We start from the raw sequence: 56,398 nt of genomic DNA, 5'->3' as shown, positions 1-56,398 counted from the left end.
CGACGCCCGTGCTATTGGCGCCATGCGTATGGAAGGTGTTGCCGCCGCCGCTGGTGATCTGGCTGCCGTAGGATGATTGCAGCGCGGGGGCGTTGGCCCCGTGGGTCTCTATCGTGGTGTCGGTCAGATGGATCGTGCCCGATGTCTGTTCGGCTGCATCCGCGGCGCTGGCACCGATGGCACCGGCGCCGCTGGTGCTGATCCGCGTACCGTCGATCGTCACGACGCCGTTTCCAAGGGACCCGCCGTACACGCGCACCCCGGCGGCCGCCGCGCCGGAGGTCGTGATGCTGCCGCGCGTCAGCGAGGCGCTGGCGCCGTTGAACACCTCGGCGCCGAAACTGTTCGTGCCGACCGTGGTGATGTCCGTATCCGTCGCCTCGACCCTGGCGCCTTTGTTCGCCGATTGGATGCCGTCGGCGTAGTTCGGGTCGTAGGTATGGATGGTGATATGGTCGAGTGTGACGCGTGTTTCGGACTCTGGCGACGAGACCGTCCGGTAGGCGTTGACGGCATGGCCGAAGGTGCTGTGCGTGCTGATGACGACATGGCTGGCATCGATGGATCCGCCGTCATTGGCTTGTATGCCCACGGTGCGCTTGCTGCCCGACCCCGTGACCGTGCCGCCGTCGATGACGGCATGCCCGCCGTTTTCAGCCCCGACGCCCGCGGTAAAGGCGTGCCCGCCCGCGTAGCCGTCATAGGCGTTCAAGGTGATCGTTGAATCTTTAAGCGTCGCGTTGGCGCCGGCCCCGGTGGCCGTCACGGTGCGGCCATTTTGATTGGGCTGCACGTCGTTCGTCAGTGTGGCGTTCTCCAGCGTCAGGCTGCCCCCCGACTCGATGCGCAGCATCTCGTAGGCTTTGCCGCTGATCTGCGTGCCGTCGCCCGTGACCACGCCGCCGTCCAGCACGGTGACTGTGCTGTTGGTCATGGTGGAGTCGCCCAAGTCCTGTGTGTTGCCTATGGTCAGGTTGACGGCGCCCGTGTCCGGTGCATAGGCGTACGCGGCCACCAGTGCCGCCGTCAAGGCGGTGTTTCGCAGTGCGGTCCTGCGCCGGGCCGCTGCGTGATCGGGCGTCGGCTTGCTGTCGTGTGTCTTGATGCCGCCCATTCGCTCTCTCCTGGAGAACCGTGAATGAAAAACCGCTGTGGGCATGGGAGCCCCGCGGTCACTGGCTGTTACGCATCAATCTTTTTGTTGTCTTCCGTGCTCTTTTTGTCGTCGAAGGATGTATGTCCTTACTGTTGGAATGGTTTTTAAAATTTAACAATATTGTCGACATATCCAATCGCCTGGATACAGTTTTTTTCACTTTTCTTGTGGGCGTGGACCACTACCGCAACGAGGCGCCTACCATCGTCGCGATATCGACGAACTTCTCGACGGTGGGTGAAATGCGCTCGCTGGCGCGGATGACGCCCAGCGTCAATCGCGGCCCCGGGCCGCGCAGCCGGCGATACGTGGCCAGCGGTCGCGCATAGTGCTGCAGCCTGGAGGCCACGAAGCCGATGCCCATGTTGCAGGCCGCCATGGCGACGATGGATTGGGCCGGTGCGGCTTCGATGATCTTGCGGGGGCTGAAACCCTCCTGATGGCATAGTGCGATGATCTCGTCGTACAGCCGCGGCCCGACGGCGCGGGGAAACAGGATGAATGTTTCCTGGGCGAGATCCTTCAAGGTCAGGACCGCTTTTTTGCTCAAGGGATTCTCGTCCGAGAGCACCACATCGAAGGGGATGGCGGAAATCACGCGGCAGACGAGGGCCGTGTCCTCCAGGGGCGGGTGCACCAGGCCGACCTGGATGTCGCCGCGCCGCAGGGCGCGCTCCTGATCCGCGGTCGTCATCGAGCGGATGGTGAGCGCGACTTTGGGTAAGGCCTTGGCAAACCGCCGGGTGATTTCGGGAAGGATCACGAACAACGCGGTTGCGGTGGCGCCGATGGTCAGCTCGCCGATGGCGCCGCGTTCGATCTGGCGGGCGCGGTCGACGATGTCGGTCATTTGCAGCAGCAGCTTGTAGGCCTCTTTGCGAAAGAGCTCGCCTGCGGGCGTCAGGGACACGTTGCGTCTGTCGCGATAGAAAAGCTGGACCTGCAGCTCGTCCTCCAATTGCCGCAGCAGCTGGCTCAGCCCGGGCTGGCTGATGTGGCAGCGATCGGCCGCACGCCGGAAATTCAGTTCCTCCGCCAGGACGATGAAGCATTGCAGACGGCGTTGATCCATGAGGTTCTCCGCGTGGTTTTATGATAAGTAGTGTTTATTATTAGATCATAAAACATAATTGGACTTTCTCAGTGGGCCACTTGTAGGATGTGCCCAAGGAGACAGTCAATGAAGATCATCATGGTCGGCGAGGCGGCGAATCACAAGGACACGCTGGCGGCGGAACTGCCCGCCGGGTGCGAGTTCATTGCCCTGCCTCGCGAGGCCTCGCACAGCGACGAGTACGACGCGGCGATCGGCGCCGAGGACGTGTTGATCACCTTGCGGTTTTCGAGGCCCTCGGGCAGGGTGCCGGCCTTTCGCCTGCTGCACGTGCCGGGGGCCGGCCTGGATGGCATCGCGCTGGATGCCTTGCCGCCCTCAGCCATGGTGTGCAACGTCTTCGAGCACGAGATCCCCATCGCGGAGTACGTCCTGCTGGCCATGCTCGAATCCGAGATCCGGCTGGCCGACATGCGCCGTCGGTTCGCAACGCAAAGCTGGTCCGAGGCATACCGCCATCGGGTCCAGCATGGCGAAATCCATGGCAAGACCCTGGGCCTGGTCGGCATGGGCCGCATCGCGCGGGCAATCGCCCAGCGCGCCAAGGCGTTCGGCATGCGGACGATCGCCACCGATCCGGCCGGCGGCATCGTGCCCGGACTGATCGATGATTTCGCGCCGCCGGGCGAACTGGACCGCTTGCTGGGCCAATCCGATTTCGTGGTGATCGCCTGTCCATTGACTGAGACGACGCGCGGCATGATCGGCGCCCGGCAACTCGCGCGCATGAAATCCTCGGCGGTGCTGATCAATGTATCGCGCGCCCAGATCGTCGATGAGGGCGCCCTGTTCGCGGCGCTGAAGGACCGGACCATCGGCGCTGCGGTGCTGGACGTGTGGTACCGCTATCCGGCGTCGGCCGACGACGAGGTCGCGCCCGCGGATCATCCCTTCCACGAATTGCCGAACGTCGTGTGCACGCCGCATTCGTGCGCCTGGACGGCCAATCTGGCGGTTCGCCGGTACGGGTTCATTGCGGGCAACATCCGCCGCCTGATGGCCGGCGAACCCTTGCTCAACGTTGTCCGGGCGCCGGCGCCTGGACGGTCATGACAGAAAGGAACGGGAATGCTGGACACTAAAGGCGGTGTGCCGATCAAGATCGTCGACGTGACCACCACGGTGGTGAATGCCGAGATGCGCAACTGGATATTCGTCAAGGTCACGACCGATCAGGACGGCTTGTACGGTTGGGGCGAAGCCAGCCTCAACTGGAAGACGCGCGCGGTCGCCTCGACGGTCGAGGATCTGGCACCGCTGCTGCTTGGCCGCGATCCGCGCGACATTGAACAGATCCTGCGCGTCCTGAACAAGCACAGCTACTATCGCCTCGGGATCATCGGCGCGACGGCCATCAGCGGCATCGAGCATGCGCTCTGGGATATCTTCGGAAAAAGCCTGGGCGTCCCGGTATGGCGTCTGCTGGGCGGCAAGGTGCGCGACAGCGTGCGCGTCTATACGCACCTGGGCATGGGCGACATGAAATCCGTCTACGAGACCTTCGACGAAGGCGCCTTGCGCGACCGCGCGCTGGCCGTGATCGACAAGGGCTACGACGCGCTCAAGGTCGTCTTCATTCCCTATTCCCACTATTCGGTCGGCACGGCGGCGCGGCGCGATGTGGGGCGGCGCATGCAGGTGCTGCGCGAGGCGGTGGGCGACGAGGTGGAAATCATGATCGATTTCCACGGACGGCCGGCGTCGCTGTCGGCGGCGCTGCAATTCATCGACGAGCTTGCGCCCTACCGGCCGATGTTCTGCGAGGAGCCCGTGCAGCCCGGCGATGCCGAGGCGCTGCGCGCCATCACGGCGCGCGCGGCCTGCCCCATTGCCGCGGGGGAGCGCCTGGTCGGGTTCAAGGAGTTCGAGCCGCTGTTCCGCGCACAGGCGGTCAACATCATCCAGCCGGACCTGAACCATACCGGCGGCCTGCTCGAGGGCAAGCGCATCGCGCACGCGGCCGAGCATGCCTTCATGGGGGTGGCGCCCCACAATCCGAACGGACCCGTGGCCGGCGCGGCCGCCCTGCATTTCGATGTGTCCACGCCGAACTTCGTCATCCAGGAGGAAATGTCGGGCGCGGTGCCCTGGTACGACGACGTGGTCGCCACGCCGATGCGCCGGGTGGGCAATGCGTGGCAGGTGCCCGACAGCCCGGGCTTGGGCGTGGAAATCAACGAGCGCGAGGCCGCCCGTCATCCGTTCAAGCAGGAAGTCATGCATGCGGCCGGCGCGGTGCTCGACGACGGAACCATCGTCGACTGGTAGCTCGGCACGCGAGGCCGCCCGATCGGGGGCCGCAAGGACAACAGATCAACTTCGAGGGAGCAGCATCGATGGGCAGCAGTGAGTGGGGCATGTTTGGCGGGGCGGACTTTGCCACGCCGGGCGATATCTACAATGCGATGCCGCCGCGCATCGTGTTCGGTGCGGGCGCGGTCGCCGATGTGGCCGACGAGGTCGTGCGCCTGGGCGCACGACGTGCCCTGGTCGTCTGCACGCCCGGGCGCAACGAGATGGCGCATCGGGTCGCCGAACGCCTGGGGAGCCTGTGCGCCGGCGTCTATCCAGAGGCGGTGTCGCAAGTGCCCATCGAGCTGGCGAGGACGGCGCGCGCGCATGCCGGCGCGCATGGCATCGACTGCCTGGTTGCCGTGGGCGGCGGGGCCGCCGTCGGCTTGGCCAAGGCGGTCGCCCTGGAGACTGGCTGCCCTTGCATCGACATCCCCACGACATATTCGGGATCCGAGATGACCGGGTTTTGCGGCATCACCATCGATGGCGTCAAGCGGATGCACACCAGCCTGCGAATGCTGGCGCGCACCGTGGTCTACGATCCTGAACTGACCCTGAGCCTGCCGGCGCAAGTGAGCGCCGAGAGCGCCATGAATGCCATGGCCCACTGCGTCGAGGCGTTGTACGTGCCGACCGCCAGCCCCATCATCGCCATGGCCGCCCTCGAGGGCATCCGGGTCCTGGGCGACAGCGTGCCGCGCGTCATGCGCGATCCAACGGACCTGCAGGCCCGGCGCGGCGCGCTGTACGGCGCGTATTTGGGCGGGGCCGCGCTGACCGGCGGATTCGCCCTGCATCACGGCGTCGCGCACGTCCTGGGCGCGAGCTACGGCATTCCTCACGCGTCCTCTCATTCGATCGCGTTGCCGTACGTGACGGCCTTCAACGAGCCCGCCCGCCCGGCGGTGATGGCCAAAGTCGCCCAGGCGCTCGGCGCCGAGACGGCGGCCGGCGGCATCTATGATTTCGCCCGTTCCGTGGGCGCCCCCGTTTGCCTGGCCGACCACGGCATGGCAGGCGGGGATATCGAGCGTTGCACCGAACTGGTGATCGAGACCGACAACGGCCTGAATCCCCGTCCGGTGCATGCACAGGGCGTGCGCTCCATCCTCGAGGCCGCCCTGGCTGGTGAACGGCCGCGCGCCGAGGCGTTCGCGGCAGGATTTTCTTGACACATCCCGCCCAATAAGAACAATCCACATGACCAAGGAGACTGATGATGACCACTCACCCAACGATCCACCGCGCCTTGTGCGCACCCTCCCTGGCTGCGGCCTTGATCCTGGGCGCGCTTGCGCCCGTGGCCGGCAGCGTGGCGCAGGACATGCCCGAGACCAAGCTGCGCGTCATCGGCGGCTACAGCACGCTGGTCCAGACGCAGCAGGTCGAAAAGCCCTTCTGGCTGAAGGAAATCCCGGCCGATTCCGGGAACAAGATCACGGTCGAGTACGCCAACTATGACGTCATGGGCTTGCAGGAACAGCAATTGCTGCGCCTGACGGCGTCCGGCGTCGCCGACTTCGCCTCCACCGACATCGTCAAGGTCGCGGGTGACGAACCGGCCTTCGAAGGTTGCGACCTGACCGGGATTTCGCCCGACCTCGAGACCGCCCACAAGGCGTGCGAAGCCTGGGCGCCCGAGATCTCCAGGATCATGGAGCAAAAATTCAACACCAAGCTGCTGGGCCTTGCGCCCAATCCGGGGTTGATCTTCTGGTGCCGGCCCGAGATCACCGGCCTGAAGGACATCAAGGGCAAGAAAGTGCGCGTCAACAGCCGCACCATGTCCGACATGGTCGTGGCGCTGGGCGGCTCGCCGGTGACGACGCCCTTCGGCGAGGTCGTGCCCTCCTTGCAGCGCGGCGTGTTCGATTGCGCGATCACCGGCAGTCTGGCCGGCAATACCGCCGGCTGGGGCGAGGTGACCAAGTACCTGCTGCCCGTGCCGATCAACTGGTCCATCTACTACCAATCGGTGAATCTCAAATCCTGGAACAGCTTCGATCCGGCCGTGCGCGAATACCTGACCAAGAAGTTCGAGTCGCTCGACGAGCGGCTGTGGGCCATCGGCGCAAAGGCCAACCAGGAAGGCATCGACTGCAATACCGGCAAGGATCCCTGCACCCTGGGGCGCAAGGAATCCATGACCCTGGTCCCGCCCACCGACGCCGACAAGGCGCTGATCAAGAAGATCGCCCAGGAGGTCGTGCTGCCCCAGTGGGCCCAGCGCTGCGGCAAGGAATGCGCCGGCCGCTGGAACGAGACGGTCGGCAAGGTCGTCGGCATGCAGATCGACCTGACCAAGCTTTAAACGTCCAGAAGCCGGTGGCGTGAAAGCCGCCGGCTCGGCTCCCGAGGTTACGTCCATGTCGGATATTTTCTCTAAGCTCGCGCGCTACAGCGCCCGCGCCGGCGGCCTGGCCGTCTTGCTGATGGCATTCGTCATCGGCATCGATGTGCTCAGCCGCAAGCTCTTCGGCGACTCCATCCTGTCCGGCGGGGCGGGCGAATTGTCGGGCTACGTGCTCGCCGTCTCGACGGCCTGGGCCGCCTCGCTCACCCTGCTGCACCGCGGCCACATCCGCATCGACATCCTGCAATCGGTCGTGCCGCGCGCGGCCTGGGTGTTCTTCGATCTGTTCGCCATGCTCGTCTTCGGGCTGGCCGCCGCCGTGCTGGCCTGGGTGGGGGTGTCGACGTTTCTCGAGTCCCTGTCGCGGGATGCGCACTCGATCACGCCGCTGGCGGTGCCCCTGGCGATTCCCCAGGGACTCTGGGCCGCGGGGCTGGTCTTCCTGTGCCTGACCAGCCTGTACCTGTTCGTCAAGGCGCTCGTCCGCCTGGTCCGGGGCGACCGCATGGGCGTGGTGGCGCTGATCGGCACCCGCACCGCCGAGGACGATCTGCGCGAACAACAGCAGGTGATCGAGGACATCGCCGCGAAGGGGAACGGCCATGCTTAGTATTTCCGTCGGCATGCTGCTGCTGTTGCTGGCCGTCGGCATTCCCGTGGCCGCGGCCATGATCGTGCTGGGTCTGCTGCTGGCGGGATGGTATTCGCCCATGCCGCTGTGGATCGCCTTCGGCGAGCTGACGTGGGGGACCTCCAGCCATTTCACGCTGTTCGCCATCCCCCTGTACATCCTGCTGGGCGAACTGCTGCTGCGCAGCGGCATCAGCGAAAAGATGTACCACGCCATCGCGCAGTGGCTGGCCCGCATGCCGGGCGGGCTGATGCATGCCAACGTGGGCTTTTCCACCGCCTTTGCCGCCATGAGCGGCTCGAGCGTCGCCTGCGCCGCGACGCTGGGCACCATCGCCAATCCCATGATCAAGCGCTACCGCTACAACGAGCCGCTGTTCCTCGGCACGATCGCAGCCGGCGGCTCGCTGGGCATTCTGATCCCGCCGTCCATTCCCCTGATCATCTACGGCGTGCTCACCGAGACCTCGATTCCCCGGCTGTACCTGGCGGCCATGCTGCCCGGCGTGCTGCTGGCGGTGCTGTTTTCGACCATCATCCTGGTGTGCTGCCTCGCCCGCCCCGCGTGGGGCGGCCAGGCCATTTCGACGTCCTGGCGCCGGCGCTGGGAGGTGCTGCCCGATTTGCTGCCGCCTTTGTCGATCTTCATCCTGGTGATCGGCGCCATCTATGTGGGCTGGGCCACGCCGTCCGAGTCGGCGGCGCTGGGGGTGCTGATGGCCTTGCTGTTGGCCATCGTACGGCGGCGCTTCTCGATCAAGATGCTGCTGGGGGCCGCCGAGGCCACCATGACCACCACCGCCATGATTCTCCTGATCGTGATCGGCGCGTTCCTGCTCAATTTCGTGCTGACGGCCATCGGCCTGTCATCACTGGTCACGCATCTGTTCAGCGATGCCAGCCTGTCGCCGACGGCCGTCCTGCTGACCGCGGTCGTGTTCTACCTGGTGCTGGGGATGTTCATGGAGCCGCTGTCCATGCTGATCGCCACCGTGCCGCTGATCATCCCGGCGATCAAGGCGGCGGGCATCGATCCGTTGATGTTCGGGGTCCTGATGATGGTGCTGATGGAGACCGCCATGCTGACCCCGCCGGTCGGGATCAATCTGTTCGTCGTCCAGGGCACGCGCGAGTCCGGCAAGCTCAAGGACGTGATGTACGGCGCGCTGCCCTTCGTCGTCACCATGCTGACCATGGTGGCCCTGCTGGTGTTCTTTCCGTCCTTGACGCTGTGGCTGCCCGGCATCCTGTCGTGACGCCGGGCTGCGATCTTAGGGCCACGGCCGCGTGAGGGTTGCGGCGGCGCCGTTCTTTTCATAGCGTTCGATCGTCACGCCGTCCGCGTGCCGCCCCCGCTGAAGGCGAAGGACAGCGCATTCTAGCCTTCCGACAGTGGATTCTGCTATGGTTCTGGCAATCCGGGCCGTGTGGGATCAGCGGATGGCGGCCAAGCGGCGGCACAATACAGGAAGGGGAAGGCAATGATGGGGAGAGCATTCGAGAGTCTGCGGCATCCTGCCGGCTGGCCGGCTTGGCTGGGCATCGCATTGTGTGCGGCCTTGCTGGGCTGGAGCCACACCGCGGCCGCAGCCTCTGGTGCCGAACTCGAGCAAGACGCGCGCGCGGCCTTGGAGCAGCTCTACGAGAAACAGCCCGAGACCCGGTTCCTGGCGGAACAGTCCTCGGCCGTGCTGGTGTTTCCGCGCATTCTCAAGGCAGGCCTGGTGGTCGGCGCCGAGCGCGGCAAGGGCGTGTTGTTCCGTGACGACAAGCCCGACGGGCATTATGCCTCCACGGGCCTGTCCTATGGCTTGCAGGCCGGGGCGCAAGCCTACGGATACGCCTTGTTCTTCATGCGCGAAAGCGCCACGCGGGCGCTGGATGACCGCAACGGCTGGGAAATCGGCGTCGGGCCCAGCGTCGTCCTGATCGACGAGGGCGCGGCCCGCAAACTGTCTTCCACGACGGCCGATCACGACATCTATGCGTACGTCTTCGGGCAGAAAGGCCTGATGGCGGGCATCGGCGTCCAAGGCAGCAAGATCACGAAACTCGATTGAACGCCCACGCAGGGCCGGAGGAAACCATGAGACAAAGACACATGACACTCGCCATCGCCTTGATCGGCCTGGGGGCCTTGGGGGCCTGCCAATCCCCCTCGGGCGCGCATGGCCAGTCCCGTAATTCCGAGTTCAACTGCATTGCCGGCACCGTCGGCGGCGCGGTTGTCGGCGGCCTGCTGGGCAGCACCATCGGCGGCGGGTCGGGCCGCACGGTGGCCACCGCGGTCGGCATCGGCGCCGGCGGCTACGCCGGCAACCGGCTGGGTTGCGACTGAGGAGCACATGACATGAAGAACTCATCGCTTGCCATCGTCCTGGCCTTGGCCCTGGGCACGCCGCTGGCCGCCGTGGCGCAAGGAGGCACGACCGCGGTGGAATTGACACAAGAGCATTTCGACCAGCTGGATGTCGACAAGGACGGCCAAGTCTCTCGCGCCGAATATCAGCAGTACATGGAAGGCGCGTTCGGCCGGCTCGACGCGGATGGCAATGGGCGCATCACCAAGCAGGAGGCGGCCCGCGTGCTGACACCCGAACAGTTCGCCGCCGTGGACGCCGATGGCAGCAGCGACATCAGCGAGGCTGAATTCATGGACCGTGTCATGCGCGATTTCGATCGGCAGGACCGGGACAAGGACGGCCGGCTGGCTTATCACTGAGGCGCAGGGGCCTCCGCCGACATGTCAGCGTATCCAGACGATTCGCCGGCGATGTGCTGCCGGTGAAGGGGCTCCCCCATGATCAAGCTACCCACCTTCGACGATGTGGCCTCGGCATCGGAGCGCATCAAGGGCCACGTCCATAAAACACCCGTGATGACTTCGCGCACCGTCGACGAGGCATTCGGCGGCCAGGTGTTCTTCAAATGCGAGAACCTCCAGCGCATGGGGGCCTTCAAGTTCCGGGGCGGCTATAACGCGCTCTCGAGGCTGGGCCCGGAGCAGCGCAAGGCGGGTGTCGTGGCGTATTCCTCCGGCAACCACGCGCAGGCCGTCGCGCTGGCGGCGCAGATCCTGGGCATCCCCGCCACCATCGTCATGCCGCAGGATGCGCCGGCCGGCAAGGTGGCCGCCACCCAGGGATACGGCGGCAAGGTGGTCACGTATGATCGCTACACAGAAGACCGCGAGCAGATCGGCCGCGACTTGGCGCAGCGGCATGGCCTGACGCTGATTCCACCGTATGACCACCCGGACGTGCTGTGTGGCCAGGGGACGGCGGCCAAGGAGTTGTTCGAGGAGGTCGGCCCGCTGGATGCCTTGTTCGTGCCGCTGGGCGGCGGGGGCCTGCTGTCCGGCTGCGCGCTGGCCACGCGGGCGATGTCGCCAAACTGCCGGCTATACGGCGCCGAGCCCGAGGCCGGCAATGACGGCCAGCGCTCGTTGCGCAGCGGCCGCATCGTGCACATCGACACGCCCAAGACCATTGCCGATGGCGCGCAGACGCAGCATCTGGGCGAGGTGACCTTCCCCATCATCCGGCGCGACGTCGACGACATCCTGACCGCCTCGGATGCCGAGCTCGTCGAATGCATGATGTTCATGGCCACCCGCATGAAACTGATCGTCGAGCCCACGGGCTGTCTGGGATTCGCCGCGGCCCGGCAGATGACGCACGCCTTGCAAGGCAAACGCGTCGGTGTCCTGCTCAGTGGCGGCAATATCGACATGGCGCGTTTTGCCCAGCTCGTGCATCATCGCGGATCGTAGAGGTTTCTCAAAGGATGCGCAGGTCATAGGTGACGCTGCGTACGCCCTGCACCTGCCGCGCGGCCTGCACGACGCTTTGAGCCGTGGCGCGACTGTCCACCGTGCCGCTCAGCGACACGACACCGTGCAGGGTACCCACCTGGATGTTGGACTGACGCAGCCCTGGAACCATGGAAACGGCGCTGAGGACATTGGCGTTGATCATCTCGTCCTCAGTGTTGACGACCGCAATCCCGCTTTCGGTGCCGCGATAATGGGTCGGCTGCGTCGTGGTCAACTCGTTCTGTCCGTTGTCGGTGACGGGCTGGTTGTAGCGCGGGGCGCCGCACGCCGTCAGGAGCAGCGCTGCCGAAATGAGGGACAGCGCCTGGATGGTTCTGGTTTGGGTCATTGTGGCCTCCGTCAAGAATGGAACAGGGCCCCGGCAGGGGCTGCAGGGCCTGTAGCAAGTTCCATGCCGGGGCTGGCCGCAGCGGCAAGCCGTATCGCAACGCTCGCCGGGAGTATTCTTGAAGAGTCCGGAGAGCCTATATTTCGGTCATGTTGTCGGCCTTGACTCCACCCGTTGCGATGGAGGCCAGGCTGTCTTGGTATGTGCGTATCGTGTTCTTTCTGGCCGCCATTGGCCTGATGGGGCCGAATGCGATCGTATCCATTGGGTTGTTGGGCACCATACTGGTCGCCTGGGGCTGGCGCAAGCGTACGGGCCGGTTGCGGTTCGTCACCGATGACCTGCGTCGATCAACCCCCGCCGAATGACGCACGTGGCACACCCTCTTGAGTTGGGAGGGTGCTTCTGGCTTGGTGAGCCAGCCCCCTGAAACACCGGACACAGTCACGCCCGGACGAAGTGACGGTGTGGCCTCAATCCGAACTGGTCCATTTGGCGACTACTTCGGCAGTCGGCTCATCGATCTGGCTGCCGTCAGCACTGATGCGCGCCGGTCTGTGATGTACGCAGATGACCGTCATGTGGTGCATGTTGTCGTTATAATGTGCGGCTATTCTGTCACCGGGGGAAGGCAGGGACACGAATGCATAGTTGCCCCAATTTTGGGATTTGTCATGTATCGATCCCCGTTCAACGAGTAATCTGGCGATAAACATGGGGCGGCCTCCGGCGATGGCCTCGGTGAAGTCCGAGTGGGTCGATTTTACTATTTCGAGTCGAGGCGGCCAGAAGATAGCTGGCAGGACTGCATTCATGTGTCTGCGCACGCTGCGTCGCCATCTTGTTTCACATTGCGGCAGTTGTTAGTGTGCTGTTTGACTGACATGAGTATCTTCGATGAGAGTGATTGTTTGCGGCGCCGGCCAGGTCGGAACCACCATTGCCAGGCATTTGGCCTCCGAGGGCGTCAGCGTAACGGTCATCGACATCGATCCCCAGCTTGTTCGCCGCGTGGACGAAAGCTATGACGTGCGGGGGGTGGTAGGCCATGCTTCGTACCCCGCCACCCTGAGAAAAGCGGACGCGCGGGATGCCGACATCATCATTGCGGTCACTGGTTCCGACGAAGTGAATATGGTGGCCTGCCAGATGGCGTATTCCTTGTTCGGCATCAAAAGGCGCATCGCCCGACTGCGTCACGCCGGCTATCTTGCACAGGACAGCTCCGGGCTTTACTCGGCCGAGCACCTGCCGGTCGACGTCATCATCTCGCCCGAAATAGAGATTGCCGAGGGGATTGCCTGGCGCTTGCGCACTCCCGGCGCCTTCGACATGGTACCCATGGCGGCCGGGCTGGTAGAACTGCTGGGCATACACGTCGAATCGGCCAATAGCCCAGTCGTTGGCGAACGCATTTGCGATATCGCCGACCAGCCTGACTTTGAAGGCATGTCCGTGGTGGCCTGCATAAGGAAAGGGCGCAGCTTCGTGCCGGACAAGCATGACCGCATCGAAGTGGGGGACGACGTCTACGTTGTTGTGAGGGCCGACAAAGCCAAGGACACCATGGAGGCGTTCGGCCACCGGGATCGGGAAGCCCGGAATCTGGTCGTCGTGGGTGGGGGCAATGTTGGCTTGCACTTGGTCCAGAAAATACGGCGCACGACGCCCAGCGTCAATATCAAGATCATCGAGCACAATCTCGAGCGAGCCAAGTATGTCTCCGACGAGTTGGGCGGTGGGGTCATTGTGCTGCACGGCGATGCGCTCGATCAGGAGATGCTGGAGGAGGCGCAGACGAGCCTTGCGGAAACCATTGTGGCGGTGACCAACGACGATGAAACGAATATCTTTGCATCGGTGCTGGCCAAGCAAGTCGGATGCAAGCGCGCAATCACGCTCGTCAACAAGCGCAATTATGAGGCGCTGACGCCGGCCTTGGGCATCGATGCCGTCGTCAGCCCCAGCGCGGTCACCATTTCAACGGTGTTGCGGCACGTGCGCCGTGGATCCATTGCCGCGCTTCACACGCTGCGCGAAGACTTTGGCGAAGTCGTTGAGGCCCAGCTGACCGAAGAGTCGAGACTGTTGCGCCGGCCTCTCGGGAAGTTGGGGCTGCCGCCCGGAATGAGAATTGGAGCGGTGGTGCGGGACAGGCAGGTCATCATTCCGACGGCAGACACGCAATTGCTTGTCGGAGACCATATCGTGGTGCTGGTCACCTACAGCTATCTTCGTTTGGCCGAAGCCTTGTTGGGTACGCGGAGAGACCGCCTTGGTTGATCCGATCCTGTATCGCAACCTGGCGTTTCGCTCCAAATCGGCGCCCGGCATCAAGGCGATCCTTTTTCTGGTGGGCCTGGTATTGTTGGCGACTGCAGCGATGATGCTGTTCCCCATGGCCGTTGATGTCTACTACGGAAGTGATGATTGGCAGGCATTTGCGGCATCGTCAATATTGACCGCATTGGTCGCTGCGCCCTTGACCTATAACAGTCGGCAGGCTTTGAAGGCCGGGCTTACCCTTCGCCAGGCGTTCACGCTGACGCCTTTGAGTTGGTTCAGTGTGGCAGTGGTCAGCGGATTGCCTTTTTTCTTCTCGGATTACGGCAGCGTCAGTGGCAATGTGTCCAATGCGTTTTTTGAAGCGGTGTCGGGCATCACCACTACGGGTGCGACCGTCATCTCCGGCCTGGATCACGCGCCCCGGGGCTTGTTGATCTGGCGGGCCGTGCTGCAGTGGATGGGCGGTATTGGCATTATTGCGACCGCCATTGCGATTCTTCCCGCCCTGGGTATTGGAGGGATGCAGCTCTTTCGCACCGAATCATCGGACCGGTCCGAAAAGGCCATGCCTCGCGTGCGCCAGATAGCGACCACCATCGGGCTTGTGTATTTGGGGCTGACCGTCCTGGCGGCGCTCGTCTACTGGCTCGCGGGCATGCCCCCTTTCGAGGCCATTGCCCACGCCTTGACCTCGATAGCGACCGGCGGCTACTCCACGTCCGATGGCTCATTCGGAACATGGGAAGCAAACGGCATACAGTGGTGGGCCGCGGCCTTCATGCTGTCAGGCAGTATTCCGTTTGTGCTCTACGTTCGCTTTTTCGCTGGCGAAACCAAAGCCCTTTGGGACAGGCAAGTCAAGACGATGCTGGCTTTCATTGCCGTAGCAGCGTCGATCCTGGGACTGTGGCTGGTGTTTTCAGGACAATACGGCGTGGAGGCCGCTTTCCGGCACGCCACCTTCAACGTGGTGTCCGTGGTCACCACGACTGGCTTTGCGAGCGCTGACTACGCTTCATGGGGCAATGCGGCGGTAGGCGTTTTCTTTGGGCTGCTGTTTGTGGGAGGTTGCACAGGATCGACATCGGGTGGCGTCAAAATATTCCGGCTAGAAGTCATGGCGGTCATGCTCAAAGCCCACTTCATGCGCCTGCTCTATCCCAACGGCGTGTTTCCCCGCACCTACGGAGGGCGGGTGCTGGACGATGACGTGGTCGGTTCCGTTGTCGCCTTTTTGACTGTGTTCGTGCTGTTTTATTCTGCCGTCACCATCGCCCTCATGGCCTTCGGGCTCGACTTTTTGACCAGCGCCTCGGGTGCGGCAACGGCCTTGGCCAATGTGGGGCCGGGGCTGGGCGAGATCATCGGCCCGGCCGGCAACTTCTCCAGTCTTCCCGATGGAGCCAAATGGGTCATGTGTATCGGCATGCTGCTCGGGCGTCTCGAATTGTTCACGGTGCTGATTTTATTCGTGCCGAGGTTCTGGCGTGGTTAATGCGCGCAACAATTTCACCCGCGTGTCCGTCCTATGGCTTGCACGCTAGCGTTCTGTCTGGCTTCTCCCATCCCTATTCCGACCGATCCATGGTCAACAGGAATGAGTACGGGCCGGCGTCTTTCACTTCCACAGTTCATGCAGTGGAGTTTGTGGTGAAAATTTGTGCGCTACTTGGGCCTGCAACAGTTCAGCGGTGGCCAGTGCATCAGTCAGCGAATGGTGGGCGCGGTAGCGCGGCAGTCGGTAGCGTGCTCGGCAGGAGGCCAGCCGGACTGACGCCTGACGTGCAGAGCGGCCTATCAACCTGTCCAGCAGGCTCGGTGGCTTGCGGCGCAGTCGCGCTTCAAGTTCCATGGTGTCGATGACTGGAAATTCGATGCCTTCGCCGATGCGTGCCTTGAGCGCCGCATTCAGAAAGCCGCGTTCTATGCCACGGCAATGTACGACAATGATGCGGCCCGCCAGCATTTGCAGCAACTCGCCAAGGACCGCCTCCAGATCCAGGGCGGCTTCGATCTGTGAGTGAGTGATGGCGTGGATCGTTATTGATTCCGGCGTCAACTCAGCCTTGGGGCGCACCACCCAGTAGCGAGCCGCGCTTGCTTGAATGCGCGCCAACGTCATCGGTACTGCGCCGATGCTGACGATTTCATCTCGTAATATATCCAGGCCGGTGGTTTCTACGTCGAGCGCCACCATGGGAACGGCCTGCAATGGGCTGTCGCCGGCCGGCACTCTCTGCGCGTAAAAAGCTTTGAGGCGGGGATCATGTGCCGTTTCCGCCAGCATTGAAAAGCGTTGCGGCCAGTCACGCACGGTCGTCGCGCGGCGGCCTTTCTCGGCGGTTTGCAAATCACCGAGGTGCAGCATACGTCGCCATATTCAGTTGGCCCGTCCGGGCTGATAACGGTACTTAAGGTATTTTTGTGCGTTGCCCAAGATCAGGAAAGCGTCTCGTAGACTCTTGCGCTCGAAGTCCGACAGCTTTTCAGGGTCAATGCTGTTGTCCGGTTCGTTGCCGGAGGCCAGCTCGTCAGCTTGGTGGCGGGCACGCACCGTTGAGATGAACTCCAGCGCATCGTATAGATCCTGTCCTCGTCCCAGAGGCAGAACGGCGGCATCAATGATCTCTCGCAGGCGATCAAACGAATTGAGTGCTTGCGAGCCGATTGCCAATGCGTGTACGCGGATCAGGTCGACCAGCGGCCCAGTGCCGCGACGCTTGATATTGATGGCGTGGGTGTGGCGCCCATCGGATTCGACTACAAAGTCCTTAAAAAAGCCCAATGGCGGTGTGCGCAGCAACGCGTTGCGTGCCATGCAGGCGAGGAACCGAGGATTCCCCTGGGCCTTGCGTGAAATTATTTTGCGCAGATGCGCTGCCCATTCGGTACGACCCCACACGCCATCGAGGTCGAAGAAAATGCCGGCGTGAAGCAGCGATGCGGGGGTGGGGCGTTCTATCCAGTCTGTAAAGAGACGCTCCCATGCGCCCAACGGCAGGCGCCATTTTTCGTTGCTCGCCATTACGCCGCCGGTGCAGTATGAATAGCCGCAGCGCGCTAGCCCGTCGCAGACGAAGGTGCTGAGCGCCTCGAACCACGCGTCGTGCCGGGCGGCATCAAAACGATCGTCGACGATCAGCGCATTGTCCTGATCGGTGACGATCAGTTGTTCCTGGCGAGCCATTGAGCCCAGCGCTAGAAAGCAATAAGGCACGGGCGCAGGGCCAAGCTCAGCTTCGGCGAGTTCCAGCAAGCGCTGTTTGACGCCGCGTCCGATTGCGGCCATTGCGCTGCCCACCATGTGCGCACTGGCCTCTTCGCCGACCATGCGGATGAAACAGGCGCGTATGTCTGGAACCAGCGCGGCCAGTTCCGCCGTGTTCTGTGCACGGAAGATGCTCCCGACCACGAACAGGCTGTTACGCGATTCGTAGCGGATGATGTCCGACAGCGCGACGATGCCCAGTGGACGCTGGTGCTTCATCACCGGCAGATGGTGCACATTGTGACGCAGCATGGCCAGCATGGCTTCGAATATGAGCTGGTTGTGCGTGACCGTCACCACGTCTGGCGTCATAATATCCGCCACTGGCGTTTCGTGGCCCAAGCCCGATGCCAGCAGCCGGGTACGTAGGTCCCGATCAGTCAGGATACCGGACAGCAACGGAAGGTCGGGAACGTCTGGATTGTCGTCAACGATCAACAGTGAGGACACGCCTTCTTGTGTCATGCATTGCGCGGCTTCATAGGCACTTGCTCGACCGCCCAACGTCACGGCTTCACGCGTTATCAGGGTGTCTACGGTTGCTGACAACAGATCATTGGCATCTTCACGGCGCGACATGACTTGTCGCAGCCGGGTACGGTCTTCGATTTCGACGTAATCAGCGAAGGTCTCATAGTTGTCGAACAGGTCGAGGAACACCGCGTGCGGGATTAGATAGATCAGTGAATCGTCCAGTGCCCGCGCTGGAAAACGAACCCGGCCGTGGCGCAACAAGCCGAATTCGCCGAAGTAACCGCCTGAGGTCAGGCGGTTATATAGCGTGCCGTTGCGCCGAAAAACTTCCACCGCGCCGCTGCGTACCACGTACCAGTATTCAGCCGCTTGTCCGAACTCGACGATCTGATGGCCCGCTTTGTAATAGGATACGTCTATGGTTGTGGCTAGGCGTTCGAGCGCTTCCTGTGGCAGCGCCTCGAACGGGGGATGGGCACGGAGAAAGCCGATGATTTCAAGTTGCTCGATCTGCATGGTTTCGATGCGCCGTTCATTGCGTGACGGAGCCGAGTGCTTGCCAGTTCCGGTTTCTTCAACGGGAACTGGCGGGTGATCAGCGCCTGGGTTCCGATATCAGCCCTTTGATGATCGCCAGCGTTGCCACCAGCAATACGATGGCAAAAGGCAGGCCGGTCGATACCGCCATGGCCTGCAAGGCCACGAGCCCGCCGCTGAGAATCAGCGCGATGGCAACCAGGCCCTCGAACACCGCCCAGAACACACGCTGCGGTACGGGCGCATCGACCTTGCCGCCGGCAGAAATTACGTCGATGACCAATGAGCCGGAATCAGAGGAGGTAACGAAGAACACGATCACGAGCACAATGGCAATAAAGGAGGTGATCTCCCTCAGCGGTAGCGCATCGAGCATCATGAACAGCTGCAGCGGCAATTCGGCATTACGCGCGGCCTCGTAGCCGTTGCGCACGACTTGAGAGATAGCGGTTTGGCCGAATACGGTCATCCAGAGCGTGCATGCCAGTGAAGGCACGATAAGCACCGAAATGATGAATTCACGGACAGTGCGGCCCCGTGAGACGCGCGCGATGAACATGCCTACAAAGGGCGACCAGGAAATCCACCATGCCCAGTAAAAGGCCGTCCAGCCCTGCAGAAAATTGGTGTCTTCCCGTCCCACTGGGTTGGAGAGGGCCGGCAGATATTCCAGGTATGCGCCGAGGTTCGAGAAAAAGCCTTCAACGATGTCCAGTGTTGGTCCGACAGCGATGACAAATAACAGCAGCAGCAGCGCCAGTGCCATATTGATCTCGGATAGGCGTTTGACGCCCGCATCCAGTCCAGCGACAACGGAGAACAGCGCGATGGCCGTGATGCCGGCAACTAGTACGATCTGGGTGATGATGCCTTGTGGCAGCCCAAACAGGAAATGCAGGCCCGAACTGGCCTGCGATGCACCAAAACCCAGCGAGGTGGCCAAACCAAATAGCGTTGCCAGTACGGCAAGAATATCGATGACATGCCCTGGCCAGCCCCACACGCGTTCGCCGAGCAGTGGGTAGAACACCGACCGGATCGTCAAGGGCAATCCCTTGTTGAATGAAAATAGCGCTAACCCGAGCGCCAGCACGGCGTAGATCGCCCACGGGTGCAACGCCCAGTGGTAAATCGTTGCCGCCATGCCCAGACGCGTGGCAGCGTGCGAATCGCCAGCGGCGCCGCCCAGTGGCGCCCAGTCGGTGCGTACGCCGTCCGTCATTTCGATGCCCCCGAACGAGGTGCCGAAATGTGTCAACGGTTCGGAAACGCCGAAGAACATCAGGCCAATACCCATGCCGGCGGCGAACAGCATCGAGAACCAGCCGAGGTAGGTATAGTCGGGTTTGGCTTCAGTGCCCCCCAATCGTACTCTGCCTAATGGAGAGATGGCGACGATCAGGCATACCAGCACAAAGATGTTGCCGGCCACGAGGAAGAAGCCGTCCAAATGAGACGTCAGCCAGTCCTTCATACCACCAAATAGCGACTCGACTTGGTCGTGAAAGCCGAGCGTCAATGCCACAAACAAAATCACCAGTCCGCCCGCGATGCCGAATACGGGATTATGGATGTCGAGGCCGAATGGCCCGACGTTGACGATAATATTATCTTGCCCGACTTGATAGTCGGTATCTATGGGATTGACTTCTCCGTCGGGAACCATAGGGTCTTTCTTTTCTGTGTGTTCTTCTGTCATCCATATTCCTTGTAATCAAGCCGGATGGGGGCTGGTTCAGCTCGTTCAGCTCGTGCGGCGTACAGTGCGCATTGCTTGTGCCACCTGTCTGCCGCCGGTTGCGTGTCAGGGCGGTCAATGGGCCTATCCTTGCGCCCGTTGAGCCAAGAATCAGTCCGAATGCCAGGTTGACCTATCTGGCTGGCCAAGCCCGAAAGCGCAAGCCCATCGCGATGATGCCGCATTTCAAGATGGAGGGCAGGCTGCTTTTGCCGACCGGATCGCCGGCCACCTTCACCATCAGGCGCGCCATGACGACATAGGCTAATCGAGTATCGCCTTGCATCATCATGCCGCTCCCTTCTGAGTGTTCGCCGGAAATGCAGAAGCGCTGCCGTATCCTGTTATGAGTCAAATGATTTCAACACAAATTATATATAATGCAAAGTATTTTGTCGTCGGGATGATAGTTCTTGACATTTGCTTGTCTGATTGTTGGGACTGATCAAGCCAACGCACGTTATCTTGCCAACGGCCAGGTGGAGTCGCTAAGAATCCGTGGTTCGATGGAATCCGATGAGGCGGCTTGGGATGGGTTTTCGACGCAAGCCTTTGTTTTTTGGGGAAAACGGGGCTTGGTGGGACGGGATGGGAATAGGGGATGCCGGGGCACGATCCCAAAAGGGACGTAAACCAGCATGGACATTGAACCTTTTAGAAAGCGATGAGTGGTGAGGGATCAGTTTAGGGAACAAGGTGGCGGCAAGCAAGCGGTGGCGCGCTGGTTCAGGCTGGATGTTCGGCCTGAACGACGAGACGCACGCCCAGCGCCTTGCATACTTTGGCGATCGTCTCGAAGCGTGGACTGGCGTCGGCTCGTAGGGCCTTGTAAAGAGATTCGCGGCCAATACCAGCAGCCTCCGCAATTTGCGTCATGCCTCGCGCGCGGGCGGCCACACCCAGCGCATGGGCGAGTTCGCCGGAGTCGCCTTCCTCGATGATCTGGGTCAAGTAGGCGGCAATGTCTTCATCGTCGCGCAGGTAGCGCGCAGGATCGAAGGTGGGGAGGTCAGAGACCTTGATTGTCTTCTTGCTCATGATCGGTTTTCCTCATCGTATCTCAGGGTCCGGGCCAACTCTTTGGCCCGCTTGATGTCGCGGCTTTGTGTGCCTTGCTGCCACCTCCGAGCATGACGATCAGCACATCACCCTGCTCAATGTAGTACATGCGCCAGCCAGGGCCGAAGAACTCGCGCATCTCACTGACACCCTCCCCGACGGGTTCTACATCGCCCAAGAGGCCCCGTTCAGCTTTCTCAAGTCTGCGAATGAGGCGGGCGCGGGTCGACGGGTCTTTCAGGCTGTCGAACCACGCGTCGAATTCGGGCAACGGCTTTATCGTGTACACGACTAATTGTACTCGATCGAATACGTTGCATCAAGCGTTGGATTCCAGTTCGGCAATCTTGTCCCTGCGCCAAGCATTCTGTTCGGCGGCGCGGAGCGGATGATGAGCCACCACCAGACGCACCCCCCCGCCAGCGCGTTTCGCAGACGGTTTCATTTTCTTCGTCTGTAATGGTCTTGTGGAAGTCCTGCAAGATGACGTGGAATTCCCCGTAGCGGCGGCCCGGCACCGCCAGAATGAATTCCAGTGCGCTGCCATCGGGCAATTGCAAGGCCTGGATGGCCTGCATGTTATCGAGCGAGAGCAGCCCCCGGTCGGCCACGATCACCAAGCGCCGAATATGGGGGAAGCGCCCAACACAACAGGGAACAAAAAGCCCGGGATTCAGTGGAATCCGATGAGGCGGCTTGGGATGGGTTTTCGACGCAAGCCCTTATTTCCGCGGTGAAAATGGGGCTTGGTGAGACTGGGAGGGAAGAAGGGGTGGTGGCCCGGGGCGGAATCGAACCACCGACACAAGGATTTTCAATCCTCTGCTCTACCGACTGAGCTACCGGGCCAAGACGCAGAATAATACACGAAAAAACGACGTTCTGCAGGCGTCCACCCTCGGGAAATCCCCTGGCGGGCTCCCGGGCGTTTATAATGCCGGTTGTCATTCTTGCGTAAATGTTTCCGGGCATGTCGGTCGACGTTCTCACTTTCGGGCTGAACCATGTTTCCGCGCCGGTGTCGGTGCGGGAACGCGTGTCGTTTCCGCTCGACGTGCTCAAGCCCGCGCTGGCGGGGCTGCGCTCGGCCTTCGGCAGCGCCGTGCGCGAGGCGGCCATCCTGTCGACCTGTAATCGCACCGAGGTCTACTGTGCCGCCGACCCCGGCGTCGCCGAGCGCCTGCCCGGCTGGCTGGCCGAGTTCAACCGCCTCGAGGCGGGCATCCTGATTCCCCACGTCTACCGCTACCAGCGCAACGATGCCGTGCGCCATACCTTCCGGGTCGCCAGCGGCCTGGATTCGATGGTGCTGGGCGAGCCCCAGATCCTCGGCCAGATGAAATCCGCCGTGCGCGCCGCCGAGGAGGCCGGCACGCTGGGCACCCTGTTGCACCAGTTGTTCCAGCGCACGTTCTCGGTCGCCAAGGAGGTCCGCTCGCAAACGGCCATCGGCGCCCATTCCGTGTCCATGGCCGCCGCCGCCGTGCGCCTGGCCGAACGCGTCCTGGGCGATTTGTCGCAGGCCAACGTGCTGTTCATCGGCGCGGGCGAAATGATCGAGCTCTGTGCCACGCACTTCGGCGCGGCGCGCCCGCGCCGGATGGCGGTGGCCAATCGCACGGTCGAGCGCGCCGAGGTTCTCGCGGGCCGTTTCGACGCCCGTACGCTGAAGCTATCCGAACTGCCGAACCATCTGGCGGAATACGATGTGGTGGTGTCCTGTACGGCCAGTTCCTTGCCCATCCTCGGTCTGGGGATGGTGGAACGGGCTGCGCGTGCGCGGCGCCATCGCCCCATGGTGATGGTCGACCTGGCGGTGCCGCGCGACATCGAGGCCGAGGCCGGTCGCCTGGCCGACGTCTATCTGTATACCGTCGACGACCTGGGCCGCATGGTCCAAAGCGGCGCGGATGCGCGTCGCGCGGCGGTGGTGCAGGCCGAGGCCATCATCGAGACCCGCGTCCAGAATTTCATGCACTGGCTGAGCCAGCGCGAGATCGTCCCGGCGATCATCGATTTCCAGCGCAACGTCGACGCGCTGCGCCATGCTGAACTGGACCGTGCGCGGCGCCTGCTGGCGCGCGGCGAGGATCCGCAGGCGGTGCTGGACCAGCTCGCCCACGGCCTTACCCAGAAATTCATGCACGGGCCGCTGGCGGCCCTCAATCGCAGCGAAGGCGCCGAGCGCCAGCAATTGCTGGCGCTGCTGCCGCGCCTGACGCCCGAGGCCGGCGCCCGCCGCCGGTAGCGACGCTCCCCATCTTCCGCGTCCCCCCGCCGGGGAGGGCATGCTTTTGCCGCCCGGCTCCCGAACCCGTTGTACTGGATGACCCCACGATGAAACCCTCGATGCGCAGCCGGCTGGAACAATTGGCCCACCGCCTCATTGAGATCGATGCGCTGCTGGCCGAGCCCGACAGCGCTGCCGACATGGACCGCTTCCGCAAGCTCACGCGCGAGCGCGCCGAGCTCGACCCCGTCGTCGCCGCCTTCACGGCATGGCAACGGGCCGAAACCGATCGCGAGGGCGCTCGCGAGCTCATGTCCGATCCCGAGATGAGGGACATGGCCGCCGAGGAACTGGAGGCCGCCGAGGGCCGCCTCGAGGCGCTGGAAGGCGAGTTGCAGGTCCTGCTGCTGCCGCGCGATCCGGATGACGACCGCAGCGTGTTCCTGGAAATCCGCGCCGGCACCGGCGGCGACGAGAGCGCACTGTTCGCGGGCGACCTGCTGCGGATGTACATGCGCTACGCCGAAAGCCAAGGCTGGCGGGTGGAATTCATGTCCGAGAGCGGTGCCGAGCTGGGCGGCTACAAAGAGGTCATCGTCCACGTCGAGGGCGACGGCGTCTATGGCCGACTGAAATTCGAATCGGGCGCCCACCGGGTGCAGCGTGTGCCCGAGACCGAGGCGCAGGGCCGCGTGCACACCTCGGCCTGCACCGTGGCGGTCATGCCCGAGGCCGACACGCTGGCCGACATCCAGATCAATCCCAACGACTTGCGCATCGACACTTTTCGCGCCAGCGGTGCCGGGGGCCAGCACATCAACAAGACGGATTCGGCGGTGCGCATCACCCATTTGCCCACGGGATTGGTGGTGGAGTGCCAGGACGACCGCTCGCAGCACCGGAACAGGGACAAGGCCATGCAGGTGCTGGCTGCACGCCTGAAGGACCGGCAGCAGCAGGAGGCGCACGCGCGCGAGGCGGCGCAGCGCAAGAGCCTCGTGGGCTCGGGCGACCGTTCCGAGCGCATCCGCACCTACAACTTTCCCCAGGGACGGGTGACGGACCATCGCATCAACCTCACCTTGTACAAGCTCGGCCAGATCATGGAAGGCGACCTCGAGGAACTCATCGGCGCCTTGCTGGCCGAACATCAGGCCGAGCAGCTCGCCGCCCTGGCCCTGGACGAGTGATCGCGCGATGGCGGCGACCCATACCCTGCGCGACCGGGTCGCGGCCAGTCCGCTGCCGCGGCTCGAGGCGCATATGCTGTGGCAACAGGTGCTGGGGGTGCCGCGCAGCTGGCTGATCGCCCACGACACGGATCCTCTGGATCCGGCGCACTTGGCGGCCTACGAGGCCCTCGAGGCGCGCCGCGCCGCGGGCGAGCCCATGGCCTATATCCTTGGGCGGCGCGAGTTCCTGGGCCGCGAATTCCGGGTGACCCCCGATGTGCTGATTCCCCGACCCGAGACCGAGCAACTGGTCGAGGCGGCCCTCGAGGCCGTGGCCGGGTGTGCCGCCCCGCGCGTGCTGGACCTGGGGACGGGCAGCGGGGCCGTGGCGGTCTCGGTCGCCCTGGCGCGCCCCGACGCGCGGGTGGACGCCACCGATGTCAGCCCGGCGGCGCTGGCGATCGCGGCGGAGAATGCGCGGGCTTTGGGGGCATCGCTACAGTTTTTCCACGGGAATTGGTACGATAGCCGATTGGGGTCGCCGCAATACGACCTCATCGTGTCCAATCCGCCGTACATCCACGCGCGGGACCCGCACCTGGGGCAGGGCGACCTGCGCTTCGAGCCGCCGACGGCGCTCACGGACGGGGCCGACGGCCTGTCGGCATTGCGTGCGATCATCGACGGGGCGCCGCGGTATCTGGCGCCGTCGGGCACGGTGTGTGTCGAGCACGGATGGGACCAGGCCGGCGCGGTGCGCCGGCTGTTGCGGCGTCGAGGGTTTGCCGATATTGCCAGCCTGCGGGACCTGGCAGGCATCGAGCGGGTGACCCGGGGTCGCCTGTCGTTTTAAACGTTACATTTTCTGGTGGAACACCATGAGCGAAGAAGTCCAATCCGAAGTCCAGTCATTCATCCGCGAGACGGTCACGGACAATCCGGTCGTCCTGTTCATGAAAGGCACGGCGCAGTTCCCGCAATGCGGTTTTTCGGCCCGCGCGATCCAGGTCCTCAAGGCGGTGGGCGTCACCAAGCTCGTGACGGTCAACGTGCTCGAGGACGCCGAGGTGCGCCAGGGCATCAAGGATTACGCCAATTGGCCGACGATTCCCCAGCTCTACGTCAAGGGCGAATTCATCGGCGGCACGGACATCATGTCCGAGATGTATGAAAAGGGCGAACTCGCCGAGCTCCTGAAGGAATCCGGGGCCATCGAGTGACCGACCGGCGTCGCCTGGTCGTCGGCATCAGCGGGGCCACGGGCGCGCAATACGCGATCCGCCTGCTGCAGCTCGCGCGCGAGCTCGGCACGATCGAGACTCACTTGGTGGTGTCGCCGGCCGGGGTGCTCAACATCCGCCACGAGCTGGGCATGTCGCGCCAGGCCGTCCATGCCTTGGCCGATCGCGTCTATAGCCACCGCGACGTGGGCGCGACGCTCGCCAGCGGCGGGTTCGCAACCACGGGCATGGTGATCGTGCCCTGTTCCATGCGCACCCTGGCGGCGGTGGCCCATGGCCTGTCCGACAATCTGCTGACCCGGGCGGCCGACGTGACCCTCAAGGAACGGCGGCGCCTGGTGCTGATGATCCGGGAAACGCCGCTGAATCTGGCGCACCTGCGCAACATGACTGCGGTGACCGAGATGGGCGGCGTGGTGTTTCCACCGCTGCCTGCGTTCTACATGCGGCCGCAGACCCTGGACGAAATGATCGATCATACGGTCTGCCGTGTGCTCGACCTGTTCGACATCCATGTGCCCGGCCCGCGCTGGGAAGGCATGGATGAAACCCCCGGCGCGCCGGACTGATCCCCGGATTCCACCATGCTCAAGCGAGTGCCTGTTTCGCAGCTGCGTATCGGCATGTACATCCATGAGCTGTGCGGCTCGTGGCTGGACCATTCATTCTGGCGCCAACGCTTCCTGATCCAGCAGGACAGCCACCTGTCGCGCCTGCGAGACTCCAAGCTCGAGTGGGTCTGGATCGATACGGATCGGGGCTTGGACGTCGAAGACCAGGCCCAGCCGATGGCGCGGGCCGTGGGCCGGCGCGACGGCGGCCGCGCCCAGGACGCAGACGCGGCCGGGCCGGCGGACGAGGTCCACCAGGCCTACGAGCGGGCTCGCGGGGTGCGCGATGCCTCGGGCGACGTGGTCGCGCAGATGTTCAGCGATGCCCAGCTGGGGCGCCGCCTGGACGTACAGCAGGCCGAGCGCCTGGCGCAGGACGTGGCGGGGTCCATCGACGAACATCCGGACGCGCTGCTCAGCCTGGCGCGCATCAAGCGCGCCGACCAGTACACCTACATGCATTCGGTGGCCGTGGCCGCCCTGATGGCATCCCTGGCGCGCGAGCTCGGGCATTCCGAGGAACAGGTGCGCCTGGCGGGCATGGCGGGCCTGCTGCACGACATCGGCAAGGTCGGCATCCCGGAAAAGATCCTCAACAAGCCGGGCCGCCTCACCGACGAGGAATTCGCGATCGTCAGGCGGCATCCTGTCGAGGGCGCGGCGATGCTGCGCGAGGAACCCGGCATTCCACCCGAGGTCCTGGACGTCTGCCTGCATCACCACGAACGCATCGACGGGCGGGGCTATCCGGACGGCCTGGCCGGCGAGCAGATCAGTCTGCTGGCGCGCATGGGCGCGATTTGCGACGTCTACGACGCGATCACATCGAACCGGCCCTACAAGAAAGGCTGGGATCCGGCGTTCTCGCTGGGCAAGATGGCCGAATGGACGGGCCAGTTCGATGAGGACATCCTGGCCGCCTTCGTCCGGGCGCTGGGGCGCTTTCCGGTCGGTTCCATCCTCAGCCTGACCTCCGGCGAACTGGCCGTCGTGGTCGCGCAAAACCGTGATGCACCGGACGCCCCGGTGGCCAAGGTGTTCTACTCCAATCGCCTGTGCCAATACACGGCCGAGCGCCGTATCGATCTCTCTGCTCCGGGCTGCGACATCCGGATCGTGCCGGCGGTCAAGCCGGTCGATTGGGCGCAGTCGGGCCTCAATTTGCCCAGCGTCGTCGGCTAAGCGCGCTGGCCGTCGCCCTGTGCGGGGCGGCCGATGGCCAGGACCAGAGCGATGCCCGCCAGGGCGTAGGCGCCGGTGGCCAGCCAGGTCCATTGCCAGCCGCCGGCGAGGTTCACCACCCAGGCGACCACAGGCGGTCCCGTGAACTGACCGAGGGACGAGCATTGCTGCATCCAGCCGATGGTGGTGCTGGTCGCCTGCGGCGTGGGCGCCAGGGCGATGGCGAGCACGAACAGCGTTGCCGGGATGAGGCCGCCGACGGCGGAGAACACCAGGATCGCGGCGAACTGTGCGGCGGTCGGCAAGCCGGCGCCAAAGGCGGCGAAGGCGCAGACGATCATGGTGATGAAGCCCGCCATGATCAGCCGCTGCGCGGGCAGGCCCTGGTGCAGCAGGCGTCCGGCCAGCAGGTTGCCGATGATGTTGGCCCCGGCCACCAGCGCGGTCAGCAAGCCGGCCGTCGTGCCGGCGACGCCCCCGGCGGCGTAGATGGTGGGCAGGAATCCAATGACCGTGATCCATTGCGCCGCATAAACCCCGAAGATCAACGCGATCATCCAGACGCCGCGCGAGCCCAGGGTGAGGCGCACGAGGCGCAGGGCAGGTGGCTGGCCCGACGCATTGCCGCCATGGGCGGCCGCCGCGGGCGGGTCCGCCGGCACGAGGGCCCAGGTCAGCAGCAGCATGGCGAAGGTCAATGCCCCCAGCAGGGTCCAGAGCCAGCGCCAGTCGCCCAGCGTCAGCAGCCAGGCGCCGCCGGCCAGGATGAGGACGGTGCCGATGGGCATGTAGCAGCTCCACAGGCTCATGAGGCGGCTGAGGCTTGCCGGCGGCACCAGTCGCCGGATCAGCGCGGGGGCCGGCATGACGACCATCAGGAATCCGCAGCCCTCGATGGCCCGGAACAGCAGGATCATGGCCGCGGTGCCGAAATGAGCGCCCGCCGCCGAGGCGGCCGCAAGGATCGCCAGGCCGGTCATCATGCTGCGGCGCAGGCCGATGCGCTCGGCGATCAGGCCGACCAGCAGGCCCAGCGTCATGCCGCCCAATTGCACAATGGACAGCAGGAAGCCGGATTCGACGAGGTCCAGTTGGAACTGTTCCTGCAGCGCCGGCAGCGCCGGGGGCAGCTTCCAGATGTGCAGGGCCGCGCAGACGCCCGCCAGCACCAGGCACAAGGCGGCGCGCACGGCGTAGGGGTGTTCGGTCGAGGGGGACATCAAAGCCTTTCGGTGTGCGCGCCGGTACGCCTCACGCAGTGACCTTGCGCGGCAGCCAGCGCCAGAACATATAGGCCGCCATGTAACCCAGGCCACCGATGGTCAGGATGCCGGCGGCCAGCGACAGTGCCGCCGTCAGCCCGGAGAGCAGCAGCGGCCCGCCGCCGCCGCCCAGGTCGGTGATGACGCGCCAGATGCCCAGGAATTGCGTGCGCCCTTCGTTGGGGGAGGCGTCGGCGCCGATGGTCATGATGATGCCCGAACCGATGCCGTTGCCCAGGCCCAGCAGCATGCTGACCGCCATGAGGGTCGCAAAGCCGTGGGTGAGCGGCATCAGCGCGAGGGACGTGGCCATGATCAGCATGGAGGGCAGGGCGACCCAGAGCCGGCCTTTCACGTCCATGACTTTGCCGGCGGGATAGAACAGCAGCATGTCGACGCCGCCCATGATGCCGTAGATCAGGGCGGTGGTGGTCGCGTCCAGGCCGATCTGGTCGGCCCATAGGGGGATCACGATCTGCCGGCAGGACCGCAGCGCCGACACCAGCGCCGTGGCGATGCCCAGGGTGAGGAATACGCGTGCATGGCGCCGCATCATCGGGCCCATGGCGATGTGCCGGGCGGAGGCGCGCTGCTTGCGGTCGCCCGGCAGGTCGGGAATCAGCAGCGACAGCAGGCCGGCGCCCAGGATGGCCAGGGCCGCCGCCCAATAGGCGCCGTCCAGGCCCAGCACATGGATGAAGCCGGCGGCAATGAAGGGCCCGAAGAACAAGCCGATGCGCATGGTGCCGCCCAGCGTCGACATGGCGCGCGCGCGCATCGTCAGGGGCACGGCCTCGACCAGGTACGTCTGGCGAGCCAGCAGGAACACGGCGCTGGCCATGCCGATCATGAGGACGCCGATCCCGAACAGCCAGGGCTCGTGGGCCAGCAGGCACAGGGCCAGCCCCACCAGGCTGAAGGCAGAGGCGCCCACCATGGCGCGGCGTTCGCCGAATCGGGCGGCCAGCGTGGCGGCCGGCAGATTGGCGAGCAGCGAACCGATGCCCACCAGGGCGACGATGAAGCCCGCCCATGCCGCGGAGGCGCCCAGGTCCCTGGCGCTGAGCGCCAGCACCGGGAACATCGCGCCTTCGCCCACGCCAAACAACAGCGAGGGGCCGAAGGCGGCCAGCGCGATCTTGCGCAGGCTGAAGGGAGGGTCGGGTTCCTGCACGGACAGTGGTCGGGATTCGAAGGGCTCTATTCTGGCATATCCGGCGCGGCCCCGCGGTTCCCGGCCATGGGTGTGGGCGATTGGGATGTCCGGCGCTGTGCCTGATTGCCAGATACGATTGCATGGGTGGGGCGCGGTGCTAGTATTCCGGCAGCTTGACCGAGCGGATGCGATCCAGGGGCGCATTCAGCAGGCGGTCGATCTGAAGGTAGGTCTGGTCCATCAGGTCGCGCCCGATGGCGTCCTCGATCAGGCGGTATTGCTCGTCGATCAGCGGCGCGATGCGGGCGCAGATTTCCTGGCTGCGTGGCGTGAGGCTGATGATCACCCGCCGCTGGTCGCGCGCCACCTTGCGCCGGCTGATCAGGTCCATGGCCTTCATCCGCGCCAGCACGCCGGTCATGCTGGGGCTGAGGATCTGGCACAGGTCGCAGAGCTGGTTGGGCTCCATGTCGCCATGCTGGTTCAGGTTGCGGATCACGCGCCATTGCTGCTCGGTCAGGTTGAAATGCGTCAAGATCGGGCGGAAGTGGCAGAGCAATGCCTCGCGCCCCCTGAGCAGCAGATGCGGTAGATTGCGATGCGCAAGCGGTGTCTTCATGGACGGGCTCCTGCTTGGACCATGCGGTACTTTACCGGGTTTTGCGCGACTGTTCGTTGCCGGCCGCATCCGGAACCCGGACATCCTAATCGACATCAAGTCCGTGCGGTGTTTATTCCCGCACGTTGTGGATGCCGCGCATCGACGCTTGGTCGGACGCAGTTCCTAGCGTTAATACTGATTGCCTAAATATGTGGGTGTCCTGCACTATGCACGCGCTCTCACCCGTTTACAAAACGGAAACATTTACTCAGGTTTACAAACCAAAACAGGGGCTCTCTCTCATGCAACGTCGTTCCTTCCTCAAGAAGGCCGCACTTGGTGCGGCTGCCGGTGGCGCCACCCTCGCCGCTCCAGTCTTCGCACAGGATGCGCCCACACTCCAGTGGCGCCTCGCCTCCAGCTTCCCCCGCAGCGCAGACGCCATCTATTCGGGTGGCGAACACGTCGCCAAATACGTCTCCGAGGCGACCGGCGGCAAATTCCAGATCCGCGCTTTCCCAGGCGGCGAGATCCTTCCCGCCCTGGCGGTGCTGGACGGCGTGCAGAACGGCACGGTCGAATGCGGCCATACCGCATCCTATTACTACTTCGGCAAGGACCCCTCGCTGTGCTTCGACGGCGCGGTCCCCTTCGGCCTGAACACGCGCCAGTACAACGCCTGGGTGCGCCACGCGGGCGGCCTGGACATCCTGCGCGAAATGTTCGCCAAGTTCAACATCGTGAACTTCCCCTGCGGCTACACCGGCACCCAGATGGGCGGCTGGTTCCGCAAGGAAATCAAGACCGTCGAGGACCTGCAGGGCCTGAAGTTCCGCACCGCCGCGTTCGCGGGCGCCGTGCTGACCAAGCTCGGCGTCGTGCCCCAGCAGATCGCCGGCGGCGACATCTATCCCTCGCTGGAAAAGGGCACGATCGACGCGGCTGAGTGGATCGGCCCCTATGACGACGAAAAGCTCGGCTTCCATCGCGTGGCGCCGTACTACTATTTCCCGGGCTGGTGGGAAGGCACCCTGCAGGTGTCGCTGTACGTCAACAAGGACAAGTACGAGGCCCTGCCAAAACACTACCAGGCCGTGCTCGACCAGGCGTCCGCCCTGGCGACCAACGTGATGATCGCCACCTACGACGCCGAAAACCCCAAGGCCCTCAAGCGCCTGATCGGCGAGGGCGCCAAGCTGCGCGCTTTCCCCAAGCCCGTCATGGACGCCTGCTACAAGGCCGCCCAGGACACCTACGCCGAACTCTCGGCCAAGGATGCCGGCTTCAAGAAGGTCCACGACCACTACATGGGCTTCCGCGACAGCGAAATCCCCTGGTTCCGCGTCGCCGAGGGCAGCTTCGACCAGTACATGGCTTCGGCTGCCAAATAAGCCGGCTACGTCGCCTCGGATCCCGCCATCGGGCTTCCGGTAGTGCGTGACACGCGCTTGCCCCCGACCTCGGGGGCTTGCGCGTGTCTTGTCGTTACATTTTCCAAAGACCCAGATCATGAAAGCTCTACTCGCCCTTTCGCGGGTGATTGACGAGATCAATCGCCGCGTGGGCCGGGCCGTGACTTGGTTGATCCTGCTTGCCGTGCTCGTCAGCGCCACCAACGCGACCGTGCGCAAGCTGTTCAACGTCAGTTCCAACGCCTGGCTCGAACTGCAGTGGTATTTATTCGGCGCCGTATTCCTGCTGGCCGCCGGCTACACCCTTCTCAAGAACGAGCACGTCCGCGTGGACGTGCTGGCCCAGCGGCTGTCGCGGCGCACCCAGATCAAGATCGAAATCATCGGCGTGCTGCTGTTCCTGTTCCCCGCCTGCTTCATCATCATGTGGCTGTCCTGGCCCGTGTTCATGGACGCCTTCGTCAACAACGAGCAATCCTCCAACGCCGGGGGCCTGATCCGCTGGCCGGCGAAACTGCTCATCCCCATCGGTTTTGCGTTGCTGATCGCCGCCGGCTTTTCGCACTTGGTCAAGTGCGTGGGCTTTCTGCGCGGCGAATGTCCCGATCCGACCGACACCCACAAGGGCAAATCAGCCGAGGAGCTGCTGGCCGAGGAAATCGCCCGTGAGGCCGAACAGCGCGAGGCCGGCTCGCATCACGAGACGGAGCGCTGACCATGGAAGCGCTATTTCTCGCATACATCGCGCCGATCATGTTCGGCACCCTGGTCTTTCTGCTGCTGCTGGGCTTCCCGGTGGCTTTCGCCCTGGCCGCCAACGGCGTCCTCTATGGCCTGATCGGCATCGAGATGGGCCTGCTGTCGCCGGCGCTGTTCCAGGCCCTGCCGCAGCGCGTCTTCGGCGTCATGTCCAATGAGTCCTTGCTGGCGGTGCCGTTCTTTACGTTCATGGGCCTGATCCTCGAACGGTCCGGCATGGCCGAGGACCTGCTCGAGACCGTGGGCCAGCTCTTCGGCCCGCTGCGCGGCGGCCTGGCGATCGCCGTGGTCCTGGTGGGTGCGATGCTGGCGGCCACCACAGGTGTGGTCTCGGCGTCGGTGATCTCGATGGGCCTGATCTCGCTGCCGATCATGCTGCGCTATGGCTACGACCGGCGGCTGGCCTCGGGCGTGATCGCGGCCTCGGGCACGCTGTCGCAGATCATCCCGCCCTCGCTGGTGCTCATCGTGCTGGCCGACCAGTTGGGCCGCTCGATCGGCGACATGTACAAAGGCGCGTTCCTGCCGGGCTTCGCGCTCACGGGCATGTATGTCCTGTACGTGGTGCTGGTCGCGTTCATCAAGCCCAAGGCGGCGCCGGCCATCCCGCCCGAGGCGCGCACCTTCGTGGAACGGAACGGCGGACATGGCATTCCCTCGCTGCTGGTGCTGATGGCGGTGTCGGTAGCGGCATCGGTGATCGGCGTCGAACTCATGCTGGCCGACGATCCGCACGTCGACGAGCTGATCGTCACCAGCATCCTGCTGTGGGGCCTGACCGCCTTCGTGCTGGCCCTGGTGAACAAGTATCTGCGCCTGGGCCTGCTCTCGAAGATCGCCGAACGCGTGACCTTCGTGATGATCCCGCCGCTGGCGCTGATCTTCCTCGTGCTGGGCACGATCTTCATCGGCGTGGCCACGCCCACCGAGGGCGGCGCCATGGGCGCGGTCGGCGCGCTGATCATGGCGATCAGCAAGCGGCGCCTCAACTGGTCGCTGCTGCGCCAGGCGATGGACACGACCACGACGCTGACCTGCTTCGTGGTGTTCATCCTGATCGGCTCCTCGGTGTTCAGCCTGACCTTCCGCGGCGTCAACGGCGATCTGTGGGTGGAGCACCTGCTCACCGGCCTGCCGGGCGGCGAGATGGGCTTCCTGATCGTGGTCAGCATCATGACCTTCCTGCTGGCGTTCTTCCTGGACTTCTTCGAGCTGGCCTTCATCATCGTGCCGCTGATCGGTCCCGTGGCCGACAAGATGGGGATCGACCTGATCTGGCTGGGCGTGCTGCTGGCGGTGAACATGCAGACCTCGTTCATGCATCCGCCCTTCGGCTTTGCGCTGTTCTACCTGCGCTCGGTCGCGCCCAAGGACGATTACAAGGACAAGGTCACCGGCCGGACCATCGCCAAGGTGACCACCGGCCAGATCTACTGGGGCTCGATTCCTTTCATCGTGATGCAGATCGTCATGGTGGTGCTGGTGCTGATGTATCCCGGCATCGTCACGCACTACAAGGCCGACCGTCCCCAGGTCAACATCGAGAACATCGAGATCGACATGGGGGCATTTTCGGGCTATGGCACGGGCAGCTATGGCGACGGTTCGGCGGCCGGGGCGTACGGCTCGGATGCCGGCCAGGACGCCGCCGGCACGCCCTCGGATGAGGACCTGAACAATCTGTTCAAGTAGGCGGTCCCCGACCGGCCGGGCGGCGTGCGCCGCCGGCCGGCCTCAGCCCCGTGGCCCGGGCCGCTGCTGGCGCACGCGTGCCAGCCAGTCGTCGATCGGCATGGGGCGCGCCATCAGGTAGCCCTGCAGCGCGTCGCAGGCATGCCGCAGCAGGAAATCCGCCTGCGGCCGTGTCTCGACGCCCTCGGCCACGACCCGCAGCCCGAGTTGTTCGGCCATGGCCAGGATCAACTGGGCGATGGCCATGCTGTCGGGATCGTTCGGGATGTCCTGGACGAGGCTCTTGTCGATCTTGAGCTCATAGAGCGGCAGGCGCTTGAGGTAGGCCAGGTTCGAGTATCCCGTGCCGAAGTCGTCGATCGAAAAGCGGATGCCCAGGCGATTGAGCTCGCCCATGCGCTCGGCCGTGGCGTGGATGTCGCGGATCAGCACCCCTTCCGTGATCTCGAAGATCAGGCGGTTGCCCGGCGCACCGGTGCGTTCGAGCATGTCGCGCACGTACTGGACGAAGTTCGAGTCCATCAAGCGCTTCGGGCTGATGTTCAGCGACACCGGGTAGATTTCGTCGAGCGCCTGCAGATCCAGCAGGGTCTTGCAGGCGACCTCCAGCGTCCAATCGCTCAGGTGGCTGATCAGGCCGGTTTCCTCGGCCAGGGGGATGAACAGGGCGGGCGATACCGCCCCGCGCGTGGGATGCATCCAGCGCGTCAGCAGTTCCGCGCCCGTCACGCGGCCGCCTTGCGCATATTGGGGCTGCAGGTGCATCTTTAGCTGAGGTGTGTTCAAGGCCAGGGTCAAGTCGTGTTCCAGCCACAGGCGCTGCTCGACCTCGGATTGGATGTCCTGCTCGTAGAAGACCACGCAATTGCCGCCGCGCTGCTTGGCGCGGTGCATGGCCATGTCGGCCTCGCGCATCACGTCGTCCATCGAGGTGCTGCGCGCCTGCAGCAAGGTCAGCCCGATGCTGGCGCTCAGCACGCAAGGCTTGCCCTCGACGATCAAGGGGTCGTTCAACAGGGCGAGCCGCAGTTTCTCGGCCACCGACATGGCATTGCGCGCGCCTTCCTCGATGCCGGTGCCAAGCTGCGTGAGCAGGACCATGAACTCGTCGCCGCTGACCCGCGAGACGGTGTCGCGCTCCCGGGTGCTGGTCACCAGCCGGCGGGCGACCTCCTGGAGGATCCGGTCGCCGACGGCGTGACCGCGCGCGTCGTTGATCTTTTTGAAGCTGTCGAGGTCGAGCGTCAGCAGGGCGCCGAACACCTGGCCACTGCTGACGCTCTCGAGGGTCTGTCCCAGGCGGCTGAGCAGCATCCGGCGGTTGGGCAGGTCGGTGAGCGTGTCGTAGAACGCCAGGCGGTGCACCTGCTCTTCGGCTTGCATGCGGTCCGTCGTGTCAGTGAGGATCGCACAGACCGCCTCGACCGATCCGTCGGCATTGTGCAGGGGTACCTTGATCGACAGGAAGGTGTGCTGCTTGTGCGTGGCGGTGGAGGTCAGCCGTTCCTGGAGGGCCACCCGCTGCTCGAGGTGCAGGACCTGCTGGTCGGATTGCTCGATGACCTCTACGGTGCGTGTGTCGTCGATCAGCTCGCGGTTGTGCCGCATGAGCAGGTCCTGGGCATCCAGGCCGAAGAACTCGCAGACCTTGCGGTTGGCGTATAGATAGCGCCGCTCGCGGTCCTTGATGTAGATCATCGCGTCGACGGTATCGAGAATGGTGTTGAGACGGTGTTCGCTGGTGAGCAGCCGCTGGCGCTGCCGGCGTTCCCGCCGCTGAAGGCGCAGCGCGACGATGAGGACGAGTGCCAGCATCGCCGCCAGGGCGCCGACGATCCCGCTCTGGTACCAGGCGGCCTCGGGCCGCGGCTGGGGGTTGCGCCAGTGTGCCAGGATCTGGAAATAGATCGAGTCGGGATCGGCCTGCCAGGTGCCGAGGTATTCGTCGATGCGCGCGAGCACGGCGGTGTTGCGGCCCTTGGGCGCGGCAAAGAATGCCTTGGTGGGCTGGAAGATGATGGGCGTGGACACCAGTTGGTATTTCTGTGCCGTGAGTTCGCCGAAGAAATAGTCCGAGACCACCCCGTCGGCCTGCCCGGCCTGGACCTGTTCGAATCCCTGTGTCAACTGGCTGACCGTTGTCAGGCGCACCTCGATGCCCAGCGTCCGCAGGAGCGTGCTGAGGTAGTCGTACTGGGCCGAGCCGGCGAGCACCGCCAGGCGCATGCCATCGAGGTCCTGGAGGGTGCGCAAGGTATTGCCCCGCGGCGCATACACTTGCGACCAGCTGTGCAGGGCGGGAATGTGGTGGAAGTCGATCGAGCGGGCGCGCTCGGCCGTGTAGAACACGTCGGGCAGCAGGTCGATCGCGCCGTTCTCGAGTTGCCGCATGCAGGCGGCCCAGTCGCAGGCCTCGATGGTGAGGGTCCAGCCCTCGCGCCGGGCGATCTCGTTGAGCATCTCGCCCAGAATTCCGCCGGGCCGCCCGTCGGGCGTGATGTAGATGTCGGGCGGCTGGTCGTAGATGCCGACGCGCAACGCCGTCGCATGCGCCGCCTGCGGGCCGGCCAATACGGCGATCAGGGACGACAGGAGGATGCTTCGGAGGTATCGGATGGTGATCCGCATGGGTCTGGGTCGGGCGTCGGATGATCGCTGATCGGAGGATTAGGCCGATCCATTCGACGGCCCTCGTCGACCGTGGTTGATCGGAGGAATTGATCGGGCTGCATTGCTGGACAAAAATTGTTGACGATATTATCAGTTCGCCAACAACCACTACAAGGCCCGGGACCCGGGTGCGCGGTAGGGATCAATAATGACGATACGGAAAACACAGGCCCAAGGTCAATCCCCCAATGCACGAAGAATGCCGGCTGCGCATGGGCTCCGCCATCCCCGGTATCGCGATGAGAGGATAAAATAACGCCTCTCGTCCCTCGCGGTCATCAACCTCAAAAAGGTTCTTCATGTCACAGCGTTTCCTGGATGAGGCGCGCGCCCGGATCGGGCAGCTGCGCGCCGATGGGTTCTACAAGGCCGAACGCGTCATCGCCAGCCAGCAGGCCGCCGGGATCCGGCTGGCCGGCGGCGCCCGGGTCCTGAATTTCTGCGCCAACAATTACCTGGGCCTGGCCAACGATCCGCGGCTGATCGACGCGGCGCGCGAAGGGCTGGAGACCGGCGGATTCGGCATGGCCTCGGTGCGTTTCATCTGCGGCACGCAGTCCGGGCACAAGGCGCTGGAATCGGCGCTGGCATCCTGGCTGGGCATGGGCGATGCGATACTCTATTCCAGTTGCTTCGACGCCAATGGCGGCCTGTTCGAGGCCTTGCTCGACGAACACGACGCGATCGTCAGCGACGCATTGAATCATGCCAGCATCATCGATGGCGTGCGCCTGTGCAAGGCCCGGCGCTATCGCTATGCGAACAACGATATGACGGACTTGCGCCGGCAGCTCGAGGCGGCCCGCGCCGCGGGCGCGCGCCACGTGATGATCGCCACCGACGGGGTGTTCTCGATGGACGGCGTGATCGCCGACCTGCGTTCGATCTGCGACCTGGCCGAGGAGTTCGACGCGCTGGTCATGGTCGACGACTCGCATGCGGTCGGCTTCATGGGCGAGGGCGGGCGCGGCACGCCCGAACATTGCGGCGTGCGGGGGCGCGTGCACATCCTCACCGGCACCCTGGGCAAGGCCTTGGGCGGCGCCTCGGGCGGCTACGTGGCGGCCGATGCCGCCGTGGTCGAGCTGCTGCGCCAGCGCTCGCGGCCTTACTTGTTTTCGAATTCGCTGGCGCCCGCCATCGTCGCGGCCTCCCTGCGCGTGATCGAGCTGCTGGCCGGCGCCGAAGGCGCGGCCCAACGCCGGCGCGTGCATGCCAACGGGCGGCGCTTTCGCCAGGCGATGCAGCATCTGGGTTTCGAGCTGGTGCCGGGCGAGCATCCCATCATCCCGGTGATGCTGGGCGATGCCGCGCTGGCGGTGCGCATGGCCGACGCCTTGCTGGACGAGGGTGTGTACGTCATCGGGTTCTCGTATCCCGTGGTGCCCAAGGGGCAGGCACGCATCCGCACCCAGATGAGCGCGGCGCACACGCCCGAGCAGATCGACGAGGCCGTCGAGGCCTTTGCGCGGGTGGGCCGCGCCCTGGGCGTGATTCCCCGCAACTGACCACAGGATACGCATCATGCGCGCATTGGCGAAGCTGCACCCGGTCGAAGGGCTGGAGCTCATCGAGACCGATCGTCCCCATGTCGGCCACAACGACATCCTCATCCGCATCCGCAAGACCGCGATCTGCGGCACGGACATCCACATCTGGAAATGGGACGAATGGGCGGCCCGCACGGTGCCCGTGCCCATGCACGTCGGCCACGAGTATGTCGGCGAGGTGGTCGAGATCGGCCAGGAGGTCCGGGGCTTGCAGGTCGGCGACCGGGTCTCCGGCGAGGGCCACATCACGTGCGGCCATTGTCGCAACTGCCGGGCTGGACGCCGCCACCTGTGCCGCAATACCTCGGGCGTGGGTGTGAACCGGCCCGGCGCCTTCGCCGACTACCTGGCGATTCCGGCCTTCAATGCCTTTCGCATCCCCGACGACGTGCCCGACGACCTGGCGGCGATCTTCGATCCGTACGGCAACGCCACCCATACGGCGCTGGCCTTCGACCTGGTGGGCGAGGACGTGCTGATCACGGGCGCGGGACCGATCGGTGCGATGGCCGCGGCCATCGCCCGCCACGTGGGCGCGCGCAACGTGGTGATCACCGACGTCAACGACTATCGGCTGGACCTGGCGAGCCGCATGGGCGCGACCCGCGCGGTGAATGTGGCGCGCGAGGACCTGGCCGAGGTCATGCGCGAGCTGGGCATGAGCGAGGGCTTCGACGTGGGCCTGGAGATGTCCGGCGTGCCCAGCGCCTTTTCCTCGATGCTTGCGCAGATGAACCACGGCGGCAAGATCGCCATGCTGGGCATCCTGCCCGATGGGGTCGGCGTGGACTGGAGCCAGGTGATCTTCAAGGGCCTCGAGATCAAGGGTATCTACGGTCGCCAGATGTTCGAGACCTGGTACAAGATGGTCGCCATGCTGCAAAGCGGCCTGGACCTGACGCCCATCCTGACCCACCGGTATCCGGTGTCGGAGTATCGACAAGGTTTCGACGCAATGCTGTCGGGCCGCAGCGGCAAGGTCATCCTGGACTGGCACTGAGCGCGGCGGGATCGGGCCGGCCGCCTCAGCGCCGGTCCCTGGTTTCAGGCGTCCTTCAATGCCATGCGGATCGCGTCGGTGTCCAGCCCGGTCGCCAGGGCCAACCGCAGCAGGGTGCGGGCCTGCTGGGGATTGAGCCCATGCGAGGCCAGGATACCGTCGCGCGCGTCGGTGGCCTTGGCCGTGACCTCGCCATGCGGCACGCGGCTGGCGCGTACGCACTGGATCCCGTGGCGCCGCGCCCGCGCGCAGCCCCGTATCGCCGCCGGGCTGAGGCTGCCGTTGCCCAGGCCCGCCACCACGATCCCCGCCGCCCCCGCCTCGATGGCGGCCTGGTACAGGTGCTCGCCGGCATCCTGGTGGTCATAGAGGATGTCGACCGCGGGTAAACCGCGCAGCCCCTTGAGGGGAAAGGCGGCCGTCGCCGGCAGCGCCGGGCGCTGCAGGATGCGCACCGTGCCGTCGCTGATCCCGCCGAGCGTGCCGGGACCTTCAGCCCTGAAGGCATCCACCCGGGTGGTGTGGCCCTTGGCGATGTGGCGCGCCGCGAGGATGCTGTCGTTCATGGCCACCAGGATGCCGCAGTCCCGGCTGAGCGGATCGCGGGCCACCAGCAGGGCGTTGTACAGGTTCAACGGGCCATCGGCGCTCAGGGCGGATCCTGGGCGCATGGCGCCCACCAGCACCACGGGCTTGGGGTGGCGGATCGTGAGATGCAGGAAAAACGCGGTTTCCTCCAGCGTGTCGGTGCCGTGCGTGACGACGACCCCGTCGACCGCCGGATCGCGCAGCAAGGTGTCGATGCGGCGCGCCAGCCGCAGCACCCGCGCGGTCGAGAACCGGCGGCTGTCGACGTTGAAGACCTGCTCGCAGCGGATCGCGCCCAGCGCCTCGGCGCCGGGCACTGCCGCCAGCATGGCCTCGATGCCCTCGGTCACCGCATAGTCGGTGAGCTGGCTGGCGCGCCCGGCGGTGGAGGCGATCGTGCCGCCGGTGCCCAGCAGCACCAGGCGCGCCGGCGCGCGGCCCATCGTCATCAGGGGTACAGGCCGCGCACCTGGCGGGCCTCGAGGATGCGCGTGCAGGCCACGATGAACGCCGCGGTGCGCAGCGACACTTGATGTTCGCGCGCCACGCGGGACATGGCGCCGTAGGCCGCGCGCATCATGGCCTCGAGGCGGTGGTTGATTTCCTGCTCGGTCCAGAAGAAGCTGGAGAAATCCTGCACCCATTCGAAGTAGCTGACCGTGACGCCGCCGGCGTTGGCCACCACGTCGGGCACGATCATGGTGCCCTTGGACGAGATGATGTCGTCGGCCTCGGGGGTCGTCGGGCCGTTGGCGCCTTCGACGAGGATTTTGGTGTGGATCAGGTCGGCGTTGTCGTGGGTGATCTGGCCTTCGAGGGCGGCCGGGATGAGGATCTCGGTTTCCAGCGACCAGAATTCCGTGGGCGTCAGCGATTCCGTATCCGGCGCCCCGGCCACGCCGCCGGTGGTGCGCACGTGGTCGAACAGCGCGAGGATGTTCAGGCCGTGGGCGTTGTGGACGATGCCGGTGTGGTCGTAGATCGCCACGACCTTGGCGCCGGCCTCGTACAGCAGGCGTGCCGCGGTGCCGCCCACGTTGCCGAAGCCCTGCACGGCCACGCGGGCGCCCTTGATCTCGATCTGACATTCGCGCGCCGCCTCGCAGGCCGCCACGTAGACGCCGCGCCCCGTGGCCTCGACGCGGCCCAGGCTGCCGCCCAGCGCCACGGGCTTGCCGGTGACCACGCCGGTGGCGGTGCCGCCCTCGTTCATCGAATACGTGTCCATCATCCAGGCCATGGTCTGGGCGTTGGTGTTGACGTCGGGGGCGGGGATGTCCTTGTTGGGTCCGATGATCACGCCGATCTCGCTGGTGTAGCGGCGCGTGATGCGCTCGATTTCGGCCTGGGAGTAATTGCGCGGGTCGATGCGGATGCCGCCCTTGGCGCCGCCGAAGGGCAGGTTGACCGCGGCGGCCTTGACGGACATCCATGCCGACAGGGCCATGACCTCGGACAGGGTGACGTCCTGGTGATAGCGCACCCCGCCCTTGCCGGGCCCGCGCGAGGTGTTGTGCTGGACGCGATAGCCCTCGAAATGGGCCACCTCGCCGTTGTCCAGCTCGACGGGGATGTCCACGATCAGGATGCGCTTGGGGCGTTTCAGGGTTTCGATCCAGCGCGCAAGCGAACCCAGGTAGGGCGCCACGCGGTCCACCTGCTCGAGATAGATGCCCCAGGGCCCCGGATCGTTCGGATTCAGGTAGGAAGGCAGCGAATGCGGCACGGGTTCTGTCATGACGGTAGCCTATTGAGGATGATCTGAAGAATGAGTAATGGCGAAGGCTACATTCTAGTATCGTGTCCGATGAATACGCATCCCTGAAACCGCCTCCGCGCGGTTTCCTCGGGGGATGCGTCCCCAGATGCACGCGCGTGCCGGCCCGGTTATAAGAAATCAACGATTAATTCGTTCCTGCGCCGCGCCGCCCGATGCACACTGTCCTTCCTTGCCCGGGGAAACGCTGGGCGGTCACCGCAGGGAGGATGGACGTGCCAACGAGTATTGACGGATCGCCGGATTCGGCCTGGGCGGCCTTGCGGGCGGAACTCGCGCGCATCGCCGCGGCCCATCCCGACGCGCTGCTGGCGTCCTCGATGGGGGTGGAGGACATGGTCCTCATCCATGCGCTGGCCCAGGTGGCGCCGCGCCTGGAGGTGTTCATGCTGGACACCGGGCGCCTGCACGCCGAGACCCTGGCCATGGTCGACGTCCTCGCCGCGCGCTACGGCGCCACGCTGCGGATCGTGCGGCCCGACCCCGAGGCGGTGCAGGCGCACGTCCAGGCGCACGGCGCCTATGCCTTCTATGACAGCGTCGAATTGCGCAAGGCCTGTTGCGGGATCCGCAAAGTCGAGCCCTTGCGCCGGACGCTGGCCGGCCGTTCCGCCTGGATCACGGGACAGCGGCGCGAGCAGTCCGTCACGCGCAGCGGCCTGGATGTCGAGGAATGGGACGCGGCCTTCGGCCTGCGCAAGTTCAACCCCCTGGCGGCCTGGACCAGCGAACAGGTCTGGGCCCTGGTGCGTGCCCTGGACATTCCCTACAACCCGCTGCACGACCGCGGCTACCCCTCGATCGGCTGCGAACCCTGTACCCGGGCCGTACAGCCGGGTGAGGATCCCCGCGCGGGCCGCTGGTGGTGGGAGCAGCGCGACAGCCGCGAGTGCGGCCTGCACGCGGGCAACCTGGCGGGCCGGCGCCCCGGCGTGGTGGCGCGCGATCCCGCTCTTCGATGAGGATGGACATGACTGAACTGAAACTGCGCACGCACCTGGACTGGCTCGAGTCCGAGGCGATCCACATCCTGCGCGAGGTGGCTGCCGAATGCGCCCGGCCGGTGCTGCTGTTTTCCGGCGGCAAGGACTCGGTGGTGCTGCTGCGCCTGGCCGAAAAAGCCTTCCGGCCCGGCCGTTTCCCCTTCCCCCTGATGCACATCGACACAGGGCACAACTTCCCCGAGGTCATCGAGTTCCGCGATCGGCACGTGGCCAAACTGGGTGAAACCCTGGTCGTGCGCTCGGTCGAGGATTCGATGGCGCGCGGCACTGTGGTGCTGCGCCATGAGACCGACTCGCGCAATGCCGCACAGGCCACCACATTGCTGGAGGCGATCGCCGAGTTCGGCTTCGATGCCTGCATCGGCGGGGCGCGGCGCGACGAGGAAAAGGCGCGCGCCAAAGAACGCATCTGCTCTTTTCGCGACGAGTTCGGCCAGTGGGATCCCAAGGCCCAGCGTCCCGAGCTCTGGAACCTGTACAACACCCGGGTGCTTCCGGGAGAGAACATCCGCGTGTTCCCGATCTCGAACTGGACCGAACTGGACGTCTGGCAGTACATCGAGCGCGAGAACCTGGACCTGCCCTCCATCTACTACGCCCACGAGCGCGAGGTGGTGCGCCGCAACGGCCTGCTGGTGCCCGTGACACGGCTGACGCCGCCGCGCGAGGGCGAGCGCGCCGAACGCCTGACGGTGCGTTTCCGCACCGTGGGCGATGTGTCCTGCACCTGCCCGGTGGCTTCGACGGCTGCCACGCCAGCGGCCATCATCGCCGAGACCGCGGTGACCACCGTGACCGAGCGCGGCGCCACCCGCATGGACGACCAGACCTCCGAGGCCTCGATGGAACGGCGCAAGAAACAAGGATATTTCTGATGAACGCGATCAATGAACAATGGCCGGATGCGCGGCAGACGCAGGTGCTGAGGCTGATCACCGCCGGATCGGTGGACGACGGCAAATCCACCCTGATCGGCCGCCTGCTGTTTGACAGCAAGGGGGTGTTCGCCGACCAGTTGCAGGCGATCACCGGATCGAAGTACGCGCGCGCCCCGGACAGCGCCCTGGATCTGGCCCTGCTGACCGACGGCCTGGAGGCCGAGCGCGAACAGGGCATCACCATCGATGTGGCCTACCGGTACTTTGCGACGCCCGCGCGCAAGTTCATCGTCGCCGATGCGCCGGGTCACGAGCAGTACACCCGCAACATGGTGACCGGCGCCTCGACGGCCCAGGCGGCCATCATCCTGATCGACGCCAGCCGCGTGCGCGAGGGCGAGCTGCTGCCCCAGACCAAGCGTCACAGCACCCTGGCGCGTCTGTTGGGGCTGCGCCACCTCATCGTGGCCGTCAACAAGATGGATCTGGTGGATTGGGACCAAGCCGTCTACGAGCGCATCCATGCGGCGTATCGCGAGCTGGCCGGGCGGCTGGGCATCGAGTCCTTCCACATCCTGCCGCTGTCCGCGCTGTCCGGCGACAATGTGGTCCAGCCGTCCGAGCGCACGCCGTGGCATGAGGGTCCGCCCCTGCTGTCCCTGCTGGAGGCGCTGCCGCTCGACGAGGCCGCGCGGGCTGCCGAGCCGCGGTTTTTCGTGCAGTGGGTGATCCGCCACAACGGCAGCGGCCGGGACGCCTTCCGCGGCTATGCGGGGCAATTGGCCGGCGGCCTCTGGCGCCCGGGCGACGCCTTGCGGGTGCTGCCCAGCGACGAACCCGTGCGCATCGCCCGGATCCTGCGCGGCGACGAGGAACTGGAGGCCGCGCGCGATGGCGACAGCGTGACGCTGGTGCTGGATCGCGACGTCGATGTGTCGCGGGGGGACTTGCTGGTCGGTGCGCAGGCCCGGACCCAGACGGGGCGCGACTTCGAGGCCGACCTGTGCTGGCTGGACCAGCAGGCCCTCAATCCGGCGCGCCTGTATTGGCTCAAGCAAGGCACGCGGCTGACGCAGGCCCGCGTGCAAGCCGTTCACAGCCGGCGCGACATTCACGAACTGCGCGCGGTCGACTGGAGCGGCACGCTGGCGATGAACGACATCGGGCGCGCCAGCCTGCGCACGCGCGATCCTCTGGTGCTGGACAGCTACGAGCGTCAACGGGCGACCGGCGCCTTCATCCTGATCGACATGGCGACCAACCAGACGGCCGCGGCGGGCCTGATCCGGGCGGCTTGACGGCGGGATGCCGACGGGCGCCGGCGTCTTTCAGAGCCCGTAGTGCTTCAGGCCTTCGAGGTCCAGGACCTGGACCGCGCCGTACTCGACCTTCAGCAGGCTGGCGGCCTCGAGGGTCCGCAGGGCCCGGTTGGTGCGCTGGCGCGAGATTCGCGCCAGGTAGCCGATTTCCTCCTGGGTGATCTCCAGGCGCATCGAGTCGCTGGGGTAGAGCAGGGGGTTGAACAGTTCCGCCAGGCAGCGCGCGACCCGGGCGTCGGGCGCCAGCAGCCGATCGTACTCGGCCTTGCCGATGAATTGCGCCACCCGCTCGTTGAGTTGGTGCAGCAGGTAGCGGTTGAAGGGAATGCTGTTGTCCAGCAGCCAGTAGAAGGTGTCGCCGCGCAGGCGCGCGATCGTGCTGTGGCGCAGGGCCACCACATCGTACTTGCGCGCCTCGTGCTTGAGCAGCGAACCCTCGCCGATCCAGCCGCCGGCGGGCACCCCGGTGAGCGAGGCCATCTTGCCGTCCGCGTTGCTCACGGAGACCTTGATCAGTCCCTCGAGAACGCCGATCCAGGCGTCCGCGACGCCCCCCTTGTGCTCGACGATGGTGCCGGCCGGAATGGTGGCCGGGGTCGTGTCCCGGGCGACACGCGCCTGCTGGTCCGCATCCAGGAGATCGAACCATGCGGCATGGGTCTGCAGCATCTGTACGATATTCATGGGTGATTACCCTAGGACTGGAGCGAATGTCATATACGTGACAGTTGGTCAGGTGCCTACACTGTATCTTAGACGGAACAAAACGTGTTTCAGATCGGTGTTCACGAGAATCTGGGAGGGCTTCGGTGTCGGGTGCTGCGGGTTCGAATGAAGGGGTATTGTCTCTCAAGCATGTCAGCCGATGGTTTGGCGGCGTCCAGGCCCTGGCCGACGTTTCCATGGACGTCGGCCAGGGCGAGATCTATGGCTTGATCGGCCCCAACGGCGCGGGCAAGACCACGCTGATCAACGCGATCACCGGCTTCTATCCTCCGCAGGAAGGCACGATCAGTTTCGAGGGGCGTTCGCTCAACCGGATCCACCCCCACCGCGTCGCCCGTGACGGCATCGCCCGCACATTCCAGAACGTCGCCCTGTTCAAGGGCATGAGCGTGCTCGACAACATCCTGCTGGGCCGCCATATCTTCATGCGGCCCAGCGCCCTGGCATCGCTGTTCTATTGGTGGTGGGCCCAAAAAGAGGAAATCGCCCATCGCCACAAGGCCGAGGAGATCATCGACCTGCTGCAGCTCGAGAGCGTGCGCGACGAGCCCGTCGAGATCATTCCCCTGGGCCTGCAGAAACGGGTCGAACTGGCCCGCGCGCTGGCGGCCGAGCCCCGCCTGCTGATCCTGGACGAGCCCATGGCCGGCATGAACCAGGAGGAAAAGGAATACATCGTGCGTTTCATCCTGGATGCCCAGGAGGCGCTGGACCTCACCATCCTGCTGATCGAGCACCACATGGACGTGGTCACGGCGATCTGCGGCCGCGCCCTGGTGCTGAACAACGGACGGGTGGTCACCGAGGGGCCTGTGGCACAGGCCGTGAACCATCCGGACGTCGTGTCGGCCTACATCGGAGGAGTGTCGGATGACGAATGAACATTCCGACGCACGCCGGCCGGATGTGGGCCACGATGACGGCGACCACCTGCTCGCGGTGCTCGCCGGCAATGCCCGCGCCCATGGCGACGCCGTGGCGATGCGCGAGCGGGATCGCGGGATCTGGCAGGAATATTGCTGGTGCGAGTATCTCGACCAGGTCCTGGGCGCCGCCGCCGGCCTCGAGACGCTGGGCGTGGCGCCGGGCGACAACGTGCTGGTCATCGGCGACAACCGGCCGGCGCTGTATTTCGGGATGCTGGGCACGATCGCCCTGCGCGCGGTGCCCTCGCCGGCGTATCCCGACACGCCGCCCGACGAACTCTTCGGCCAATTGGATCGCGAGGGCGTGCGCTGCGCGATTGCCGAGGACCAGGAACAGGTCGACAAGCTGCTCGACCTGCGCGAACGCCATCCGGCGCTGCAGTGGATCATCTACGACGATCCACGGGGGCTGACCGGCCAGGTGCCCGACGGCGTGATCGCATTCACCGAGCTCGTGCGCCGGGGGGCCGATCGCCTGCGCGAGGAACCGGGCCTGCGCGACGCACTGCTGCAGCGCCCGCGCGCCGACGACGTCGCGGTGCTGCTGCATTCCTCGGGCACCACGGGCGCACCCAAGGCGATTCCGCTGAAACACCGGCATGTCCTGTTTGCCGTGCGCTGCGCCGCCGAGGCCGGCTATTTCGAAACCGGCGAGACGCACATGGCCTACATGCCCATTGCCTGGGTCGGGGATTTCATCTTTTCGATCGGCGCGGCCCTGGCGCTGCGTTTTTCCGTGAACATCCCGGAAAACCAGGAAACCGTGCAGCACGATCTGCGCGAGATCGCGCCCACCGTATATTTCACCTCGCCGCGGGCATGGTCGGCGATGTTGACGCGGGTACAGGTCGGCATCGAGGAGTCGAGCCCGTTCAAGCGCAGGCTGTTCCAGCACTTCATGCCGTTTGCCATCCGGCTCGAGCGCGCGCGGCTGCAGGGCGTCCAGCCCAGTTTCGCGCAACGGATGTGGCGCGGTCTGGGCGAATTCCTCATCTATGGGCCGATCAAGGACCAGCTGGGCCTGGCGCGCGCGCGGCGCTCGTACACGGCCGGCGAGGCGATCGGCGAGGAGGTCTTCCTGTTCTTTCGCGCCTTGGGGCTGGATCTGCGCCAGTTCTACGGCCAGACCGAGAACAGTGCGCTGTGCGCCGCCCAGGAACCGGGGTCGGTCAAGCTGCACACCGTCGGGGTGCCCTTCCCGGGCATCGATGTCCGTGTCAGCGATTCCGGGGAAATCCTGGTGCGCGGCGGCAATGTGTTCGACGGCTACTACCAGAACCCCGACGCCACGGCCGAGGTCCTGCAGGACGGGTGGCTGCATACCGGGGATGCCGGCCATATCGAGGCGGACGGTCAATTGGTGGTGCTCGGCCGGGTGTCCGAGGTGGTCCATACGGGCGGCGGCGAGCGCTTCATACCGACCTATATCGAGAACCACCTGAAGTTCAGCCAATACATCAAGGATGTCTGCGTGATCGGCGCCGGCCGCGATTATTTGTCGGCGCTGGTGGCCATCGACTGGGACGCGGTGGGCCATTGGGCACAGGAGCGCGGCGTGGCCTATACCTCGTTCGCCGAGCTGTCGCAAAAACCCGAGGTCTACGGTGTGATCGGGGATGTGATCGGGCATGTCAACACCCTGCTGCCCGAGGCCGTGCGAATCCGCCGCTACGTCAACCTGCACAAGGAATTCGATCCGGATGACGGCGAGGTCACGCGCACGCGCAAGCTGCGCCGGGGCGTCATCGAGGCGCACTATCGCGACATCATCGACGCGGTTTACGCGGGCCGGGACGCGATCGAGTCCGAGGCGCAGATCACGTATGAAACCGGCGCCTCGGGCGTGCTGAAGCGGCATCTCGTGATCCGCGACGTCCCCTCGACGGCCGGCGCGGAGGTGGCTGCATGAACATTGAATTCTTTCTCGAACTGCTCGCCAATGGCGCCTTGACGGGGCTGATGTACGGCATGGTGGCGCTGGGGATCGTGCTGATCTACAAATCCTCGGGGGTGCTCAATTTCTCGCAGGGCGCCATGGTCATGACCGCGGGCTACGTCACCTGGCTGATGACGTCCTTCGGTTTGTCGATCTACGCGGCCGTGGCGCTGGGCATTGTCGCGATGTTCGTCTTCGGCCTGTTGATCGAACGCCTGCTGCTGCGCTCCATGGTCGGCCAGCCGATCATCATGATCGTCATGCTGACGCTCGGGCTGGACGTCTTCCTGCGGGGACTCGTCCCCGGGATTCTCGGCACCTCGCCCAAGCACCTCGACATCGGGGTGGGCATGGCGCCGTTGATTCTGGGCGACGTCTTCATCAACCGGGTCTACCTGGTGGGCGGTGTGGTGGCCCTGGCGCTGTTTGCCCTTGCGGCCCTGTTCTTTCGCACCCGGCTGGGAACCAAGCTGCGGGCGGTATCCGACGACCATGTCTCCAGCTGGTCGGTGGGGATTTCGGTCGAGCATGCCGTGGCGATGTCCTGGGGCCTGGCCGGTGTCTGCGCGGTCGGTGCGGGCACGATCTGGGGCACCGTGCAGGGGGTGGAATGGTCCCTGACCGCCTTGCTGTTCCCGGCCGTGGCCGTGGTCATCCTCGGCGGCATCGACAGCATCCTCGGGGCGCTGCTGGGCGGCATCGTGGTCGGCGTCCTGGGCAGCGTCATTCCGGGCTATGTCGATCCGCTGGTCGGCGGCAGCACGCGCGACGTGGTGACCTCGATCATCATCCTGTTGACCATCATGATCCGGCCGTACGGCATGTTCGGCCGCGAAGACATCGAAAGGATATAGGCCCATGTTCTATCGGCTCTCCGGCGTCCATCACACCCGTTATGCCTCGGCCCGGCAGCTCTGGCCGCTGCCGGCCGATCGCTGGCAGGTCGCCGCGGTCTTCGTGCTGGCGGTGGCGGCGCCCCTCTATATGTCCGACCTGTACCTGTCCAGCTACATGCTGCCGTGGCTGGTCTGGAGCACCGCCACGCTGGCCCTCACGCTGTTGATGGGGGTCGCCGGACAATTGCACTTCGGCTTCGGCGCCGTCATGGCGATCGGGGCCTACACCAGCATCCACCTGACCCAGGCCGGCGTGCCCTTCGAGCTTGCCCTGCTGGTGGCGGGCCTACTGGCCGCGCTGATCGGCTGCCTGTTCGGGGCGGCGGCGCTGCGCGTCAAGGGCCTGTACCTGGTCATGGCCACCTTGGCGATGCAGTTCCTGGTGGATTGGGTCATCGTCAATGTCAAGGCGATCTCGGGTGGCGCGGTGGCCACTTTGCAGGCGCCCGCCGTCGAATTTCTGTGGATACCCGTGGACACGCTGGTCGCGCGCTATTACGTGGCGCTGTTGTGGGCGGTGATCGTGACCTTGCTGATGCTCAACATCAAGCGCACGAGCTTTGGCCGGGCCCTGGTGGCGGTGCGGGACAAGGACTTCGCGGCGGCCGTGATCGGCGTGAACATCTTCAAGTACAAGCTGCTGGCCTTCTTCACCAGCTCCTTTCTGGGTGGCGTGACGGGAGCGATCCTGGCCTTCTGTTTCTACCGGGCCGTCACGCCGCAGCAGTTCAGCTTCGATATTTCGATCCAGCTCGTCGCCATGGTGCTGGTCGGCGGGCTGGGCAGCACGATCGGCGCCTTCCTCGGCGCGGGCTTCGTGCTGCTGGCGCCGATCGTGCTTTTGAACATCGTCGCACCCATGGTCGAGGCCGGCTGGCTGCCGGTATCGGCGTCATTGATGGCCCACATTCCGCTGATGATCTACGGCGCCATGATCATCGGGTTCCTGCTATTCGAACCTTTGGGCCTGGCCAAGATCTATGACAACGCCCGGAAATATTTTCTGGTCTGGCCGTTCCGTCACACTCAGAGTTGAGGTCGCATTTCGTGTCATCACGCACAGGAGGAGGTCAACATGAGACATAGCATCCGTTCAATGGTCGGCAGCGGTCTAGCCGGCGCCGCGATTCTTGCAGCCGGCCTGGCCGGCGGGGTCGCCCATGCCCAGGACAAGGCGCCCATCAAGGCGGCGACCTTGCTGGATTTCACGCGCGTCTATACGTTCCTGACGGACGAGTACAGTCAGGGCCAGCAGGACTACATCAAGCTGCTCAACATGGAAGGCGGCATCGACGGCCATCCAGTCGAATTGATCGTCCGGGACCAAGGCAGCCAGCCCCAGCAGGGCATCGCGCTGTATAACCAGGCGCGTCAGGAAGGCGCCATCTTTTTCGACTTCCTCAGCACGCCGGTCGCGAATGCCGTGATGCCGCGCGCCAATGAGGACCATTTGCCGATGATGACGTTCGCGCATGGCCGCGCCGACGCCATCGATGGACAGCGCTTCCCCTTTGTCTTCCCGTCTGCGGCCATCTACCGGTCACAGGCGGCCCTGCTGCTGCAATACATGGATGAGCACGGAGGCCTGAAGGACAAGAAGATCGCCTTCGTCCATATCGACTCGCCCTTCGGGCGCGAACCCCTCGCGCTGCTCGAGGCCATGGCCAAGACCAAGGGCTTCACGCTCAAGGCCTTCCCCTATGCGGTCCCGGGCACCGAACAGTCCGCGGCCTGGACCGACGTACGCCGCTTCCGGCCCGACAATGTCATCATCTGGGGCGCGGGTCCGGGCCAGGCGGTTTCGATCCGCGGTGCGATTTCCAACGGCATATCGCCCAAGAGCATTTATTCGGTGATCTGGCTGTCCGAGACCGACATGCGTTCGTTCCAGGGCGATGCCGTCGTCGGCGTCAAGCGCTTTACTGCCGTCAACACGGGCGCCGATTCGGCCATCCTCAAGCGCATCAGTGAAAAGGTCATCGACGCCGGCAAGGGGACGGGCGATGCCAAGGTCGTGGGTTCCACCTACTACAACATCGGGGTGGCCAGCATGGCGATCATGGCGCAAGCCGCCAAGCAGGCGCTGGACACGCAAGGGGCCCCGCTCACGGGCGACAAGCTCAAGGCCGGCTTCGAAATGATCAAGGACTTCGACGCCGAGGGCCTGATGCCGCCGCTCACCATCACCGACAAGGATCACCAGGGCGGCGGTTGGGGCCGCGTGTCCGAATGGGATGGCGACAAGTGGGTGCCGCTGAACGATTGGGGTCATGCCTACCAGGACGTGGTCTGGCAGCTGGTGCGTGACGATGCCGAGAAGGCGGCCAAGGAGGCCAAGAAGTGAGCTTGCTCTCACTGAACAATGTCGAGGTGGCCTATGACAAGGTCTTCCTCGCCATTCGCGGCGTTTCGCTGGACGTCGAGGAGGGCTCGATCGTGGCCATCCTCGGCGCCAACGGCGCCGGCAAGTCCACCACGCTGAAGACCATCAGCGGCCTGCTGGCGCCCGAACGCGGCGCCATCAGGCGTGGACAGGTGAATTTCCGGGGCGAGGACATCGGCCACCACAGCCCGCCGCAACGAGTGCGCATGGGCCTGGTCCACGTGCTCGAAGGGCGGCGGATTTTCGAGCACCTGACGCCGGATGACAATCTGCTGGCGGCCTATCCGGGCCGTCGGGCCAAGAGCCGCTACGGCGACCTCAGGGACCAGGCCTACACCTACTTTCCCCGGCTGGCGGAGCGCTCGCGCACCAAGGCGGGGTATCTGTCGGGGGGTGAGCAGCAGATGCTGGCGATCGCCCGGGCGCTGATGACCGAGCCGCAGCTGATCATGCTGGACGAACCCTCGCTGGGCCTGGCGCCGGTGCTGGTGAAAGAGATCTTTGCCATCATCCGGACGATCAACCGCGAGCATGGCACCAGCGTCCTGCTGGTCGAGCAGAACGCCCGGGCGGCGCTCGACATCGTCGATCACGCCTATCTGCTCGAGAACGGCAACGTGGTCATGAGCGGCTCGGCCGCCGCGCTCAAGCAGAATCCGGATGTCCAGGAGTTCTACCTGGGCGGCGGCGGCAAGGTCGACTACCACAACGTCAAGCATTATCGCCGCCGCAAGCGCTGGCTGGCCTGAGCACAAGGGAGTAGGCATGCAGGCTTTTTTCGACGTCCGCGAAACCCAGCCGGAGGACGGGCGCGAGCGTGATCTGTTCGCGCGACTGCCGGATTTTCTGCGGGCGGCGGTCAGGTCGGCGCCGGCTGTGGCACGGCAGCTGCAAGGCTTTGACCCCGCCGGCCTGTCAGACCGGGCGGGCCTTGCCCGCGTGCCGGTGCTGCGCAAGAGCGAGCTGCTGCAGATCCAGCATGGGGCTCGTCTCGCCCATGCGGGCGCCGGCGAGCGCGATCGGGTGTTCGGCGGCTTCTCAGCGATCGGCTGGGATCGGGCGCGCCGCGTCTTTGCCTCGCCCGGGCCGATCTACGAGCCCGAGGGCCCGCGGCCGGATTACTGGGGTTTTGCCCGCGCCCTGCATGCGGCGGGCGTGCGGCCGGGCTGCCTGATCCATAACTGCTTTTCCTATCACTTCACGCCGGCCGGATCGATGATGGAGACCGCCGCCCACGCCTTGGGCTGCGCGGTGTTTCCAGGCGGCGTGGGCCAGACCGAACAGCAGGTGCGCGCCATGGCGGACCTCGGGCCGGACGCCTATACCGGCACGCCCAGTTTCCTGCGGATCATCCTGGAGAAGGCGGACGAGATGGGTGTTTCCCTACCGTCGCTGCGCCGTGCGCTGTTTTCGGGCGAGGCCTATCCGCCGTCCCTGCATGCCTGGTTCCAGGCGCGCGGCATCCAGGGCTACCAGGCCTACGGCAGCGCCGACCTGGGGATGATTGCCTACGAATCCGAGGCGCGCGAAGGTCTGATCCTCAACGAGGACATGATCCTCGAGATCGTACGCCCGGGCACCCATCAGCCCGTCCCCGAGGGCGAGGTCGGCGAGGTCGTCGTCACGACGCTCAATCCGGACTACCCGCTATTGCGTTTCGGTACCGGCGATCTCTCGGCCGTCCTGCCGGGCGCGTCGCCCTGCGGGCGCACCAACGTCCGGATCGCGGGCTGGATGGGCCGTGCGGACCAGACGACCAAGGTGCGCGGCATGTTCGTCCATCCCGAGCAAGTGGCCGGCATCCTTGCGCGGCATCCCGAGGTCCTGCGCGCCCGCCTGGTCGTTTCGGGCGTCGCGGGGCACGATGAGATGACCTTCAAGGTCGAGGCCCGTGGCGAGGCGCCGGTCGAGGCGCTGGCCGCCAGTGTGCGCGAACTGACCAAGTTGCGGGCGCGGGTCGAGGCGGTGGCGCCTGGCAGCCTGCCCAATGATGGCAAGGTGATCGAGGACGCGCGCAATTACGAGTAGGGTTCCGCGGCCTCATGCCGCCGCCCGCCCGATCATATGACCGAACGCCATGAAGCCTTGGGGTAATATTTCCCTTTGCATTCCGGTTCTCGAGGAGACTTCCATGCGCGGATTCAAGTATGCGGCGGGCCTGCTGGCTGTGGCGGCTGTCGTGCCGCTGGCCCAGGCGGACACCCTGGATCTCGTCAAAGAGCGCGACGCGGTGCGTTGCGGCGTGACGACGGGCTTTGCGGGTTTCTCGGCCCCCGACGCCAAGGGCGACTGGAAGGGCCTGGACGTGGACATGTGCCGCGCGGTGGCCGCCGCGGTGCTGGGCGACGCCGCCAAGGTCAAGGTCGTGCCCCTGAACGCCCAGCAGCGCTTCACGGCCCTGCAGTCCGGCGAAATCGACCTGCTGGCCCGCAATACCACCGTGACTCTGACGCGCGACACCAGCGTGGGCGCGATCCATGCGGCCATCAATTTCTACGACGGCCAGGGCTTCCTGGTCGCCAAGTCGCTGGGCTTGAAGAGCGCCAAGGACATCGACGGCGCGACGGTCTGCATGCAGACCGGCACCTCGAACGAGAACACCATGGCCGACTGGGCTCGCGCCAACGGCGTCAAGTACACGCCGGTGGTGATCGAGCAGTTCAACGAGGTGGTCAATGCCTTTGCGTCGGGCCGCTGCGACGTGTTCACCACCGACGCCTCGGGCCTGGCCTCGATCCGGATTTCGAAACTGTCCAATCCCGATGACTACGAGGTCTTGCCGGAGATCATCTCCAAGGAGCCCCTCGGGCCGTTCGTGCGCCAGGGCGACGATGCCTGGCTGAACGTCGTCAAGTGGTCCTTCAATGCCATGATCGGCGCCGAGGAATTGGGCCTGACCTCGGCCAATGTGGACGAGGCGCTGGACAGCGCCAATCCCAACGTGCGCCGCCTGCTGGGCGCGACCCCCGGCGCCGGCAAGGACCTGGGCGTGGACGAGAAATGGGCCTACAACATCATCAAGCAGGTCGGCAACTACGGCGAGTCCTTTGAACGCAACGTCGGCCGGGACAGCCCCTTGAAGATCCAGCGCGGCCTGAACGCCCTGTGGACCGACGGCGGCCTGATGTATCCCCTGCCGGTGCGCTGAGGCCGAACCCCGCGCCGGCCCGGCCCGTGGCCGGCGCGGCCGGCGTCCTCAGGCGCGCCGGCGGTAGACCAGGCTGATGCGTGCAAAGGCCGCCTGCAGCTCGGGCGTTCCGGCCTGGAAGGTCACGGGGCGTCCTTTCTGGACGAAGCACACCAGTTTTTTCGAGGCCACCAGCGGGATGAACTTGGTGGACTGGATCTGCTCCCAGGGCACCTCGCGCCGGGTGATCCAGCTTTGGCGCAGGCCGTATTCCGAGATTTCGGTCTCGGACGTCCAGATGCCCCAGGCCATTACCAACAGGGCGGCGACGCACACCAGCGCGGCACCGGCGACCATGGGCGCAATCTGCTGGCCGGCCTCGCTGCTGGCCGTGGCGATCAGACGGGCGAGGATCAGCAGCATGATCAGCCACGCGATCACCCCGATCCAGCGGGGCCAGGCGCGCCCGCGCAACGGCAGGGCGCCGATCTGGGCCAGCAGCTCGGCGTGTTCCTCGGGGGAGGGCTTGGCGAATGGGCTCATCAAGATTGGTATGACCGTATGTGGTAAGGCAGTGTACTGCATGAAGCAGCCGCGATATGGTGGCCAAGCGTCCACCTCCTTACTCGCCGGATGCTTCCCCTGAATGGCGGATGCCCAGAGCCACGGAATCGTCTTCGATGGCAAGGTAGGGAATGCCGCCTCGACCCGGTGCGCCGTTTTGATCGAGAGCCAATCGGATTTCGGGCGGGATCTCGGTTGGGTCCTGAGCATACAGGCCCGAGGTCGCCCAGAGGTTGCCGCCGGAGGGTATCGTTGGGTTGGGGGCCGGTAACTGGGGCTGAGGGGCGGGCAGGATGTTCAGAAGACCGTCCAGGAAATTGATGACGTAGTTGTCGCTGAACAGGCCGTAGGGTGTGATCTTGTATCTGCCAGCGTCGATGGCCCCCTGACTGTTGCCGCCGTAGGCCAGGGCGCCGCTCAGGGCATCCTGTGTTTCGCCATTGACCAGTCCATCCAGCCGAATGCCGTTGCCGCCGCTCCAGGCAACGCCATCATGGGTTTTCGCCGCATCCAGCGCTGTGACGGCTAGAGCTTTTGGGGTGATGGTCAGGCTGCCGTCGCTGTAGGTAATGGTGTAGTTGGCGGCATTGAAGGTGCCGCCGCTGGCGTTGCTGACGGCGACGGAGTAGGGGGTGCCGCCGTTGACGGCGGCACTGGCGGCGG

The 56,398-nt window shown here is 65.0% G+C and carries 54 protein-coding genes, 1 tRNA gene and 1 pseudogene (1 of these 56 only partly in view); 35 read left to right on the top strand and 21 right to left on the bottom strand.

Annotation, left to right across the window (positions count from 1 at the left end):
* Window positions 1-1,114, bottom strand: partial view of an autotransporter domain-containing protein gene (locus tag OOZ48_RS06365; protein WP_269496656.1) — the 5' portion only. It extends 3,263 nt beyond the left edge of the window; 1,114 of the gene's 4,377 nt are visible here — the first part of the coding sequence; it begins with the start codon at window positions 1,112-1,114; the stop codon falls past the left edge of the window.
* Window positions 1,115-1,337: 223 nt separating this feature from the next.
* The gene (locus tag OOZ48_RS06360) at window positions 1,338-2,228 is read right to left on the bottom strand and encodes a LysR family transcriptional regulator (RefSeq protein WP_269496655.1); all 891 of its coding nucleotides are present in this window, start codon (window positions 2,226-2,228) and stop codon (window positions 1,338-1,340) included.
* Between the two features lie 108 nt (window positions 2,229-2,336).
* Between OOZ48_RS06360 and OOZ48_RS06355 the strand changes: the two genes are divergently transcribed.
* From OOZ48_RS06355 to OOZ48_RS06310, 10 genes are all read left to right on the top strand, one after another.
* A complete protein-coding gene (locus OOZ48_RS06355; protein ID WP_269496654.1) occupies window positions 2,337-3,323 on the top strand; it encodes a 2-hydroxyacid dehydrogenase in 987 nt (328 codons plus the stop codon).
* Between the two features lie 15 nt (window positions 3,324-3,338).
* Entirely contained in the window at window positions 3,339-4,538 is a 1,200-nt protein-coding gene (locus OOZ48_RS06350) for an enolase C-terminal domain-like protein (RefSeq protein ID WP_269496653.1), read from the top strand.
* 68 nt (window positions 4,539-4,606) lie between these two features.
* Window positions 4,607-5,737 (top strand): maleylacetate reductase, encoded by a 1,131-nt coding sequence (locus OOZ48_RS06345; protein ID WP_269496652.1) that lies wholly within the window; start codon window positions 4,607-4,609, stop codon window positions 5,735-5,737.
* Window positions 5,738-5,784: 47 nt separating this feature from the next.
* Window positions 5,785-6,876 carry a TRAP transporter substrate-binding protein gene (locus OOZ48_RS06340; protein WP_269496651.1) on the top strand — a complete coding sequence of 364 codons (1,092 nt, stop codon included), beginning with the start codon at window positions 5,785-5,787 and terminating at the stop codon, window positions 6,874-6,876.
* Between the two features lie 55 nt (window positions 6,877-6,931).
* Entirely contained in the window at window positions 6,932-7,528 is a 597-nt protein-coding gene (locus tag OOZ48_RS06335; protein WP_269496650.1) for a TRAP transporter small permease subunit, read from the top strand.
* Window positions 7,521-8,804, top strand: coding sequence for a TRAP transporter large permease (locus tag OOZ48_RS06330; RefSeq protein WP_269496649.1), 1,284 nt, complete (start codon window positions 7,521-7,523; stop codon window positions 8,802-8,804). The genes OOZ48_RS06335 and OOZ48_RS06330 overlap by 8 nt, the downstream gene beginning before the upstream one ends.
* A 225-nt stretch (window positions 8,805-9,029) precedes the next feature.
* Window positions 9,030-9,608, top strand: a complete 579-nt coding sequence (locus tag OOZ48_RS06325) for a lipid-binding SYLF domain-containing protein (protein WP_269496648.1) — start codon at window positions 9,030-9,032, stop codon at window positions 9,606-9,608.
* 26 nt (window positions 9,609-9,634) lie between these two features.
* Window positions 9,635-9,886 (top strand): glycine zipper 2TM domain-containing protein, encoded by a 252-nt coding sequence (locus tag OOZ48_RS06320; RefSeq protein ID WP_269496647.1) that lies wholly within the window; start codon window positions 9,635-9,637, stop codon window positions 9,884-9,886.
* 12 nt (window positions 9,887-9,898) lie between these two features.
* Window positions 9,899-10,270 (top strand): EF-hand domain-containing protein, encoded by a 372-nt coding sequence (locus OOZ48_RS06315; RefSeq protein ID WP_269496646.1) that lies wholly within the window; start codon window positions 9,899-9,901, stop codon window positions 10,268-10,270.
* Window positions 10,271-10,348: 78 nt separating this feature from the next.
* Window positions 10,349-11,320, top strand: coding sequence for a threo-3-hydroxy-L-aspartate ammonia-lyase (locus OOZ48_RS06310; protein ID WP_269496645.1), 972 nt, complete (start codon window positions 10,349-10,351; stop codon window positions 11,318-11,320).
* Between the two features lie 7 nt (window positions 11,321-11,327).
* Here OOZ48_RS06310 and OOZ48_RS06305 read toward each other — a convergent pair whose 3' ends face one another.
* A complete protein-coding gene (locus OOZ48_RS06305) occupies window positions 11,328-11,711 on the bottom strand; it encodes a BON domain-containing protein (RefSeq protein WP_269496644.1) in 384 nt (127 codons plus the stop codon).
* 149 nt (window positions 11,712-11,860) lie between these two features.
* On the opposite strand from OOZ48_RS06305, the gene OOZ48_RS06300 reads away from it, so the two are divergent.
* Window positions 11,861-12,079: a hypothetical protein gene (locus OOZ48_RS06300; RefSeq protein ID WP_269496643.1), complete on the top strand. Its 219-nt coding sequence runs from the start codon at window positions 11,861-11,863 to the stop codon at window positions 12,077-12,079.
* 105 nt (window positions 12,080-12,184) lie between these two features.
* On the opposite strand, the gene OOZ48_RS06295 is transcribed toward OOZ48_RS06300, so the two are convergent.
* Window positions 12,185-12,526 carry a hypothetical protein gene (locus OOZ48_RS06295; protein WP_269496642.1) on the bottom strand — a complete coding sequence of 114 codons (342 nt, stop codon included), beginning with the start codon at window positions 12,524-12,526 and terminating at the stop codon, window positions 12,185-12,187.
* A gap of 82 nt (window positions 12,527-12,608) precedes the next feature.
* Between OOZ48_RS06295 and trkA the strand changes: the two genes are divergently transcribed.
* Window positions 12,609-13,994: a Trk system potassium transporter TrkA gene (gene trkA / locus OOZ48_RS06290; protein WP_269496641.1), complete on the top strand. Its 1,386-nt coding sequence runs from the start codon at window positions 12,609-12,611 to the stop codon at window positions 13,992-13,994.
* A complete protein-coding gene (locus tag OOZ48_RS06285) occupies window positions 13,987-15,492 on the top strand; it encodes a TrkH family potassium uptake protein (RefSeq protein ID WP_269496640.1) in 1,506 nt (501 codons plus the stop codon). Before trkA ends, OOZ48_RS06285 begins: the two co-directional genes overlap by 8 nt.
* A gap of 123 nt (window positions 15,493-15,615) precedes the next feature.
* Here the strand turns inward: OOZ48_RS06285 and OOZ48_RS06280 are convergent, their stop codons facing one another.
* From OOZ48_RS06280 to OOZ48_RS06250, 8 genes and pseudogenes are all read right to left on the bottom strand, one after another.
* Window positions 15,616-16,365, bottom strand: coding sequence for a 3'-5' exonuclease (locus OOZ48_RS06280; RefSeq protein WP_269496638.1), 750 nt, complete (start codon window positions 16,363-16,365; stop codon window positions 15,616-15,618).
* Window positions 16,366-16,377: 12 nt separating this feature from the next.
* Window positions 16,378-18,255: a DUF294 nucleotidyltransferase-like domain-containing protein gene (locus tag OOZ48_RS06275; RefSeq protein ID WP_269496637.1), complete on the bottom strand. Its 1,878-nt coding sequence runs from the start codon at window positions 18,253-18,255 to the stop codon at window positions 16,378-16,380.
* 79 nt (window positions 18,256-18,334) lie between these two features.
* Entirely contained in the window at window positions 18,335-19,975 is a 1,641-nt protein-coding gene (locus OOZ48_RS06270; protein WP_269496636.1) for a BCCT family transporter, read from the bottom strand.
* A gap of 172 nt (window positions 19,976-20,147) precedes the next feature.
* On the bottom strand, window positions 20,148-20,306 hold the full coding sequence (locus OOZ48_RS06265; protein ID WP_269496635.1) for a hypothetical protein: 159 nt from the start codon (window positions 20,304-20,306) through the stop codon (window positions 20,148-20,150).
* A gap of 434 nt (window positions 20,307-20,740) precedes the next feature.
* Window positions 20,741-21,052: an addiction module antidote protein gene (locus tag OOZ48_RS06260; protein ID WP_269496634.1), complete on the bottom strand. Its 312-nt coding sequence runs from the start codon at window positions 21,050-21,052 to the stop codon at window positions 20,741-20,743.
* A 22-nt stretch (window positions 21,053-21,074) separates the two neighbouring features.
* Window positions 21,075-21,344 carry a type II toxin-antitoxin system RelE/ParE family toxin gene (locus tag OOZ48_RS06255; RefSeq protein WP_332108256.1) on the bottom strand — a complete coding sequence of 90 codons (270 nt, stop codon included), beginning with the start codon at window positions 21,342-21,344 and terminating at the stop codon, window positions 21,075-21,077.
* Window positions 21,345-21,395: 51 nt separating this feature from the next.
* Window positions 21,396-21,714, bottom strand: a pseudogene (locus OOZ48_RS18530) (IS1634 family transposase); the annotation flags it as partial.
* Window positions 21,715-21,846: 132 nt separating this feature from the next.
* Window positions 21,847-21,922 (bottom strand) — tRNA-Phe (locus tag OOZ48_RS06250).
* A 121-nt stretch (window positions 21,923-22,043) separates the two neighbouring features.
* Here OOZ48_RS06250 and hemA point away from each other — a divergent pair.
* The 6 genes from hemA (at window position 22,044) to OOZ48_RS06220 (ending at window position 27,509) form a co-directional block, all read left to right on the top strand.
* Window positions 22,044-23,321 (top strand): glutamyl-tRNA reductase, encoded by a 1,278-nt coding sequence (hemA, locus tag OOZ48_RS06245; protein WP_269496633.1) that lies wholly within the window; start codon window positions 22,044-22,046, stop codon window positions 23,319-23,321.
* An 89-nt stretch (window positions 23,322-23,410) separates the two neighbouring features.
* Window positions 23,411-24,493 (top strand): peptide chain release factor 1, encoded by a 1,083-nt coding sequence (gene prfA / locus OOZ48_RS06240; protein ID WP_269496632.1) that lies wholly within the window; start codon window positions 23,411-23,413, stop codon window positions 24,491-24,493.
* Window positions 24,494-24,500: 7 nt separating this feature from the next.
* Complete coding sequence (gene prmC, locus OOZ48_RS06235; RefSeq protein WP_269496631.1) at window positions 24,501-25,328, top strand: peptide chain release factor N(5)-glutamine methyltransferase; 828 nt, start codon at window positions 24,501-24,503, stop codon at window positions 25,326-25,328.
* 25 nt (window positions 25,329-25,353) lie between these two features.
* Window positions 25,354-25,695 (top strand): Grx4 family monothiol glutaredoxin, encoded by a 342-nt coding sequence (gene grxD, locus OOZ48_RS06230; protein ID WP_269496630.1) that lies wholly within the window; start codon window positions 25,354-25,356, stop codon window positions 25,693-25,695.
* The gene (locus tag OOZ48_RS06225) at window positions 25,692-26,285 is read left to right on the top strand and encodes a UbiX family flavin prenyltransferase (protein WP_269496629.1); all 594 of its coding nucleotides are present in this window, start codon (window positions 25,692-25,694) and stop codon (window positions 26,283-26,285) included. The genes grxD and OOZ48_RS06225 overlap by 4 nt, the downstream gene beginning before the upstream one ends.
* A gap of 15 nt (window positions 26,286-26,300) precedes the next feature.
* Window positions 26,301-27,509, top strand: coding sequence for an HD-GYP domain-containing protein (locus tag OOZ48_RS06220; protein ID WP_269496628.1), 1,209 nt, complete (start codon window positions 26,301-26,303; stop codon window positions 27,507-27,509).
* Here OOZ48_RS06220 and OOZ48_RS06215 read toward each other — a convergent pair.
* The 3 genes from OOZ48_RS06215 to hpaR form a co-directional block, all read right to left on the bottom strand.
* A complete protein-coding gene (locus tag OOZ48_RS06215) occupies window positions 27,506-28,729 on the bottom strand; it encodes an MFS transporter (RefSeq protein WP_269496627.1) in 1,224 nt (407 codons plus the stop codon). The genes OOZ48_RS06220 and OOZ48_RS06215 overlap by 4 nt on opposite strands.
* A 31-nt stretch (window positions 28,730-28,760) precedes the next feature.
* Window positions 28,761-29,945, bottom strand: coding sequence for an MFS transporter (locus tag OOZ48_RS06210; protein WP_269496626.1), 1,185 nt, complete (start codon window positions 29,943-29,945; stop codon window positions 28,761-28,763).
* 139 nt (window positions 29,946-30,084) lie between these two features.
* Window positions 30,085-30,546 carry a homoprotocatechuate degradation operon regulator HpaR gene (hpaR, locus tag OOZ48_RS06205; protein ID WP_269496625.1) on the bottom strand — a complete coding sequence of 154 codons (462 nt, stop codon included), beginning with the start codon at window positions 30,544-30,546 and terminating at the stop codon, window positions 30,085-30,087.
* A 284-nt stretch (window positions 30,547-30,830) separates the two neighbouring features.
* Between hpaR and OOZ48_RS06200 the strand changes: the two genes are divergently transcribed.
* The 3 genes from OOZ48_RS06200 to OOZ48_RS06190 all read left to right on the top strand — a co-directional run bounded on the left by OOZ48_RS06200 (window position 30,831) and on the right by OOZ48_RS06190 (window position 34,391).
* Window positions 30,831-31,919 carry a TRAP transporter substrate-binding protein gene (locus OOZ48_RS06200; RefSeq protein WP_269496624.1) on the top strand — a complete coding sequence of 363 codons (1,089 nt, stop codon included), beginning with the start codon at window positions 30,831-30,833 and terminating at the stop codon, window positions 31,917-31,919.
* Between the two features lie 118 nt (window positions 31,920-32,037).
* Window positions 32,038-32,655, top strand: a complete 618-nt coding sequence (locus OOZ48_RS06195; RefSeq protein WP_269496623.1) for a TRAP transporter small permease subunit — start codon at window positions 32,038-32,040, stop codon at window positions 32,653-32,655.
* A 2-nt stretch (window positions 32,656-32,657) separates the two neighbouring features.
* Window positions 32,658-34,391 carry a TRAP transporter large permease gene (locus tag OOZ48_RS06190; protein WP_269496622.1) on the top strand — a complete coding sequence of 578 codons (1,734 nt, stop codon included), beginning with the start codon at window positions 32,658-32,660 and terminating at the stop codon, window positions 34,389-34,391.
* Window positions 34,392-34,433: 42 nt separating this feature from the next.
* Here the strand turns inward: OOZ48_RS06190 and OOZ48_RS06185 are convergent, their stop codons facing one another.
* Entirely contained in the window at window positions 34,434-37,019 is a 2,586-nt protein-coding gene (locus OOZ48_RS06185) for an EAL domain-containing protein (RefSeq protein ID WP_269496621.1), read from the bottom strand.
* Between the two features lie 341 nt (window positions 37,020-37,360).
* Between OOZ48_RS06185 and OOZ48_RS06180 the strand changes: the two genes are divergently transcribed.
* Window positions 37,361-38,569 carry a glycine C-acetyltransferase gene (locus tag OOZ48_RS06180; protein WP_269496620.1) on the top strand — a complete coding sequence of 403 codons (1,209 nt, stop codon included), beginning with the start codon at window positions 37,361-37,363 and terminating at the stop codon, window positions 38,567-38,569.
* A 16-nt stretch (window positions 38,570-38,585) separates the two neighbouring features.
* The gene (tdh, locus tag OOZ48_RS06175) at window positions 38,586-39,611 is read left to right on the top strand and encodes an L-threonine 3-dehydrogenase (protein ID WP_269496619.1); all 1,026 of its coding nucleotides are present in this window, start codon (window positions 38,586-38,588) and stop codon (window positions 39,609-39,611) included.
* Window positions 39,612-39,655: 44 nt separating this feature from the next.
* Here the strand turns inward: tdh and OOZ48_RS06170 are convergent, their stop codons facing one another.
* Both OOZ48_RS06170 and OOZ48_RS06165 read right to left on the bottom strand, forming a co-directional pair.
* Window positions 39,656-40,648 carry an asparaginase gene (locus tag OOZ48_RS06170; RefSeq protein ID WP_269496618.1) on the bottom strand — a complete coding sequence of 331 codons (993 nt, stop codon included), beginning with the start codon at window positions 40,646-40,648 and terminating at the stop codon, window positions 39,656-39,658.
* The gene (locus OOZ48_RS06165; RefSeq protein WP_269496616.1) at window positions 40,648-41,937 is read right to left on the bottom strand and encodes a Glu/Leu/Phe/Val family dehydrogenase; all 1,290 of its coding nucleotides are present in this window, start codon (window positions 41,935-41,937) and stop codon (window positions 40,648-40,650) included. Before OOZ48_RS06165 ends, OOZ48_RS06170 begins: the two co-directional genes overlap by 1 nt.
* 248 nt (window positions 41,938-42,185) lie before the next feature.
* On the opposite strand from OOZ48_RS06165, the gene OOZ48_RS06160 reads away from it, so the two are divergent.
* The 3 genes from OOZ48_RS06160 to OOZ48_RS06150 are packed head-to-tail and all read left to right on the top strand — an operon-like array spanning window position 42,186 to window position 45,156.
* Window positions 42,186-42,938: a phosphoadenylyl-sulfate reductase gene (locus tag OOZ48_RS06160; protein WP_442867544.1), complete on the top strand. Its 753-nt coding sequence runs from the start codon at window positions 42,186-42,188 to the stop codon at window positions 42,936-42,938.
* A gap of 8 nt (window positions 42,939-42,946) precedes the next feature.
* The gene (cysD, locus tag OOZ48_RS06155) at window positions 42,947-43,855 is read left to right on the top strand and encodes a sulfate adenylyltransferase subunit CysD (protein ID WP_269496612.1); all 909 of its coding nucleotides are present in this window, start codon (window positions 42,947-42,949) and stop codon (window positions 43,853-43,855) included.
* Entirely contained in the window at window positions 43,855-45,156 is a 1,302-nt protein-coding gene (locus OOZ48_RS06150) for a sulfate adenylyltransferase subunit 1 (protein WP_269496610.1), read from the top strand. The genes cysD and OOZ48_RS06150 overlap by 1 nt, the downstream gene beginning before the upstream one ends.
* A gap of 30 nt (window positions 45,157-45,186) precedes the next feature.
* Here OOZ48_RS06150 and OOZ48_RS06145 read toward each other — a convergent pair whose 3' ends face one another.
* Complete coding sequence (locus OOZ48_RS06145) at window positions 45,187-45,861, bottom strand: Crp/Fnr family transcriptional regulator (protein WP_269496608.1); 675 nt, start codon at window positions 45,859-45,861, stop codon at window positions 45,187-45,189.
* A 158-nt stretch (window positions 45,862-46,019) separates the two neighbouring features.
* On the opposite strand from OOZ48_RS06145, the gene OOZ48_RS06140 reads away from it, so the two are divergent.
* From OOZ48_RS06140 to OOZ48_RS06105, 8 genes are all read left to right on the top strand, one after another.
* Window positions 46,020-46,784: an ABC transporter ATP-binding protein gene (locus OOZ48_RS06140; RefSeq protein ID WP_269496606.1), complete on the top strand. Its 765-nt coding sequence runs from the start codon at window positions 46,020-46,022 to the stop codon at window positions 46,782-46,784.
* Window positions 46,774-48,738 carry an AMP-dependent synthetase/ligase gene (locus tag OOZ48_RS06135; RefSeq protein ID WP_269496604.1) on the top strand — a complete coding sequence of 655 codons (1,965 nt, stop codon included), beginning with the start codon at window positions 46,774-46,776 and terminating at the stop codon, window positions 48,736-48,738. Before OOZ48_RS06140 ends, OOZ48_RS06135 begins: the two co-directional genes overlap by 11 nt.
* On the top strand, window positions 48,735-49,619 hold the full coding sequence (locus OOZ48_RS06130; RefSeq protein ID WP_269496603.1) for a branched-chain amino acid ABC transporter permease: 885 nt from the start codon (window positions 48,735-48,737) through the stop codon (window positions 49,617-49,619). Before OOZ48_RS06135 ends, OOZ48_RS06130 begins: the two co-directional genes overlap by 4 nt.
* 4 nt (window positions 49,620-49,623) lie before the next feature.
* Window positions 49,624-50,697 (top strand): branched-chain amino acid ABC transporter permease, encoded by a 1,074-nt coding sequence (locus OOZ48_RS06125; protein WP_269496601.1) that lies wholly within the window; start codon window positions 49,624-49,626, stop codon window positions 50,695-50,697.
* 39 nt (window positions 50,698-50,736) lie between these two features.
* A complete protein-coding gene (locus OOZ48_RS06120; RefSeq protein ID WP_269496599.1) occupies window positions 50,737-52,005 on the top strand; it encodes an ABC transporter substrate-binding protein in 1,269 nt (422 codons plus the stop codon).
* Complete coding sequence (locus OOZ48_RS06115) at window positions 52,002-52,793, top strand: ABC transporter ATP-binding protein (RefSeq protein WP_269496597.1); 792 nt, start codon at window positions 52,002-52,004, stop codon at window positions 52,791-52,793. Before OOZ48_RS06120 ends, OOZ48_RS06115 begins: the two co-directional genes overlap by 4 nt.
* Before the next feature lie 16 nt (window positions 52,794-52,809).
* Window positions 52,810-54,072, top strand: coding sequence for a phenylacetate--CoA ligase family protein (locus OOZ48_RS06110; protein WP_269496596.1), 1,263 nt, complete (start codon window positions 52,810-52,812; stop codon window positions 54,070-54,072).
* Between the two features lie 103 nt (window positions 54,073-54,175).
* Window positions 54,176-55,192, top strand: a complete 1,017-nt coding sequence (locus OOZ48_RS06105) for an amino acid ABC transporter substrate-binding protein (protein WP_269496595.1) — start codon at window positions 54,176-54,178, stop codon at window positions 55,190-55,192.
* 48 nt (window positions 55,193-55,240) lie between these two features.
* Here the strand turns inward: OOZ48_RS06105 and OOZ48_RS06100 are convergent, their stop codons facing one another.
* Entirely contained in the window at window positions 55,241-55,714 is a 474-nt protein-coding gene (locus OOZ48_RS06100; protein ID WP_269496593.1) for a hypothetical protein, read from the bottom strand.
* Between the two features lie 79 nt (window positions 55,715-55,793).
* The coding region (locus tag OOZ48_RS06095) for an MBG domain-containing protein (protein WP_269496591.1) at window positions 55,794-56,398 on the bottom strand (605 nt) is incomplete at its 5' end.

It is taken from the genome of Castellaniella sp. S9, from assembly GCF_027257175.1.
Lineage (GTDB): Bacteria > Pseudomonadota > Gammaproteobacteria > Burkholderiales > Burkholderiaceae_B > Castellaniella.
This window is presented reverse-complemented; position numbering and strand designations above follow the sequence as displayed.

Coding starts and splice junctions, on each gene's coding strand:
- OOZ48_RS06360 (WP_269496655.1), bottom strand. CDS start 2,228: ATGGATCAACGCCGTCTGCAATGCTTCATCGTCCTGGCGGAGGAACTG.
- OOZ48_RS06355 (WP_269496654.1), top strand. CDS start 2,337: ATGAAGATCATCATGGTCGGCGAGGCGGCGAATCACAAGGACACGCTG.
- OOZ48_RS06350 (WP_269496653.1), top strand. CDS start 3,339: ATGCTGGACACTAAAGGCGGTGTGCCGATCAAGATCGTCGACGTGACC.
- OOZ48_RS06345 (WP_269496652.1), top strand. CDS start 4,607: ATGGGCAGCAGTGAGTGGGGCATGTTTGGCGGGGCGGACTTTGCCACG.
- OOZ48_RS06340 (WP_269496651.1), top strand. CDS start 5,785: ATGACCACTCACCCAACGATCCACCGCGCCTTGTGCGCACCCTCCCTG.
- OOZ48_RS06335 (WP_269496650.1), top strand. CDS start 6,932: ATGTCGGATATTTTCTCTAAGCTCGCGCGCTACAGCGCCCGCGCCGGC.
- OOZ48_RS06330 (WP_269496649.1), top strand. CDS start 7,521: ATGCTTAGTATTTCCGTCGGCATGCTGCTGCTGTTGCTGGCCGTCGGC.
- OOZ48_RS06325 (WP_269496648.1), top strand. CDS start 9,030: ATGATGGGGAGAGCATTCGAGAGTCTGCGGCATCCTGCCGGCTGGCCG.
- OOZ48_RS06320 (WP_269496647.1), top strand. CDS start 9,635: ATGAGACAAAGACACATGACACTCGCCATCGCCTTGATCGGCCTGGGG.
- OOZ48_RS06315 (WP_269496646.1), top strand. CDS start 9,899: ATGAAGAACTCATCGCTTGCCATCGTCCTGGCCTTGGCCCTGGGCACG.
- OOZ48_RS06310 (WP_269496645.1), top strand. CDS start 10,349: ATGATCAAGCTACCCACCTTCGACGATGTGGCCTCGGCATCGGAGCGC.
- OOZ48_RS06305 (WP_269496644.1), bottom strand. CDS start 11,711: ATGACCCAAACCAGAACCATCCAGGCGCTGTCCCTCATTTCGGCAGCG.
- OOZ48_RS06300 (WP_269496643.1), top strand. CDS start 11,861: ATGTTGTCGGCCTTGACTCCACCCGTTGCGATGGAGGCCAGGCTGTCT.
- OOZ48_RS06295 (WP_269496642.1), bottom strand. CDS start 12,526: ATGAATGCAGTCCTGCCAGCTATCTTCTGGCCGCCTCGACTCGAAATA.
- trkA (WP_269496641.1), top strand. CDS start 12,609: ATGAGAGTGATTGTTTGCGGCGCCGGCCAGGTCGGAACCACCATTGCC.
- OOZ48_RS06280 (WP_269496638.1), bottom strand. CDS start 16,365: ATGCTGCACCTCGGTGATTTGCAAACCGCCGAGAAAGGCCGCCGCGCG.
- OOZ48_RS06275 (WP_269496637.1), bottom strand. CDS start 18,255: ATGCAGATCGAGCAACTTGAAATCATCGGCTTTCTCCGTGCCCATCCC.
- OOZ48_RS06270 (WP_269496636.1), bottom strand. CDS start 19,975: ATGACAGAAGAACACACAGAAAAGAAAGACCCTATGGTTCCCGACGGA.
- OOZ48_RS06265 (WP_269496635.1), bottom strand. CDS start 20,306: ATGATGATGCAAGGCGATACTCGATTAGCCTATGTCGTCATGGCGCGC.
- OOZ48_RS06260 (WP_269496634.1), bottom strand. CDS start 21,052: ATGAGCAAGAAGACAATCAAGGTCTCTGACCTCCCCACCTTCGATCCT.
- hemA (WP_269496633.1), top strand. CDS start 22,044: ATGTCGGTCGACGTTCTCACTTTCGGGCTGAACCATGTTTCCGCGCCG.
- prfA (WP_269496632.1), top strand. CDS start 23,411: ATGAAACCCTCGATGCGCAGCCGGCTGGAACAATTGGCCCACCGCCTC.
- prmC (WP_269496631.1), top strand. CDS start 24,501: ATGGCGGCGACCCATACCCTGCGCGACCGGGTCGCGGCCAGTCCGCTG.
- grxD (WP_269496630.1), top strand. CDS start 25,354: ATGAGCGAAGAAGTCCAATCCGAAGTCCAGTCATTCATCCGCGAGACG.
- OOZ48_RS06220 (WP_269496628.1), top strand. CDS start 26,301: ATGCTCAAGCGAGTGCCTGTTTCGCAGCTGCGTATCGGCATGTACATC.
- OOZ48_RS06215 (WP_269496627.1), bottom strand. CDS start 28,729: ATGTCCCCCTCGACCGAACACCCCTACGCCGTGCGCGCCGCCTTGTGC.
- hpaR (WP_269496625.1), bottom strand. CDS start 30,546: ATGAAGACACCGCTTGCGCATCGCAATCTACCGCATCTGCTGCTCAGG.
- OOZ48_RS06200 (WP_269496624.1), top strand. CDS start 30,831: ATGCAACGTCGTTCCTTCCTCAAGAAGGCCGCACTTGGTGCGGCTGCC.
- OOZ48_RS06195 (WP_269496623.1), top strand. CDS start 32,038: ATGAAAGCTCTACTCGCCCTTTCGCGGGTGATTGACGAGATCAATCGC.
- OOZ48_RS06190 (WP_269496622.1), top strand. CDS start 32,658: ATGGAAGCGCTATTTCTCGCATACATCGCGCCGATCATGTTCGGCACC.
- OOZ48_RS06185 (WP_269496621.1), bottom strand. CDS start 37,019: ATGCGGATCACCATCCGATACCTCCGAAGCATCCTCCTGTCGTCCCTG.
- OOZ48_RS06180 (WP_269496620.1), top strand. CDS start 37,361: ATGTCACAGCGTTTCCTGGATGAGGCGCGCGCCCGGATCGGGCAGCTG.
- tdh (WP_269496619.1), top strand. CDS start 38,586: ATGCGCGCATTGGCGAAGCTGCACCCGGTCGAAGGGCTGGAGCTCATC.
- OOZ48_RS06170 (WP_269496618.1), bottom strand. CDS start 40,648: ATGACGATGGGCCGCGCGCCGGCGCGCCTGGTGCTGCTGGGCACCGGC.
- OOZ48_RS06165 (WP_269496616.1), bottom strand. CDS start 41,937: ATGACAGAACCCGTGCCGCATTCGCTGCCTTCCTACCTGAATCCGAAC.
- OOZ48_RS06160 (WP_442867544.1), top strand. CDS start 42,186: ATGGACGTGCCAACGAGTATTGACGGATCGCCGGATTCGGCCTGGGCG.
- cysD (WP_269496612.1), top strand. CDS start 42,947: ATGACTGAACTGAAACTGCGCACGCACCTGGACTGGCTCGAGTCCGAG.
- OOZ48_RS06150 (WP_269496610.1), top strand. CDS start 43,855: ATGAACGCGATCAATGAACAATGGCCGGATGCGCGGCAGACGCAGGTG.
- OOZ48_RS06145 (WP_269496608.1), bottom strand. CDS start 45,861: ATGAATATCGTACAGATGCTGCAGACCCATGCCGCATGGTTCGATCTC.
- OOZ48_RS06135 (WP_269496604.1), top strand. CDS start 46,774: ATGACGAATGAACATTCCGACGCACGCCGGCCGGATGTGGGCCACGAT.
- OOZ48_RS06130 (WP_269496603.1), top strand. CDS start 48,735: ATGAACATTGAATTCTTTCTCGAACTGCTCGCCAATGGCGCCTTGACG.
- OOZ48_RS06125 (WP_269496601.1), top strand. CDS start 49,624: ATGTTCTATCGGCTCTCCGGCGTCCATCACACCCGTTATGCCTCGGCC.
- OOZ48_RS06120 (WP_269496599.1), top strand. CDS start 50,737: ATGAGACATAGCATCCGTTCAATGGTCGGCAGCGGTCTAGCCGGCGCC.
- OOZ48_RS06110 (WP_269496596.1), top strand. CDS start 52,810: ATGCAGGCTTTTTTCGACGTCCGCGAAACCCAGCCGGAGGACGGGCGC.
- OOZ48_RS06105 (WP_269496595.1), top strand. CDS start 54,176: ATGCGCGGATTCAAGTATGCGGCGGGCCTGCTGGCTGTGGCGGCTGTC.
- OOZ48_RS06100 (WP_269496593.1), bottom strand. CDS start 55,714: ATGAGCCCATTCGCCAAGCCCTCCCCCGAGGAACACGCCGAGCTGCTG.